This is a genomic window from Serratia sp. Ser99, assembly GCF_024519545.1.
Classification (GTDB): Bacteria; Pseudomonadota; Gammaproteobacteria; order Enterobacterales; family Enterobacteriaceae; genus Serratia; species Serratia liquefaciens.
The window spans coordinates 173,014-229,875 of sequence record NZ_JALJRT010000002.1 but is presented as its reverse complement, the minus strand read 5'-3'; the positions used below and the strand labels follow the sequence as shown (position 1 = coordinate 229,875).

53 protein-coding genes, 1 pseudogene and 1 riboswitch (2 of these 55 cut by a window edge) are annotated in these 56,862 nt (G+C 56.6%); of the genes and pseudogenes, 28 read left to right on the top strand and 26 right to left on the bottom strand.

Features of this window, described 5'->3' with window-relative positions; all coding sequences use genetic code 11:
• The 4 genes and pseudogenes from NR114_RS05190 to NR114_RS05175 form a co-directional block, all read right to left on the bottom strand.
• Window positions 1–253: pseudogene (locus tag NR114_RS05190) on the bottom strand (alpha-glucosidase) (it extends 1,116 nt beyond the left edge of the window).
• A 32-nt stretch (window positions 254–285) separates the two neighbouring features.
• A complete protein-coding gene (locus tag NR114_RS05185; protein ID WP_234529218.1) occupies window positions 286–1,131 on the bottom strand; it encodes a carbohydrate ABC transporter permease in 846 nt (281 codons plus the stop codon).
• Window positions 1,128–2,123, bottom strand: a complete 996-nt coding sequence (locus tag NR114_RS05180) for a carbohydrate ABC transporter permease (protein WP_046373480.1) — start codon at window positions 2,121–2,123, stop codon at window positions 1,128–1,130. Before NR114_RS05180 ends, NR114_RS05185 begins: the two co-directional genes overlap by 4 nt.
• A 33-nt stretch (window positions 2,124–2,156) precedes the next feature.
• Complete coding sequence (locus NR114_RS05175; RefSeq protein WP_234529217.1) at window positions 2,157–3,422, bottom strand: ABC transporter substrate-binding protein; 1,266 nt, start codon at window positions 3,420–3,422, stop codon at window positions 2,157–2,159.
• Window positions 3,423–3,545: 123 nt separating this feature from the next.
• Between NR114_RS05175 and NR114_RS05170 the strand changes: the two genes are divergently transcribed.
• Entirely contained in the window at window positions 3,546–4,481 is a 936-nt protein-coding gene (locus NR114_RS05170) for a LysR family transcriptional regulator (protein WP_046373478.1), read from the top strand.
• On the opposite strand, the gene NR114_RS05165 is transcribed toward NR114_RS05170, so the two are convergent.
• Window positions 4,482–4,751: a PTS transporter subunit EIIB gene (locus NR114_RS05165; protein ID WP_020826992.1), complete on the bottom strand. Its 270-nt coding sequence runs from the start codon at window positions 4,749–4,751 to the stop codon at window positions 4,482–4,484.
• A 174-nt stretch (window positions 4,752–4,925) separates the two neighbouring features.
• Here NR114_RS05165 and NR114_RS05160 point away from each other — a divergent pair, with 174 nt between their 5' ends.
• Window positions 4,926–5,099 carry a hypothetical protein gene (locus NR114_RS05160; protein WP_020826993.1) on the top strand — a complete coding sequence of 58 codons (174 nt, stop codon included), beginning with the start codon at window positions 4,926–4,928 and terminating at the stop codon, window positions 5,097–5,099.
• A 21-nt stretch (window positions 5,100–5,120) separates the two neighbouring features.
• Here NR114_RS05160 and NR114_RS05155 read toward each other — a convergent pair whose 3' ends face one another.
• On the bottom strand, window positions 5,121–5,786 hold the full coding sequence (locus tag NR114_RS05155) for a metalloregulator ArsR/SmtB family transcription factor (RefSeq protein WP_116690424.1): 666 nt from the start codon (window positions 5,784–5,786) through the stop codon (window positions 5,121–5,123).
• A 100-nt stretch (window positions 5,787–5,886) separates the two neighbouring features.
• Between NR114_RS05155 and NR114_RS05150 the strand changes: the two genes are divergently transcribed.
• Window positions 5,887–6,384, top strand: a complete 498-nt coding sequence (locus tag NR114_RS05150; protein WP_234529216.1) for a DUF2938 domain-containing protein — start codon at window positions 5,887–5,889, stop codon at window positions 6,382–6,384.
• 6 nt (window positions 6,385–6,390) lie between these two features.
• Here NR114_RS05150 and NR114_RS05145 read toward each other — a convergent pair whose 3' ends face one another.
• The gene (locus NR114_RS05145) at window positions 6,391–8,817 is read right to left on the bottom strand and encodes a DUF3772 domain-containing protein (protein ID WP_116690423.1); all 2,427 of its coding nucleotides are present in this window, start codon (window positions 8,815–8,817) and stop codon (window positions 6,391–6,393) included.
• A 485-nt stretch (window positions 8,818–9,302) separates the two neighbouring features.
• Between NR114_RS05145 and NR114_RS05140 the strand changes: the two genes are divergently transcribed.
• Window positions 9,303–11,030, top strand: coding sequence for an ABC-F family ATP-binding cassette domain-containing protein (locus NR114_RS05140; RefSeq protein ID WP_234529215.1), 1,728 nt, complete (start codon window positions 9,303–9,305; stop codon window positions 11,028–11,030).
• Window positions 11,031–11,075: 45 nt separating this feature from the next.
• Window positions 11,076–11,528 (top strand): GNAT family N-acetyltransferase, encoded by a 453-nt coding sequence (locus NR114_RS05135; protein WP_234529214.1) that lies wholly within the window; start codon window positions 11,076–11,078, stop codon window positions 11,526–11,528.
• Between the two features lie 13 nt (window positions 11,529–11,541).
• Here NR114_RS05135 and NR114_RS05130 read toward each other — a convergent pair whose 3' ends face one another.
• The 5 genes from NR114_RS05130 to NR114_RS05110 all read right to left on the bottom strand — a co-directional run bounded on the left by NR114_RS05130 (window position 11,542) and on the right by NR114_RS05110 (window position 16,555).
• A complete protein-coding gene (locus tag NR114_RS05130; protein ID WP_048758808.1) occupies window positions 11,542–12,924 on the bottom strand; it encodes a cation diffusion facilitator family transporter in 1,383 nt (460 codons plus the stop codon).
• A gap of 26 nt (window positions 12,925–12,950) precedes the next feature.
• Window positions 12,951–13,130, bottom strand: coding sequence for a hypothetical protein (locus NR114_RS05125; RefSeq protein ID WP_020827000.1), 180 nt, complete (start codon window positions 13,128–13,130; stop codon window positions 12,951–12,953).
• 110 nt (window positions 13,131–13,240) lie between these two features.
• Window positions 13,241–13,333, bottom strand: coding sequence for a protein MgtS (mgtS, locus tag NR114_RS05120; protein WP_020827001.1), 93 nt, complete (start codon window positions 13,331–13,333; stop codon window positions 13,241–13,243).
• 142 nt (window positions 13,334–13,475) lie between these two features.
• A complete protein-coding gene (locus NR114_RS05115; RefSeq protein ID WP_082144822.1) occupies window positions 13,476–14,498 on the bottom strand; it encodes a magnesium transporter in 1,023 nt (340 codons plus the stop codon).
• Between the two features lie 72 nt (window positions 14,499–14,570).
• A riboswitch (M-box (ykoK) riboswitch) is annotated at window positions 14,571–14,744 on the bottom strand.
• A gap of 146 nt (window positions 14,745–14,890) precedes the next feature.
• Window positions 14,891–16,555, bottom strand: a complete 1,665-nt coding sequence (locus NR114_RS05110) for an ABC transporter substrate-binding protein (protein ID WP_256813706.1) — start codon at window positions 16,553–16,555, stop codon at window positions 14,891–14,893.
• Between the two features lie 533 nt (window positions 16,556–17,088).
• Here NR114_RS05110 and NR114_RS05105 point away from each other — a divergent pair.
• The 4 genes from NR114_RS05105 to fusA all read left to right on the top strand — a co-directional run bounded on the left by NR114_RS05105 (window position 17,089) and on the right by fusA (window position 23,135).
• Window positions 17,089–18,105, top strand: coding sequence for an iron ABC transporter substrate-binding protein (locus NR114_RS05105; RefSeq protein WP_234529212.1), 1,017 nt, complete (start codon window positions 17,089–17,091; stop codon window positions 18,103–18,105).
• Between the two features lie 34 nt (window positions 18,106–18,139).
• Complete coding sequence (locus NR114_RS05100) at window positions 18,140–19,723, top strand: iron ABC transporter permease (RefSeq protein WP_234529211.1); 1,584 nt, start codon at window positions 18,140–18,142, stop codon at window positions 19,721–19,723.
• Window positions 19,720–20,757, top strand: a complete 1,038-nt coding sequence (locus NR114_RS05095; RefSeq protein WP_176983532.1) for an ABC transporter ATP-binding protein — start codon at window positions 19,720–19,722, stop codon at window positions 20,755–20,757. The genes NR114_RS05100 and NR114_RS05095 overlap by 4 nt, the downstream gene beginning before the upstream one ends.
• A 272-nt stretch (window positions 20,758–21,029) precedes the next feature.
• Window positions 21,030–23,135: an elongation factor G gene (fusA, locus tag NR114_RS05090; protein WP_122079439.1), complete on the top strand. Its 2,106-nt coding sequence runs from the start codon at window positions 21,030–21,032 to the stop codon at window positions 23,133–23,135.
• Between the two features lie 31 nt (window positions 23,136–23,166).
• Here fusA and NR114_RS05085 read toward each other — a convergent pair whose 3' ends face one another.
• Together NR114_RS05085 and NR114_RS05080 are read right to left on the bottom strand one after the other, a co-directional pair.
• Entirely contained in the window at window positions 23,167–24,132 is a 966-nt protein-coding gene (locus NR114_RS05085) for a DMT family transporter (protein ID WP_020827008.1), read from the bottom strand.
• 105 nt (window positions 24,133–24,237) lie between these two features.
• On the bottom strand, window positions 24,238–25,065 hold the full coding sequence (locus NR114_RS05080) for an AraC family transcriptional regulator (RefSeq protein ID WP_149573213.1): 828 nt from the start codon (window positions 25,063–25,065) through the stop codon (window positions 24,238–24,240).
• 213 nt (window positions 25,066–25,278) lie between these two features.
• Between NR114_RS05080 and NR114_RS05075 the strand changes: the two genes are divergently transcribed.
• Window positions 25,279–26,712 (top strand): NAD-dependent succinate-semialdehyde dehydrogenase, encoded by a 1,434-nt coding sequence (locus tag NR114_RS05075; protein WP_048758792.1) that lies wholly within the window; start codon window positions 25,279–25,281, stop codon window positions 26,710–26,712.
• 52 nt (window positions 26,713–26,764) lie between these two features.
• On the opposite strand, the gene NR114_RS05070 is transcribed toward NR114_RS05075, so the two are convergent.
• From NR114_RS05070 to NR114_RS05060, 3 genes are read right to left on the bottom strand one after another with little or no spacing between them, the layout of a single operon-like run.
• On the bottom strand, window positions 26,765–27,673 hold the full coding sequence (locus NR114_RS05070; protein ID WP_187961346.1) for an alpha/beta hydrolase: 909 nt from the start codon (window positions 27,671–27,673) through the stop codon (window positions 26,765–26,767).
• The gene (locus NR114_RS05065) at window positions 27,663–28,559 is read right to left on the bottom strand and encodes an alpha/beta fold hydrolase (protein WP_115058757.1); all 897 of its coding nucleotides are present in this window, start codon (window positions 28,557–28,559) and stop codon (window positions 27,663–27,665) included. The genes NR114_RS05070 and NR114_RS05065 overlap by 11 nt, the downstream gene beginning before the upstream one ends.
• Window positions 28,560–28,587: 28 nt before the next feature.
• Window positions 28,588–29,643 carry a sugar phosphate isomerase/epimerase gene (locus NR114_RS05060; protein ID WP_020827013.1) on the bottom strand — a complete coding sequence of 352 codons (1,056 nt, stop codon included), beginning with the start codon at window positions 29,641–29,643 and terminating at the stop codon, window positions 28,588–28,590.
• A 141-nt stretch (window positions 29,644–29,784) separates the two neighbouring features.
• Here NR114_RS05060 and NR114_RS05055 point away from each other — a divergent pair, with 141 nt between their 5' ends.
• Window positions 29,785–30,369 carry a TetR/AcrR family transcriptional regulator gene (locus NR114_RS05055; RefSeq protein WP_046373465.1) on the top strand — a complete coding sequence of 195 codons (585 nt, stop codon included), beginning with the start codon at window positions 29,785–29,787 and terminating at the stop codon, window positions 30,367–30,369.
• Here the strand turns inward: NR114_RS05055 and NR114_RS05050 are convergent, their stop codons facing one another.
• The 3 genes from NR114_RS05050 to NR114_RS05040 all read right to left on the bottom strand — a co-directional run bounded on the left by NR114_RS05050 (window position 30,370) and on the right by NR114_RS05040 (window position 33,648).
• A complete protein-coding gene (locus NR114_RS05050) occupies window positions 30,370–30,672 on the bottom strand; it encodes a cupin domain-containing protein (protein WP_048758784.1) in 303 nt (100 codons plus the stop codon).
• A gap of 102 nt (window positions 30,673–30,774) precedes the next feature.
• On the bottom strand, window positions 30,775–32,655 hold the full coding sequence (locus NR114_RS05045; RefSeq protein ID WP_115058755.1) for a potassium transporter Kup: 1,881 nt from the start codon (window positions 32,653–32,655) through the stop codon (window positions 30,775–30,777).
• A gap of 84 nt (window positions 32,656–32,739) precedes the next feature.
• Window positions 32,740–33,648: a LysR substrate-binding domain-containing protein gene (locus NR114_RS05040; protein WP_129982799.1), complete on the bottom strand. Its 909-nt coding sequence runs from the start codon at window positions 33,646–33,648 to the stop codon at window positions 32,740–32,742.
• Between the two features lie 172 nt (window positions 33,649–33,820).
• On the opposite strand from NR114_RS05040, the gene NR114_RS05035 reads away from it, so the two are divergent.
• The 9 genes from NR114_RS05035 to NR114_RS04995 all read left to right on the top strand — a co-directional run bounded on the left by NR114_RS05035 (window position 33,821) and on the right by NR114_RS04995 (window position 41,277).
• Complete coding sequence (locus NR114_RS05035) at window positions 33,821–34,771, top strand: branched-chain amino acid ABC transporter permease (protein WP_256813701.1); 951 nt, start codon at window positions 33,821–33,823, stop codon at window positions 34,769–34,771.
• Window positions 34,772–34,780: 9 nt separating this feature from the next.
• Entirely contained in the window at window positions 34,781–35,893 is a 1,113-nt protein-coding gene (locus tag NR114_RS05030; RefSeq protein ID WP_256813700.1) for an ABC transporter ATP-binding protein, read from the top strand.
• Entirely contained in the window at window positions 35,890–36,660 is a 771-nt protein-coding gene (locus NR114_RS05025) for an ABC transporter ATP-binding protein (protein ID WP_234529203.1), read from the top strand. Before NR114_RS05030 ends, NR114_RS05025 begins: the two co-directional genes overlap by 4 nt.
• Complete coding sequence (locus tag NR114_RS05020) at window positions 36,653–37,366, top strand: ABC transporter ATP-binding protein (protein ID WP_174574285.1); 714 nt, start codon at window positions 36,653–36,655, stop codon at window positions 37,364–37,366. The genes NR114_RS05025 and NR114_RS05020 overlap by 8 nt, the downstream gene beginning before the upstream one ends.
• A gap of 34 nt (window positions 37,367–37,400) precedes the next feature.
• Complete coding sequence (locus NR114_RS05015) at window positions 37,401–38,561, top strand: branched-chain amino acid ABC transporter substrate-binding protein (RefSeq protein ID WP_234529202.1); 1,161 nt, start codon at window positions 37,401–37,403, stop codon at window positions 38,559–38,561.
• A 28-nt stretch (window positions 38,562–38,589) separates the two neighbouring features.
• Window positions 38,590–39,081, top strand: coding sequence for an L-2-amino-thiazoline-4-carboxylic acid hydrolase (locus NR114_RS05010; protein WP_234529201.1), 492 nt, complete (start codon window positions 38,590–38,592; stop codon window positions 39,079–39,081).
• Window positions 39,078–40,304 (top strand): Zn-dependent hydrolase, encoded by a 1,227-nt coding sequence (locus tag NR114_RS05005; protein WP_234529200.1) that lies wholly within the window; start codon window positions 39,078–39,080, stop codon window positions 40,302–40,304. Before NR114_RS05010 ends, NR114_RS05005 begins: the two co-directional genes overlap by 4 nt.
• Window positions 40,305–40,392: 88 nt before the next feature.
• Entirely contained in the window at window positions 40,393–40,740 is a 348-nt protein-coding gene (locus NR114_RS05000; protein ID WP_020827025.1) for a helix-turn-helix transcriptional regulator, read from the top strand.
• Between the two features lie 3 nt (window positions 40,741–40,743).
• Window positions 40,744–41,277: an SRPBCC family protein gene (locus NR114_RS04995; protein ID WP_046373455.1), complete on the top strand. Its 534-nt coding sequence runs from the start codon at window positions 40,744–40,746 to the stop codon at window positions 41,275–41,277.
• Here NR114_RS04995 and NR114_RS04990 read toward each other — a convergent pair whose 3' ends face one another.
• Entirely contained in the window at window positions 41,278–42,306 is a 1,029-nt protein-coding gene (locus NR114_RS04990; protein ID WP_020827027.1) for a transporter, read from the bottom strand.
• 204 nt (window positions 42,307–42,510) lie between these two features.
• Between NR114_RS04990 and NR114_RS04985 the strand changes: the two genes are divergently transcribed.
• From NR114_RS04985 to NR114_RS04970, 4 genes are all read left to right on the top strand, one after another.
• The gene (locus tag NR114_RS04985) at window positions 42,511–44,121 is read left to right on the top strand and encodes an inorganic phosphate transporter (RefSeq protein WP_020827028.1); all 1,611 of its coding nucleotides are present in this window, start codon (window positions 42,511–42,513) and stop codon (window positions 44,119–44,121) included.
• Window positions 44,122–44,147: 26 nt separating this feature from the next.
• Window positions 44,148–45,062 (top strand): polyphosphate kinase 2, encoded by a 915-nt coding sequence (gene ppk2 / locus NR114_RS04980; protein WP_020827029.1) that lies wholly within the window; start codon window positions 44,148–44,150, stop codon window positions 45,060–45,062.
• A 163-nt stretch (window positions 45,063–45,225) separates the two neighbouring features.
• Window positions 45,226–46,059: a D-alanyl-D-alanine endopeptidase gene (pbpG, locus tag NR114_RS04975; protein ID WP_234529199.1), complete on the top strand. Its 834-nt coding sequence runs from the start codon at window positions 45,226–45,228 to the stop codon at window positions 46,057–46,059.
• A 156-nt stretch (window positions 46,060–46,215) separates the two neighbouring features.
• Complete coding sequence (locus tag NR114_RS04970) at window positions 46,216–47,199, top strand: MsnO8 family LLM class oxidoreductase (RefSeq protein WP_197820978.1); 984 nt, start codon at window positions 46,216–46,218, stop codon at window positions 47,197–47,199.
• A gap of 1 nt (window position 47,200) precedes the next feature.
• Here NR114_RS04970 and NR114_RS04965 read toward each other — a convergent pair whose 3' ends face one another.
• The gene (locus NR114_RS04965; RefSeq protein ID WP_115058746.1) at window positions 47,201–48,505 is read right to left on the bottom strand and encodes an aminotransferase class I/II-fold pyridoxal phosphate-dependent enzyme; all 1,305 of its coding nucleotides are present in this window, start codon (window positions 48,503–48,505) and stop codon (window positions 47,201–47,203) included.
• A 68-nt stretch (window positions 48,506–48,573) separates the two neighbouring features.
• Between NR114_RS04965 and NR114_RS04960 the strand changes: the two genes are divergently transcribed.
• The 3 genes from NR114_RS04960 to pdxY are packed head-to-tail and all read left to right on the top strand — an operon-like array spanning window position 48,574 to window position 50,384.
• On the top strand, window positions 48,574–48,831 hold the full coding sequence (locus tag NR114_RS04960; RefSeq protein WP_048758766.1) for a hypothetical protein: 258 nt from the start codon (window positions 48,574–48,576) through the stop codon (window positions 48,829–48,831).
• Window positions 48,828–49,541, top strand: coding sequence for a glutamine amidotransferase (locus tag NR114_RS04955; RefSeq protein ID WP_048758765.1), 714 nt, complete (start codon window positions 48,828–48,830; stop codon window positions 49,539–49,541). The genes NR114_RS04960 and NR114_RS04955 overlap by 4 nt, the downstream gene beginning before the upstream one ends.
• Before the next feature lie 3 nt (window positions 49,542–49,544).
• Window positions 49,545–50,384: a pyridoxal kinase gene (gene pdxY / locus NR114_RS04950; RefSeq protein WP_048758763.1), complete on the top strand. Its 840-nt coding sequence runs from the start codon at window positions 49,545–49,547 to the stop codon at window positions 50,382–50,384.
• Window positions 50,385–50,425: 41 nt separating this feature from the next.
• On the opposite strand, the gene NR114_RS04945 is transcribed toward pdxY, so the two are convergent.
• From NR114_RS04945 to NR114_RS04930, 4 genes are all read right to left on the bottom strand, one after another.
• Entirely contained in the window at window positions 50,426–51,139 is a 714-nt protein-coding gene (locus NR114_RS04945; protein ID WP_234529196.1) for a flagellar brake protein, read from the bottom strand.
• Window positions 51,140–51,212: 73 nt separating this feature from the next.
• Window positions 51,213–51,995 carry an N-formylglutamate amidohydrolase gene (locus NR114_RS04940; protein WP_020827037.1) on the bottom strand — a complete coding sequence of 261 codons (783 nt, stop codon included), beginning with the start codon at window positions 51,993–51,995 and terminating at the stop codon, window positions 51,213–51,215.
• 99 nt (window positions 51,996–52,094) lie between these two features.
• Window positions 52,095–53,816 (bottom strand): ornithine lipid synthase OlsF, encoded by a 1,722-nt coding sequence (gene olsF, locus NR114_RS04935; RefSeq protein WP_129940657.1) that lies wholly within the window; start codon window positions 53,814–53,816, stop codon window positions 52,095–52,097.
• A 168-nt stretch (window positions 53,817–53,984) separates the two neighbouring features.
• On the bottom strand, window positions 53,985–55,646 hold the full coding sequence (locus NR114_RS04930; RefSeq protein WP_306217629.1) for a DUF4091 domain-containing protein: 1,662 nt from the start codon (window positions 55,644–55,646) through the stop codon (window positions 53,985–53,987).
• A gap of 465 nt (window positions 55,647–56,111) precedes the next feature.
• Here NR114_RS04930 and NR114_RS04925 point away from each other — a divergent pair, with 465 nt between their 5' ends.
• Window positions 56,112–56,862: the 5' portion of a sugar ABC transporter substrate-binding protein gene (locus NR114_RS04925; RefSeq protein WP_234529194.1), read on the top strand. The gene runs 503 nt beyond the window's last position; 751 of the gene's 1,254 nt are visible here — the first part of the coding sequence; it begins with the start codon at window positions 56,112–56,114; its stop codon lies off the right edge, out of view.

Genomic DNA, 56,862 nt, shown 5'->3' with positions numbered 1-56,862 from the left:
CGATGGAGATAATCACGAACTCCGCCCCTTTCAGCGCAGTTTGACGATCGGTAGTGGCGCTGACGGTAAACGGCAGGTCTTCAGCAGCCAGAAAGTCCCGGGCGGTTTTCTCGGTCACTGCCAGTGCAGACGGATTGATGTCGTGCAGCACAATCTCGCTGCCGTACAGCGTTTTGCTTTGGAAGATATCCCCCAGCGTGCCATAGCCGAATTGCGCACTGCCCGCACCCACTAAAACGATTTTTGTAGCCATTACTTTTCTCCTGCTTCAGGGTTAATCGAAAATCAGCCTTTTACTGCGCCGTTGGTTAATCCGCTGACGATGCGACGCTGGAATATCAGGACCAGTGCGATGATCGGCAGTGTGACAATGACCGAGGCCGCCATGATGGTGCCCCAGGGAAGTTCGAACTGAGAGGCGCCCTGCAGCATGCCGATGGCGACCGGCACGGTGCGCTTGCCGCTGGAAATGACAAACGTCAGGGCGAACATGAATTCATTCCAGGCGCCGATAAAGGCCAGCAGCCCGGTGGTCACCAGCGACGGCCCCATAATTGGCGCGAAGATGCGGGTGATGATGGTCCAGGTGCCAGCACCGTCGACGATCGCCGCCTCTTCCAGCTCCGCCGGGATCGCCTTCATAAAGGTGGTCAGCACCCAGACGGTAAACGGCAGCGAGAAGGTGGTATAGGACAGCACCAGAGCGCCCAGGGAGTCGTACAGCCCCATAAAACGCACCAACTCAAACATGCCGGACAGCACCGCCACCTGCGGGAACATCGAGACGCAAAGAATGGTGAACAGCAGATACTTACGGCCGCGAAAACGGATACGCGCCAGAGCAAAAGCGGCGGTGATCGACACCAGCAGGCAAATGCCTACCGTCAGCGTCGCCACGACAATGGAGTTCAGCAGGCTGCGGGCGATGCCATTTTCCATCAATGCGGTCAGATAATTGCCCCAGTGCAGATTGCCCGGCAGATAAGCAACCTGGAACAGATCCTGCCCGGAACGCAACGAGGTGATAAACGCGTAGTAGAACGGAAACAGGCAGATCACACTGGCCAAGGCGGCCGCGGCGAAGATCAGCGTTTTATGGCCGTATTTCTGCTGTTGGCGGCTCAGTTTCATGCTTGTTTCTCCTTGTCGTTCAGGCGGCCCAGCGTAAGGAAGCAAGCGGCGATCCCCGCCACCATCATAAAGACCAGTACCGATGCGGCAGAGCCGGAGCCCATTTCCTGATAGCTGACCATGCGATCCCGGGCGTAACCGGACACCGATACCGTGGCTTCGCTGTTGGAAGTCAGCACGTAAATCAGATCAAATACCCGTAGCGCATCCATCACCCGGAAAATCAGCGCGACGATCATTGCCGGCATAATCAACGGCAAGGTGATGCGGCGGAACCGTTGCCAGGCATTGGCACCGTCGACGCGGGCGGCCTCATACAGATCGCCGGGGATCAGTTGCAGCGCCGCCAGCAACATCAAGGCCATAAACGGCGTGGTCTTCCACACGTCGGCAATCACCACCGCCCACATTGACAGCCCCGGCTCCGCTACCCAGGCCAAGGGCGTGGCGATAATGCCGGTTTTAAGCAGCAGGTCGTTCACCACTCCGTACTGATCGTGGAACATCCAGCCCCACATTTTGGCGGACACGATGGTCGGAATGGCCCAGGGCACCAAAATGGCGGTGCGCACCAGCCCCTGGCCGCGGAATTTTTGATTCATCAGCAGCGCCAGCAGCATGCCGAACACCAGTTCCAGCGATACCGACAGCAAACTGAAGCGCAGCGTGTTGCCTACCGCCAGCCACCAAAGCGGATCCGCCAACACCCCGTAGTGGTGGCCGCCCTCGGTCAGATCCAGATAGTTGGCGAAGCCGACAAACCGATAATCGTCCGGCGCGTCCAGCATGGCGTCGGTAAAGCTGTAAAACAGGGTGCGCAGCAGCGGCCAGCCGGCTACCACCGCCAGCAGCAACATCGCCGGTGCCACCAGTAACCAGGCGATGCGGCTGCGCCGCTGCTGGTGATTAAGCTTGCTGCGCCTGGCCGGCAGCACTTGGGCTGACTCATCAGGGGTAGCCGTCAGGGATAAAGCGTGCGTTTCGCGTTTCATGCATCAGACTCCGGCGGTTAATGGGGAGATGATTCAGCGCCATCCTCTGGCTTTGATCCGTTCCAGTCGCTGCTGTAAATCCGCCACGGCGGTGACACCGTCACTGTCACCGCGCAATACGTTAAAGGTGGCGTTGTAGATGGCTCGGGAAACCTGCGCGTATTGCCGTTTGGTTTGAGTGGCCGGGCGCGGCATGGCCTGGGCGAATATACCCTTGAAGTCTGCCAAATAAGGCGCCTGCGCCAATACTTGCGGATCGTCGTACAGCGCGGTGCGCGAAGGAGCCTGACCCAATAACGCCAGCGCCCTTTTTTGCGATTCGGCATCGCTGACGATTTTCAGCAGCGCGATGGCCGCCTCGGGGTGTTTGGTATAGCCGTTGATTGCCCACTGCCAACCGCCCAACGCGCTGACCGAATGGCCGTCAGCCCCTTTCGGCAACGGCATCACCCCCACTTTGCCGCGGATCGCGCTGCTACTGTCCTGCGCTAGCACGTAGGCGTAGGGCCAATTGCGCATAAACAGCGCATCGCCGTTTTGGAATACCGCCCGCGACTCTTCTTCCATGTAGCCAAGCGTGCCTTTCGGCGTGATTTTGCCAATCCAACCGGCGGCCATATTCAGCGCTTGCGCCGCTTGCGGGTTGTTAATGGTGATATTGCCCTGAGCATCAATAAAACTGCCGCCGTTTTGCGACGCCACCCACTCCAGGGCGTTGCAGGTCAGCCCCTCATAAGATTTTCCCTGAAACACCAGCCCCCAAAAGTTTTTGTGGCCGGCGGCACGCTCAGCTTGCTGAATGTGGGTTGCGACGCGGGTCAGATCGGCCCAGGTCTCCGGCGGTTGTTCACCGTATTTCTCCAGCAGATCCTTGCGGTAGTAGAGCGCACCGCTGTCCAGATAAGCCGGCACCGCTTTGACCCGGCCATTAACCACGTTGTTTTGCCAGGCGGCGGGGAAGAAATCCTGTTTGATGTCGCTCACGCTGTCGGTCAGATCCAGCAGGTGTTTGTTCAATACGCCGATCCATACGGTGTCGGCCTGAAACAGATCGATGGCGCTGGCGTCTTTGGCGGCAAACAGTTGCTGGAACAGCGACAGCTTTTCATCGGAGGCAGGAGGCAGATCGATAAATTCCAGGGTATGGCCAGTCTGAGCCTCAAAGCGCTGTTTGATCTCGTTGCAGTATTGGCGCCCTTCTTTGCTTGGCGCGCATTGCATACGCAACGTGTCGGCCAATACTTGCCCGGACATCAACGCCAGTGCGGCGGCAATCATACTCGGTATCAATCTTCTCATTGCATCCTCTCTGGTGGCGGCTGGGAATACCGGCATAGGAGCAAGCTATCGAAGGCAGGTCATTGGCGGAAATCGTTTTTCACCGCTACGATATAGAAACTTTCTATACCACCAGTGGAAAATATGATCGTGGACAAAATTCTTCGGCAGTTTATCGAAGTGGCGATGTTCAAAAATGTGAGTCATGCAGCAAACAAACTTTGCCTGAGCCAGCCGACGCTGACCCACAACATGAAGAAACTGGAAGAGAACCTCGGGGTACAGCTGCTGGAGCGAACCTCAACCGGGGTAAAAACCACCGAGTACGGCGATCTGCTGTTGGAGCAGGCGCAGATGATGCAGCGTATCTACGACAACACGCTGATCAAACTGGCATTTATCAAAGCACGTCAGGAGCAGAGCCTGCGTATGGGCACCGGTCATGCCTGGTGGTATATGTTTGTACGCGACAGCTTCAATGCCTACCGCAAGCTGCATCCGCTGGTGAATATCCATATCGATCTGGGCAACCACCTGCGCCTGATGGACCTGCTATTGGGCGGGGATATCGACTTGTTTATCGGCCATGAAATTCAAGGGCTGAACCCTAAAGCAGGCATCAGCTTTCTGCCGCTGTTTGGCACCACCGACAGTATGTTCGTGCGGCGCGGACACCCGCTGCTGGGACAGACGGTGGGCCCGGATGCGCTACTGGACTACCCCTGCGTTGAGCTGACCCCGGATGAAAGTCGTTATCATCATATGGTGGAAGATATGCAGCCGAAAAAGCTGGCGCGAAACCGCCTGCATCTGGCGGAGCGGGTAATTTGTTCGACCAATTCCATGATGTCGGCTGTAGACATGATCAACGATTCCGATGCGGTACTGCTGAGCTATCCCTCCTGTATGGCGGGTTATTTTGCGGATTACGGCATTGAACCCCTGCAGCTGATCCAGCCGGGACCACGTTGCACCGTCGGTATCTATCTGATGCGCGAAAAGGCGGATGCCCCGCATGTGGTGCAGATGCAAACACTAATGCAGCAGCACCTGGAACAGATCCGCCCGCTGTTGTCGTAGCTACTTCTCGCCGGTCAGCGCCACCAGCGCCTGGTACAGCGGTCGGGCATTGCCCGGCCCCACCACCAGCTGATATTCGGTAGTCAGACGTGGAGTGTCGACCTCCAAAAGCGCTTTAACACCGTTCAGGTCTTCGATGCCCGGTCGATCCAGCCGCCCGGCATCGCGCAGTTCCACCCTGATACGGCTAGCGCAGTAGCGTATTTTGGTCAGGTTTTCCGCTCCGCCAAAGGCGGCCAGCACCGACGCCGCAAGCTGATGTGTTTCCATTGTGCCTCCAGAAAAAGATTGCCTATGCAACAACAGCATAGAGCCGGCGGCAGGCCGAAGTGAAATTGGTTTCACCCGGTGCAATATAGACCCTATCTATAACGCATCATTCGGCGCCCCCAATCTGTTACAAGGCATATACTTAACGGAGTGTACAGATAGGAGGTAATTGAGATGAAAGCGATAATTCCCCTGTTTTTGATGCTGATGCTTTCCGGCTGCCTTGGCCGGGGCGGCCCACAGGATGTGCCGCCACCGCCGGTGCATAATGATCCACAAACCTGCAATAATTCCTCCGCCAGCGCCAACAGCGACTGCTCTCAGTCCGTGGTACCGGCGATGCACTAACGCAAGCCATGCGGGCCGCGATCAGATCTCTATACGCAGGCCCGCCGCTTTCCAGTCAGGAAATCCGTCTTCCAGCCTGCGGGCCTCGCGACCTTTGGCGCGCAGCGCAGCAACGGCGTTAACCGAAAGTACGCAGTAAGGGCCGCGGCAATAGGCGACCACTTCACGGCCTTCGGGTAACTCGGCCAATCGACGCTCAAGCTCTTCCAACGGAATGTTCAATGCGCCCGGCAAATGCCCCAGCGCATACTCTTCATGCGGGCGTACGTCGAGCAGAATTACGCCGTTTTCCTCTATCCGCGACAGCAGCTCTTCACGCGAAATGGCCTCTAACGCCTCAGGTTGCTGCAGGCTGTCCGTTACCAGCGCGCGGATTTCCGCTCGGTTATGTTCCGCAAACTGACGCAGTGCCGCCAACAGGTTGAGCACCGGGCCGTCGCCGAGGCGATATAGCACCTGTTTGCCATCACGACGGCTCTGCACAAACCCGCTGCGTTTCAAGTGTTGCAGGTGCTGCGAAGCATTGGCGATCGTCAGCCCGGCAAGTGCCGCCAGCCGTTCCACCGCTCGCTCACCCTGGGCAATATGCTCCAACAACATCAGCCGATGCGCGTTCCCCAGGCTGCGTGCCAATTCCGCCAACTCGGCAAACAGCTGCGGTTGAGGATCGTTATCCTTGGTTGACATTCCATCCGCCCTCTTTCATCATTCAATAAATCAATTGAATGATAGTGTATCAAAAACCCCATGAATAATCGACCATCCCCAACAATAAGGAGAATGGGCAGTGAATAACGAAATGGAGTTTATCGTGGCATCGTTGACTCTCGGCACCGGAGCCACGCTGGTTATGGATCTTTGGGCTGGGTTACTCCAGCGAGTGTTTGGCATCCCCTCGCTAAACTACGCGATGGTGGGCCGCTGGATCGGACATTTTCCACGTGGCCGCTTTAGGCATGAAAACATCGGACAGGCAACCCAGGTACGCTTCGAAAAGCCGATCGGCTGGGGGGCCCATTACGCCATAGGGATAGTTTTCGCCGCCTTGCTGCTGGTTCTGGGCGGGCAAGACTGGCTGCGTCACCCTACGCTGTTACCGGCGCTAGCGTTTGGTGTGGTCAGCGTCTGCGCCCCGTTTTTACTGATGCAGCCCGGTATGGGTGCCGGTATCGCAGCCAGCAAAACACCTAATCCGCCGGTGGCACGGTTGCGCAGCGTGATGGCCCACGCCGTGTTCGGCGTAGGCCTTTATCTCAGCGCTGTCCTTTGCGCCGGGCTGTGGTAATCCCAGCTACGAAGATTGTTCTTCTTCGTTGGCCAGATTTTTCGCCTGCTGTTTCATAAACACCACTTCCTGCGGGCTCGACATGTTGACACGGTGTGCCCGCAGCAATTTGAGAATATTGAACAACAGTTCGCTCTTGGTTGAACCGACCATGCGCGGGCTGGCGACATAACCGGTCACGCTGAGGATAATGCCATCCGGGCCGAGCTGGCTGAAGCGCACATAGGGCGCCGGGGCATCCAGAATGGCTTCATATTCCTGATAAGCGCTCAGCAGGATGTTGCGAACCTGCTCCGGATCGATATCCGTCGGGAAGGTCAGCGCAATAGTTACCACCCCCTGCGCATTGCCCATGGTGGCATTACGCACGTTTTGCGAGATAAGTTGAGAGTTAGGTACGATCATCGTCGAGCGGTCGCTAAGCTGGATTTCTGTGGCGCGCACATTGATACGACGCACGTCCCCCTCTACGCCGCCGATACCGATCATATCGCCGACTTTCACCGGGCGTTCGGTCAACAGAATCAAACCGGAAATAAAGTTCTTCACGATTTCCTGCAAACCAAAACCGATACCCACCGACAAGGCACTGACGATCCAGGCCAGGTTGTTCCACTGGATGCCCAGCGCCGCCAGGGTAATCAGGATCAACAGCACATAGCCCACGTTGCTGAACAACGTCACCAGCGATGCACGAATACCGATATCTGCAATGGTTTTTGGCAGCAGTTCCTGGCTTAACCAGCGCTGGGTAACTCGCAGAATATAGATGCCAATGGCCAGGCAAATCACCGCATTGATCAGGTTACCGGGCACAATGTTCAGTTGTTTCAGCCCTTCGCCGCTAAGAATGGCGATGATTTTTTCCAACAGCGAGTTGGGCGTCGTGGTGCCAAACGAGCCGTTAAACAACGAGACAATCATCAACAACAGCAGCGAGCACTTGGCGATGGCGGTGAAGATGATCGCCATCTGCTCCAGGTGGCGATCCTTAAAATTAAGCGACTTCTTCAGCATCTTGCCGCTGGCGGTTTGCGGCGAGAAGATTGCCGCGCACAGGTCAGTGGCGAACAGCACCAGGAAATAGAACGTCATTAACACCAGCGCGATCCAAATCACCTGATAGGTCAGGAAACGGGCAAAAGCGATATACCCTATCAGCAGCGAAAGCAAGATCACGCTTGAACACACCAGGGTGCTCATATGCAAAAGCCCACTGATGGTGGAGCGCTTCTCTACGTGTTCGCCCTGCTGTTCCAACTGACGGCGGATACGCTGAGAACGCAGTGGCATCGCCAGCAACACCATGCCAATCAAGCCGGCAACCAGGCCATTACCAAAAATGGTGGTGCTCAAACTGGCGCTGACGGCATTATTAATAAGTTCTACCGTACCAAATGCCAATGCCAGCCCGGCCAACAGCGGCGAGAAATAGCGCAGACCTGAGGCAACGGCATTATCCAGGGTGCCAAGGCGCCACGAAGGGCGATTAAGTGACAGCGTTGCGCGCCCCAGTCCGGCAATCAGCGCGCAGAAAATCCCTAACTGATAAAAACTCCCGGCGAAATCCTCCAGCATCACCGGTAAGGGTTGTACGCGTGTGAAGGTGAGGAACAGCAGGTTCAACGCAATGCTGGTAGTAACAACCGTGACGGTGACGGTCATGATTGCCATAAAACTGCGGCGCAAACGCCCGTCCGGAAGATAACGGATGCTCACCCACGCCAGGAAACGCTCGGAAAAATAGCGCCCCCACGACCAGATAACCACCGCCAATGCCAACAGACCCAGGGTGCCGTAACGTGAATCTTCCTGCCAACTGGCGTCCCAGGTCTGTTTCATTGCGGCGTTGAACTGATCCAGGCGCTGCACGTCGTCATCGGCAGGCTTTATCACCGGCGTCCAAAATTTGGTGCCCAACACGCTACCGGTGTTCAACGCCAACTGACTTTTGAACGCGACGCGACGTAAGTCACTGATTTGTTGCCCCAGATCGAGCACGCCAGCTCTCATCGCCTGTGCGCGTTGAACCGCTTCGTCGAGCTGCTTCTTGCTGTTATTCAAGGCATTGCGCTGTTGTACCACTGCTGCGTTTTCCGCCAACGCGCCTGCCGCCGGTTGCGGCCCCAACACGTCCAGTTGCGCCTGCAGCTTCTCTTGCGCCGGTTGCAAGTCGGCCGCCAGCTTTTCCAGCTTGGCGGCCAGATCGTCAGTGGTCAATTTCAGCTTACTGAGCTGGGTATCGTTACTGGCTTTGGAAACCTGCTGTTTAATGCTGTCCAACTGCTTCTGGTAGTTTTTCAGGGCGGTCGCAGGGTCCGGCTGGCTTTCGGCTACCGGGCTGTCATCCTGTGCGGCAACGCTGGTCAGCGGCGCCAACTGCAAGCCAAACAGCAGGAACAGGAAAAGAATAATTTGACGGGGCTTTAACATAAATTCGGGGCTCAGCCTTTACATGATAGACAAACGAAACAGGCGGGCCGGTAGTCACCGACCCGCCTGGCTAATCATAAACTGAGATTATGATAACTGCTTAATCTCCGCTTAAATATCAGTATTACTCCCATTCAGCACGATTCTCATGGTGACAACGTCACTAAAAGCAATGAAGATTTACCGCTTACCGCACTGATAACGCTGCGAATTTACACTAGCGCAACCTGCCAAAGCCCCCTATACTCAGCTCATTCATTAACCTACGTTATAAAAGGAGGATTACTATGCCGATGTGTGAATTGTTTTTTTACTCACACTTCTATAGTAATTGCCGCTGCTCAAGCATTACCGGTATCGTGCTGCGATAACCCAGGCTTGAGCGAAGCTTACTAACATTTGAGTCCCTTCCCTCCGGCTTACCGGGTTGTCGTCAGCGATGTTTGACGATAGGCATACGCATGCCTGTAACTCTTGAGTAAGCAATGAGCACATTACTTTCTGCATTATCTGTCGGCTACGACAACAATTTCGGCCCTCTGCTGGTTGAGGTTTCCTTTAGCCTGAAAAAAGGCGATCGCATCGGTTTAATCGGCCACAACGGCTGCGGTAAAAGCACCCTGCTTAAAATCCTCAGTGGCGATCTGCCCGCCAGCGCCGGTAGCGTAACCCCTGCCCACCAGTGCCTGATGGCGCGGGTGGAACAGCACCTGCCCGAAGCTCTGCACGACTGCAGCCTGCTGGATGCGGTCATGGCGCGACTACCGGAAAACCAACGCGTCAGTGAAAGCTGGCAAGGCGAAGTGCTGCTAAGCAGCCTGGGCTTTGCGCCAACGTCATGGACACTGACTGCGGGCACACTGAGCGGCGGCCAGCATACGCGCTTGCTGTTGGCGCGCGCGTTGATTCGCCAACCCGACCTGCTGCTGCTGGATGAGCCGAGCAATCACCTGGACCTGCCGACCCTGCTGTGGCTGGAGCAGTTTCTGCAAAACTGGTCCGGCAGCTTCGTACTGGTATCTCACGATCGGCATTTGCTGGATCAGGTCACCAACTGCACCTGGATCCTGCGCGATAAAACTCTGCAGTTTTTCCGCCTGCCCTGTACCGCCGCACGCAAGGCACTGGAGGAACAGGATGAAGCGGACGCACACCGCCGTCAGGCGGAGCAGAAAGAGATCGACCGGGTGGCGAAAAGTGCCCAGCGGTTGGCCGTGTGGGGCCGGGTTTACGATAACGAAGACCTGGCTCGCAAGGCCAAGCAAATGGAAAAACGCGTTGATCGGCTGAAAGAAGAGCAAACCACGTTGAGCGCAGGCAGCCAATGGCGGCTCAGGTTAAAGGGCGAGGCACTGGATGCCGATCGCCTGCTGGCCCTGCCGCAACTGGACGTGCGCCCGGCGGCGGAGGCTCCGGTTCTGTTCAGGCTTGCATCGTTGTGGGTTAAAAGCGGGGATCGCATCGCCATCGTCGGGCGTAACGGCTGCGGTAAATCTTCGTTGCTACATCATCTGTGGCGCGAATACCAAGACCCAAACCAACGGGAAGCCGTGTTCCACCCGCGAGTCCGCATCGGCTATTACGATCAAAGCCTGCAGCAACTGCGTGACGAGGATACGCTGAGCGAGGCGTTGTCGCATTTCGCGCCGCTGACCGAGGAACAGCGGAAAATGGCGCTGATTGGTGCCGGGTTCCCTTACCTGCGCCATCAGCAGCGCATCAGCACCCTGAGCGGCGGCGAGCGTTCGCGCCTGCTGTTTGTTGGGCTGACGCTGGCCAACTACTCTCTGTTATTGCTCGACGAGCCGACCAACCACCTGGATATGGAAGGCAAAGAAGAGCTGGCCGAGACCCTGCGTCAGTTTGAAGGCGCAGTGATGCTGGTCACCCACGACCGAATGCTGATCGAAAATAGCTGTAACCGCTTCTGGTTGATTGACCAGCAAAGGCTGGAAGAGTGGCAGGATCTGGAGCCGGTCTACCACCGGTTGGCACAAGCGACGGAGGCCGCGCCAATGACCACCTCGTCCCAGCAGCCTGCCTGTCGCGAATTGCAGCATGCAGACGAGGAGCGACTGTTGGCCGCGCTGTTTGAACTGGAAAGCAAACTGCAAGAAGATCTGGCGCGTAAACCCAAGCATCAAAAAGTGCAGCTGCAGCAGCAATGGCGAAGTGAAATCGCGACCATTACCGCACAGTTAAATCTGGACTAACCTGTACAGGCCGCCTGCGGGCGGCCTTTTTCTTAGGGAGGTGGTATGAATATTCATCTCAGGTTGGCAACCCGTGAGGAGCGACCCTTGCTGGCGGCGATGCTGCCCAACTATTTGCGGGAGCTGGCTGCGGATACTGACTATCCACACCTGGCTCGCTATTGGCATGAAAACGGCAGGTACCCGTATCTGATAGTAAACCAGGCACAACCGGTGGGATTTGCCTTGGTCAGAACGCTGCTGCCAGCTACCACTATGGAGATGGCGGAGTTTTATGTCGCCAAACCCTGGCGAAAATACGGTATAGGTAAAAGTGCCGTGCAGGCACTGTTTGCCCTGCATCCCGGTCGTTGGCAGCTGTCGGTGCTGGCAGACAATCCGGGCGGCCTCGCCTTTTGGCTGTCGGTGGTACCACCGACGGCTTACCGGGCCTGGGTTGAAAAACCGGGGATCCGACCTCACTGGGCGCTGTCATTTTGCGTCGGCAGCGCCCCTTGATAAGCACCAGAAACTAGATGCCGGGTTTAGGCTTAATCGGCTCCACGTGCCCTACTGCCCGCGATATGCTGGGATAAAGTGCGCGTAACTGGCGTTCGATGCTGTCTACCGCAGCATGCGCGGACACAATAGAGGCCGCCGGGGAAACCCGACAATGAAAGTTGACGATAATGCCGTTCGCGGTTTTGCGTGCGCGAATGTTATGCACGTCCTGCACCATTTCACCGTTCTCTACCGCCACATGCAGGATCTGACGAATGTGCGCCAGCTCTTCCGGTGCAACATCTTCACTGGCTACCCAGTGGTGCGTCTGCGGTTCAAGATGAGTTTCAATTTCAGTCTCCTCGCCAATCGCCTCGCGCAGCAAGGTTTCAATCTCACTGGCGATATCGTGAGCCTGTGCCACGCTGGCGCTGGCAGGTACGGCCAGATCCAGACTGATCGACATGCGTTCCGGCAGCTGTTGCAGGGCCAAATTTTGCACCACCGCCCCGTGGTTGGCGGCGATCACCCGGATACGGGTCGCCATGTCTTCGTCGCTGCGGGTTTGCGGGTTGGCAATCACCGTGGCCTCGGCATTGGCATATTGCCGTTCCAGACGTTCGGCAATCGACTTTTTCAGCGCGTTGATACGCTCCAGCGGCAAGGTGCGACACACGGCGACGGTGACCTCAATGAACAACATGGCACCGGCGTTGCGGATGCGAATATTCTCGGTGGCCAGTATTGCGGGGAAGCTCTGGAGCAAGGCATCGATTTCTTCCTTGGCACCGGCAGGCGCGGTATCCATCAGCGAATCGAATGAACGTTTCCCCAGTTTCACCGCCGCGACCACAATAAAACAGGCTACGATCAACGCCGCGATGGCGTCTGCACGGTTGAAGCCGAGCATGACGAACACCATACCCAACAGCACCACGGCAGAAGCCAACATATCTGAGAAGAAATGCAGCGCATCGGCCTCTAGCGCCGCGCTGTCAGTGGCCTTTGCCACGCGATTCAACGCCCTGACGCGGAAAAAATCGACCACAATCGAGATCAACAGCACCGCAATGACCACAGGGGCAGCGACAATTTCATGCGCCTCCCCGAGCAGGCTTTTGCCGGCCTCGTAAACAATCCAGCCGGCAGCCCCCAACAGCAACAGTACTTCAAACAGCGCGGCCAGATTTTCGACCTTGCCATGACCAAAATGATGGTCGTCATCAGCGGGTTTGTCGCTGATGCGCACCGCCAGCCAGGTAATACTGGTGGCAATAAAATCGGTGAAAGAGTGGATCCCTTCAGAAATAAGACCAATACTGCCGGTAAAAATGCCGGCAATAAATTTCCCGGTTGCCAATAGCCCGCTGGCTATCATCGAATTTCTGGCAACGGATTGTTTTTCATTTTGCATATTACGGCTCACATTCAAAGGGGCATTTATTTCTTTATTTTAGTCGAGTATTGCCAGGCAAAAGCAACCAGCAGCATACTACCCGAGAATGTCAGCATTAAACTAGACAGAAATTCTGATTTTCCGGTTGAATAAAAATAAATCTCATTCACACCCACAGCAATCATCAAAATGGCATAGAGCAGACCAAGAATAGAAATAATCATTATCGTTATACTCCACAAAGCCGCATCAGGCGGTCAGAGTTTAATCGCATCCTCCCCGTCGTAATAAAACACTTCGGGGAGGATGCATCCAGGCGGATCTTTAGCGTTCATTAATCATCCCATTTAGAGCTCATATAGGCGGCGAACAGGCCCAGTGAGCTGATGATGCTCAGGAATCCTACAAAGAAGATCATGTTTCCCATTATTTCGTCCTCGATTAGTTATTGTCGATAAAAGCCTCTTTAATTAAAAAGTGGATAATCTCATTATTCATGAATATTTACGCACCTCCTGTTGACTGAGAATTAATTTCCGCTCCGGCAACCACACGGAGCGGAAGCCCCTTTATATCCCCAGCACGTGCTGGGCGATTTTGAAGTAGATAATCAGCCCAGTACCATCAATAAAGGTGGCTATAAACGGCGCCGACACTACCGCCGGATCAATGCCCACACGCTTGAGCAGCATCGGGATAATGGATGAAACAATGGCGCTCCAGACGGTAATCGCCACCAGCGACAGGCTGACCACCATAGTAACGTCCATACCCACGCCCATGATCCAGGCGCGCGCCCATGCTGCGATGCCGATGGTAGCGGCTATCAGCAGCGAGGTAGACACCTCTTTGCGGATCACCGCGCCCAGGTTACGCAGGCTGACTTCACCCAACGCCATGGCACGTACCAACGTAGAAGTGATTTGAGTACCGCTGTTACCGCCGGTACCGATCAGCAACGGAATGAAGAATGCCAGTGCTATCGCCGCTTCCAGCTGTTCTTCAAAGGCCTTTAACACATTGCCGGTATAGGCTTCGGCGACAAACAGCATCAGTAACCACACCGAACGCTTGCGCCACAATGCCCAGGGGCTGGTTTCGAGATAAGGCTTGTCCAGCGGCAGGCTGGCGCCCTGGCGTTGCGCATCCTCGGTATTTTCGTCTTCAATCAGCCGGGCGATTTCTTTTTCGCCCAGCACGCCCACCAGCGTTTTATTCACCACCACCGGTACTACGTCCAGCCCGCCCTTACCCAATAAATGGGCAACGTCATTACGGTCATCATCGGGAGAGACTTGGAAATAGCTGTGGTTGATCATCACGCCAACGGGTTTATCATCGTCTTCGCACTGCAATAATTTTTTTACCGATAGCGTACCGCGCAGATGATAATCATCAGCAGTGACAAACAGCTGAGCGGGAATTTCATCCGTTTTTAACTGAGAAAGAAAATATTCCTTGGCTTTGTTGACCGTCATATTGCCGGGAACGGTAATAAAATCGGCGTTCATATAGCTCGCAATCGAAGACTCGTCTTGAGTTTCAGCATGGGCCAGCGCCGGGGAGAGGTAATTTTGATGTGACTTCATTATGTTAGTCCCTATTTCTGTTTAAACTTCAACAGCGAATCGCATAGGGGCGTTAACCACAGAGGGAGTGCAGAAAGCCTATCTCCGCGTCCAGGTTTTAGCACTATACAACGTATCTGATGTGTTAATCAGAAGTTACTTTGGGCTGAACCTTAATCCGATAAAGCCTGTCTTAACCTTGGGCATCTCTCGATGTCGTCAGATCAGTAACCTGTGTTTGTATAGGAGCCTCGCCAAACGAGATACTGCATATAAACTACGGGGGGCAGTATAGGCAGGGTTTTTAATCGATGGGCAAAAATCTGGCTTGCCGTTGATGAAACATTTAGAAAAAACATTTTCGGTAAAAATAATAAAATGTGGGCCGGAACAATCCTAACCCACATTATTTACCGTCAATGCGCGAGGATATACACGTTTTTGTCGTACAACGGCCCCTGGCGGGTAAAGTCGATGCCTTTCACATAGGGTTTGACCAGCGTGGCGTTAGCCTCGTAGTACACCGGTGCCACCGGCGTATCCACCGCCAACACATCTTCTGCCTGCTGGAAGGCCTGCTGCACCTGTTCCGGGCTTTGCGCCGCGGTAGCCTGGTGCAGTAGCCGATCGTAATGCTCATTGGCATATTTGGCCGAGTTCTCGCTGCTGGTAGAGCGGAATACATTCAGGAAAGTGGAAGGATCGTTGTAATCCGCCAACCAACGGCTGAACGCCGCACTGTATTGACCGTTGTTGATATTGTCCAATACCACCTTGCGCTCCTGATTTTGCAAAGTGACCTCTGCTCCCAGGTTCTTTTTCCACATCGCGCTAGCGGCGATCACAATTTTCTTGATGGTGGCGTCGTTGCTGTACAGCAGAGTGAAACGTAACGGATGCTGCGCGTTAAAACCGGCTTCCGCCAGCAGCTTTTTCGCTTGGGCAATACGTTGCTCTTGCGACCACCCCGCCGCCACGCCAGGCTGTAAGGTAAAGCCACCGGAGCCGGTTGGGGTAAAGGTCCAGGCCGGCTGTTGACCATAGCCCAAGACCTTGCCGGCAATGACCTGTTTATCCAGCGCCAGATTCAGCGCCTGACGCACCCGCACGTCGTTAAAGGGCGGCTGCCGGTTATTAAAGGCAAAGTAGCTGGTCGACAGCAGCGGATAAGTCACCAGTTGCTCATCGCCCAGGTTTTTTTTCAGCTGTTGGTATAACTCTGGCGGCGCGCTATAACCCAGTTCGATCTCACCGGCGCGAAAACGCGCCACTTCCGGGAACCCTTGCAGCGGCAGGAATGTCACCTTATTGAGCACCGTGTGGGCGTTATCCCAATACTGGGTATTTCGCTCTACGACCACTTTTTCATTCACCACCCACTGCGCCAGTTTGAAAGCTCCGTTACCGACGAAGTTTTGCGGTTGGGTCCAGTTTTTGCCGTATTGCTCCACCACTTTCCGATTTACCGGCAGCACCGGAAAATGCACCAGCTGTTTAAGCAAATAGGAGTTAGGTTCAGCCAGCGTCACCTGCAGGGTATGGGCATCCAACGCTTTCACGCCCAGTTCGCTCGGCGGTTTGCTACCGGCGTTAATTTCCGCCGCATTCAATACATAGGCCGACGCCAGATAGCTGCCGTAGGGTGAAGCGGTTTTGGGATCGGTCAAGCGCCGCCAGCTAAAGACAAAATCATCGGCGGTCACCGGATCGCCATTTGACCATTTCGCTTCTGGCCGCAGATGGAAGGTCCAGACAGTCCCCTTAGTTTCCCACTTAGTGGCCAATGCGGGGATCACCTCGCCATTTTTTCCCACCCGCAGCAGCCCTTCAAACAGGTCATTGAAGATATAAAATTCCACGTTGCTTTCCGCCAGGTTCAGATCCAGCGTAGCCGGCTCGTAACCATTGGCCCGCACCAGCTCCTGTTTGGCGGCCAGTTGAACGCCTGCAGGCACCTCGGCGGCCTGCACCGCCATGCCAGCCTGCAAAGACAAGATGATTAGACCAGTCAATCCCTTAAGCTTGAATGAATATGTCACGTCGTTATCCCTTAATGGTGTTTTGTCGACGCCTATATTCATCGAAGCAGTTGAATAAATTAAATCATTAAACGCTATGACTCATAACCAAAATAACTGGTGTGAAACAACATGAATTTCTTTCATTATCAGACTCCTACTCGCCATCCTGATGAGTCTGTTTTTCACCAGGGCTGAAGCAATGTTAACGGCTATCCGGCCAACACTTAATGGCGATGGTTGAATGCATTAAACGGCGTCACTCATGGTTCTGAGAGCAGCGGCACCGACCGCGGAGATGACAGGCCAAACAGCGAGGTTATTGGTTTCATTGCACTGCCAATCGATTAACGCATTATAAGTACTGATGAATTAGCGAATAAAATAATCAATAATACTCAAGCTTAATTTTTCCTTAAGACAAGATAATTAGTGAGCAATTTATAAAAATAAATTAATACGAATCGTTTTCACTATCATTATTAATGTTCTTATATACAATCAGGGCTGCTATACAATCAGGGCTGCCCGGCATTCGTCAGGCCTTATTCATTCGCTTTTCTTCTCTGCACTCTCTCAATAAAAAGGATGACTGTATGAAGCTGCGTTTCACTTCTCTCGGCCCCATTGCCCTGTTGGCGTCGTCCATGATGCTGGCGTTTTCCGCCAATGCCGCATCTCAGGATGAAGGTATCGTTATTTATAACGCCCAGCATGAAAACCTGGTGAAATCCTGGGTGGACGGTTTTACCAAAGACACCGGCATTAAAGTGACCCTGCGTAATGGCGGCGACAGTGAGTTGGGTAATCAACTGGTGCAAGAAGGGAGTGCATCCCCTGCCGACGTTTTTCTGACGGAAAACTCCCCAGCGATGGTGTTGGTGGACAACGCCAAACTGTTTGCGCCCCTGGACGCCGCTACCTTGGCCCAGGTTGAACCGCAGTACCGTCCACAGCATGGCCGTTGGATAGGCATTGCTGCCCGCTCAACGGTGTTCGTCTACAACCCGGCTAAGTTGACCGAAGCGCAATTGCCGAAATCACTGCTGGATCTGGCCAAGCCGGAATGGAAAGGCCGCTGGGCTGCCTCACCTTCAGGTGCGGATTTCCAGGCGATCGTCAGCGCCTTGCTGGAGCTAAAAGGCGAGAAAGCCACCCTGGAATGGCTGAAAGCGATGAAAACCAACTTCACCGCTTACAAAGGCAACAGCACCGTGATGAAAGCGGTGAATACCGGCCAAATCGACAGCGGTGTCATCTATCACTATTATCCCTTTGTCGACGGTGCCAAGACCGGCGAGAACAGTAAAAATATCAAGCTCTACTACTTTAAACACCAGGATCCGGGTGCTTTTGTCAGTATCTCCGGTGGTGGCGTGTTGGCCTCAAGCAAACACCAGCAGCAGGCTCAGGCGTTCGTGAAGTGGATCACCGGTAAAAACGGCCAGGAGATCCTGCGTACCAACAATGCGTTCGAATATGCCGTGGGCGTTAACGCAGCCTCCAACCCGAAACTGGTACCGCTGAAAGAGCTGGACGCGCCAAAAGTCGACGCCTCCGCGCTGAACAGCAAAAAAGTCGTCGAATTGATGACCGAAGCTGGTTTGTTGTAAGCCAGTCTTGTCCGTAAAGAGAGCTTTTAACCCTATGTCGAATATAGGTTTCAACGCTGCCGGTGCAGCGCCACGTTACGCTTCAGCCCGACGCCATCAGCGGCCGGGGCTGTTTATCGTGGCGGTCGCCATTTTACTCTCCCTGCTGGCCCTGTTGCCGTTGGGGTTTGTCATTAGCGTGGCGTTTGAAACCGGTTGGCCGACGGTGAAAGCTCTGGTTTTTCGCCCCCGGGTGGCCGAACTGCTGCTTAATACTCTGTTGCTGGTGGTCTTCACACTGCCGATTTGCGCCGTTCTTGGGGTGGCATTGGCCTGGTTGACCGAGCGTACCACCTTGCCCGGACGGCGTATCTGGTCACTGTTAGCAACCGCACCGCTGGCGGTGCCCGCCTTTGTGCAAAGCTACGCCTGGATAAGCCTGGTACCTTCGATGCATGGCTTGGGCGCAGGGGTCTTTATTTCGGTCATTGCCTACTTCCCGTTTATTTACTTGCCGGCCGCCGCAGTACTGCGCCGGCTTGATCCCGGTATTGAAGACGTCGCCACTTCGCTGGGCACCCGCCCGCTGGCGGTGTTTTTCCGCGTGGTATTGCCCCAGCTGAAATTGGCGATTTGGGGCGGTTCACTGTTGATCGCTTTGCATTTGCTGGCGGAATACGGCCTGTATGCGATGATCCGCTTTGATACCTTCACCACCGCCATTTTCGATCAGTTCCAGTCCACTTTTAACGGCCCGGCGGCCAATATGCTGGCCGGGGTACTGGTGCTTTGCTGCCTGGTGCTGTTGCTGCTGGAAGCCGGCAGTCGAGGCCGAGCGCGCTATGCTCGCGTCGGTTCCGGCAGCGCCCGTAGCCAGAACGCTTACTGTCTTGGGCCTGCCGCTACCCTGTTCGGCCTGCTACTGCCCTTGGTGCTCACCGCGCTGGCGCTGGGCGTGCCCTTTATCACGCTGGCCCGCTGGCTGACCTTGGGTGGATTTGAGGTCTGGCGCAATACCGAACTGCTGCCAGCCCTGCTGCAAACGCTGTCATTGGCGGCCAGCGGAGCGCTGTTGATCACCTTATGTGCCATACCAATGGCCTGGCTTTCGGTACGCTATCCGGCACGACTGTATCGGATTTTGGAAGGCTGCAATTATGTCACCAGCTCGCTGCCCGGTATCGTAGTGGCGTTGGCGTTGGTCACCATCACCATTCACAGCTTCCGCCCAATTTATCAAACCGAAATTACCCTGCTGCTGGCCTATTTACTGATGTTTATGCCGCGAGCCTTGATCAACCTGCGTGCGGGCATCGCTCAGGCACCGGTAGAGTTGGAAAATGTGGCGCGCAGCCTCGGCCGATCCCCGGCGCAGGCGCTGTGGAGTACCACGCTGCGACTGGCGGCTCCCGGCGCGGCCGCCGGTGCGGCACTGGTGTTTCTGGCCATCTCCAACGAATTGACTGCCACCCTGCTGCTGGCCCCCAACGGTACCCGCACGTTAGCTACCGCTTTCTGGGCGCTGACCAGCGAGATCGACTATGTGGCGGCGGCCCCTTACGCGCTGATTATGGTGGTGTTGTCGCTGCCACTGACCTGGCTTCTTTATTCTCAATCCAAACGCACGGCGGGATTATGAGCACGCTTGAACTACAAGGCATCGGCAAGTCCTATAACGCGATCAAGGTGCTGGAGCATGTTGATTTGCAGGTGGCCCCGGGCAGCCGCACCGCGATTGTCGGCCCTTCCGGCTCGGGGAAAACCACCCTGCTGCGCATCATCGCCGGCTTCGAAATACCGGACAGCGGTCGGGTGATGTTGCAGGGCCATTCGATGGACAATGGCAGCGGCTGGGTGCCGGCGCACCTGCGGGGCATTGGTTTTGTCCCGCAAGATGGCGCGCTGTTTCCGCACTTCACCGTGGCTGGCAATATCGGTTTTGGCCTGAAGGGCAGCAAGCGCGACAAGCAGCTGCGTATAGATGCGCTGATGGACATGGTGGCGCTGGATCGTCGCCTGGGTGCACTGTGGCCCCACGAACTTTCTGGCGGGCAACAGCAACGCGTGGCGTTGGCCCGGGCACTCTCCCAGCAGCCGAAATTGATGTTGCTGGATGAACCCTTCTCCGCGCTGGATACCGGCTTGCGTGCCGCGACCCGCAAAGCGGTGGCAGAGCTGCTGGCCGAAGCCAAAGTGGCGTCTATTTTGGTGACCCACGATCAGACTGAAGCGTTGTCGTTTGCCGATCAGGTGGCGGTGATGCGCAATGGCCGTCTGGCACAGGTTGGGCCGCCGCAGGATCTTTATCTACGACCGGTCGACGAACCCACCGCCACATTTTTAGGTGAGACGCTGGTGCTCTCCGCCGATCTGGAACAGGGTTGGGCCCAGTGCGCGTTGGGGCGGATTGCCGTGGACGACTGTAACCGCCGTGGGCCTGCTCGCATCATGCTGCGGCCGGAGCAAGTCCAAATCAGTCAGTCCGAGTCGCAACACTCCAGCCAGGCGGTAGTGACCCACATCGATTTCGCCGGTTTTGTCTCCACCCTGAATTTGCGTATGGCCAACAACGACGCCACGATTGAACTTAAAACCGTCAGCCGCGAAGGCCTTCGCGCCGGTACCCTGGTCAATCTGAATATCATCGGTCAGGCACATATTTTTGCCGGGTAATGCCTGCCACTCAGTCAAACCGGTGCCTTCAGAACAGGCATCGGTATCCCCCGAACCTGGCCTTCGCGTTGCAGTACTCTGGCGTCTCACTCAACTCGCTCAACGATAAAACCTATCGCAGCCATCGTTGAGTAAAAACCCTTTCATCAACTACGATTAGTTTGTGACCGGTGCAAGCATTCACCCGTCCGGAGATAACCCACAGAGGATTATCATAATTATTCATGCTGCTTAAAGCCGCCCTTCTTTGATGCGGCTAAGAAAGGTTAATTATGTCACGTACTACCCCCCTCGAACGCTACCGCAATATCGGCATCTCGGCGCATATCGATGCCGGCAAAACCACCACCACCGAGCGGATTCTGTTTTACACCGGGGTCAGTCACAAGCTGGGCGAAGTGCACGACGGCGCCGCCACCATGGACTGGATGGCGCAGGAGCAGGAACGCGGCATTACCATTACTTCGGCGGCGACGACCTGTTTCTGGAACGGCATGCAGCATAATTATCCGCAGCACCGCATCAATATTATCGACACCCCCGGGCACGTAGACTTTACCATTGAGGTCGAACGTTCGATGCGCGTGCTCGATGGCGCGGTCATGGTCTACGACTCGGTGGGTGGCGTACAGCCACAGTCGGAAACCGTCTGGCGCCAGGCCAATAAATACAAGGTGCCGCGGCTGGCGTTCGTCAACAAAATGGACCGCGTGGGCGCTGACTTTTTCCGCGTGCGCAAAATGATGATCGAGCGCCTTAAGGCCAATCCGGTACCGATCGTCATACCCATTGGTGCTGAAGACCACTTCACCGGCGTGGTGGACTTGGTGACCATGAAAGCAATCCTGTGGGACGAAGCGACCCAGGGCATGAGTTTCAGCTTTGAAGAGATCCCGGCGGATCTGCGTGAATCGGCACAGGAATGGCGGGATAAAATGGTCGAAGCTGCCGCCGAAGGCTCGGAAGAGCTGATGGACAAGTACCTTAATCAGGTACCGCTAAGCGAAGAGGAAATCGTTCGCGGCCTGCGCCTGCGCACCGTGGCCGGCGAAATTCAGCCGATGCTGTGCGGTTCCGCATTCCGCAACAAAGGGGTGCAACGCATGCTGGACGCGGTGATTGAGCTGATGCCCTCGCCACTTGACGTTCCACCGATGGAAGGCCACGACGAGCGCGACAATATCGTGATCCGCCGCGCGTCTGACGATGAAAAGTTCTCGGCGCTGGCATTCAAGCTGATGACCGATCCTTTCGTCGGCCAATTGACCTTTGTGCGAGTGTATTCCGGCGTATTGGCCAAAGGCAGCAGCGTATACAACCCGGTGAAGGGGAAGAAAGAACGTATTGGCCGCATCGTGCAAATGCACGCCAACGATCGTAAAGATGTCGAAGAGCTGCACGCCGGTGATATCGCCGCCTGCGTGGGGCTAAAAGATGTTACCACCGGCGACACCCTGTGCGATCCCAACGCGATTATCACGCTGGAGAAAATGGTGTTCCCGGAACCGGTCATCGCTCAGGCGATTGAGCCGAAAACCAAAGCCGATCAGGAGAGGATGGGCATCGCGCTGCAACGCCTTTCCTCAGAGGATCCGTCATTTCGCGTGCGTACCGACGAAGAGTCGGGCCAGACCATTATTTACGGCATGGGCGAACTGCATTTGGAAATTATCGTCGACCGCATGCGGCGTGAATTTGGCGTGGCGACCACCACCGGCAAACCGCAGGTGTCCTACCGCGAAACTATCCGCAAGCGCGTGACCGACGTGGAAGGCAAGTTCGTGCGCCAGTCCGGCGGTAAAGGCCAGTACGGCCACGTGGTATTGACGGTGGAACCCAATGAGCCGGGCAAGGGCTTTGAATTTTTCGATGAAATCAAAGGCGGCGTGATCCCGGGCGAATTTATCCCGGCGGTGAGAAAAGGCGTGCTGGAAGCCTTGAATAACGGCGTGCTGGCTGGCTATCAGGTGGTCGATGTCAAAGTGCACCTGACCTTTGGCTCTTACCACGACGTCGACTCCTCGGAGCAGGCGTTCCGTATGGCGGCCATCTTCGGTTTTAAAGAGGCCTGCCGTCAGGCGGATCCGGTGATCCTCGAACCCATTATGTCGGTAGAGGTAGAAACGCCCGAAGATTACGCCGGCAGCGTGATGGGCGATCTGTCGTCACGCCGCGGACTGGTGCAAGGGATGGAAGATATTCCGGGCGGCGGCGGCAAGGAGATTCATGCCAAGGTGCCGCTGTCGGAGATGTTTGGCTATTCCACCACCTTGCGCTCGATGTCGCAGGGGCGCGCCACCTACACCATGGAGTTCAGCCACTACGCCGAAGCGCCGCGCAACGTGGCCGAAGAGATCATTCACCACAGCAAAAAGTAAACTTACCGCCTGCCGCGCTCTGCGGCAGGCATTACTCCTTGGCCCCAATACTGACCACCACCGGCTGTGGCTTAATCCGCATCGCAGACACCACTCCCACGATCAGGCAGGCAATACCGCCCAACGTCAGCAGCGGTGGCCAGGCCTGGCGCAGCATAAAGGTGTAAGCCAACCCCGCCAGAATTTCGAAGACGATCAGCGGCCCGACCAACACCGTCGGCAGGCGCTGACTCGCCTCATTCCAGCACAATGCGCCAATCCACGAACACAACATGCCAATGGCAATCATCAACGGGACAAATACTTCAGGTCTGGGTCCGAAAGGCAACGCAAACTCCGGCTGGGTAAAAGCCAATTGACCGCAAACCACCACGTAACCGATCAGTGCCAGCGGCAGCGTCACCAGCCCCTGAGCCGTTGCCCAGGTTGCGGACCTTTGGCCCGGGTTCTCCCGCAGCCAGCGGGCATTACGCAATGGGAACCAGGTCCAGCACGCCACCGCCAACACCGCCAGGCCCAAGCCGCTGGTATAACGCCAGACGTCAACCGGGGCCGTATTGCCCTGCAGTTCGGCAACGTTGACCAATGCCAGACCGCAGGCAATCAGCACCAGCGCCGGCGTCAGTTTACGCCAGGAAAGTCGGCCATCGTGCTGGCTGTAAAACAGGTTGGCGGTCACCGAAATGACCACCGGCAACGTACCGATAATCATGGTAGAAACCGGCGCGCCAGTACGTTGAATGGCACTCGCCAGGCACAGGTAATACAGCAGGTTGCCAATCGCCGTCAGCTTTAACGCCTCCAGCCAATCGTGACGATGTAACTTTTTCAGACGATGACGATCAAACCACGCCAACGGCAAGGCAATCAGCCCAAAGGCCAGATAACGCCCGGTCGACTGCAACGCCGCCGGGTATTCAGGGATTAACACCGGGCCGACAAAAATCAGCCCCCACATCAGCCCGGCAGACAAGGCAAATAACACGCCGACAAACATAATGACTCCATCAACAACCGGGAACAGCAATGCGGACCCGTGATTAAATACTTGGGGGTCAGCCTAACGAGCTCGGGCGGGAAAATATTGTAGCAGGTTGCTGTTTTAGCGGTTGGTGACCTGTTTCTGGTAGCGCACTGGCGTGACACCGTAACGATTGGCAAAGGCGCGCGTCAAATGCGCCTGATCGGTCAACCCCGCCGCTGCCGCCACCTGGGCCGCGGGCATACCGCGCCCCAGCATCAGTTTGGCCTGTGACAGACGGATCGCCATCAGCATCTGTTGGGGGGATACGTGATATTGGGCTTTGAATTTACGCAGAAAATGATATGGGCTGAGCGAAACCAGCGCCGCTAACTGCTCCAGCGTAATGACAGAGGCAAAGTTATCGTGCAGGTAGCTTTTGACGATATCGAAACGGTGCGCCGCCTCTGCCTTCAACGGACGTGCCGCCTGAATGTGTGGGCGGAAAATGCCGATGACCTGCATCAGCAAGTCGTCGATGGTCAAGGGATCTTTGGCTTGCCACAGCGCGGCCAGCGTGGCGGACAATCGCTGCGCCGCCAATGGCTCCTCGCGTACCGCTTCGGTAAACCAGAACCCCTGCTCACCCGACAGCAATTCCAGCGTGTCCGGCTCCAGATACAGCATCCGGTAATTCCAGCCGCCGGCGGTTTCCGCCTCACCGGTGTGCAACTCGTCCGGGTTCATCAATACCAACGAACCCGGCGCCGCCAAATGTTGCGCGCCACGGTAGCGGAAACGTTCAGCGCCAAAATCGACGGTGCCAATGGCGAATGCATTGTGCGTGTGCGGCTCAAAAACATAGCGCTCTATATGGGCGTGATAAAGCTCAACGCCCGGCACCTGCGGCAAATGCCGAAATTGCGCGCTGTCTTTTTCAAAGGGAAACTGTTGTGGAACACCCTGCACCTTGCCACCCTGCTTCTATTTCGCTGGTGCCGATATGATAGTCAACGCGGCAGGTTTTGAGTAGTGCGTAACGCGGTTCTCTGGACGCTGGTACTCATTCAGCGTAGGGTATTTTACTCAGCGCCCGGCGTCAGCAAGCCGGCACCGGCGTCTTGATTATCCCGCCGCAGAACGGGAAACCCGTTTTTAACCCCTTGAAAGTAAGAGGCAACAATGTATCCAGATACTCAACTCTATATCGACGGACAATGGCGTAACGCAGTCGCCGGCAAAACCACGCCGGTCACCAACCCCGCGACCGATGAGGTGATTGGCAGCGTGGCGCATGCCGCCGCAGCCGATCTTGATCTGGCACTGGACGCAACCGAACGCGGTTTTAAAGTCTGGCGCGACACCTCCGCCTATCAGCGTGCAAACCTGATGCGCAAGGCCGCAGCGTTGTTGCGTGAGCGCGCCGAGAAGATCGCCGCCATCATGAGTCAGGAACAAGGCAAACCGGTGGCGCAGGCCAAGGTTGAAATTCTTAATTCGGCGGATGTGATCGACTGGTTTGCCGGCGAAGCCAGCCGCACCTACGGCCAGATTATCCCGTCCCGCAGTCGCGATGTGCAGCAGCAGACCCTGAAACTGCCGGTTGGGCCGGTTGCCGCCTTTACTCCGTGGAACTTCCCGATTAATCAGATCGTACGCAAACTGTCCGCCGCGCTGGCAGCAGGCTGTTCGATCATCGTCAAAGGCCCGGAAGAAACTCCGGCCTCACCGGCGGAGCTGATCAGAGCCTTTGCCGACGCAGGCGTGCCGGCGGGCGTTATCGCGCTGGTATACGGGACTCCGGCGGAGATCTCCGAGTACCTGATCCCGCATCCGACCATTCGCAAAATCTCGTTCACCGGCTCCACCCGCGTGGGTAAACATTTGGCGGCACTGGCCGGCCAGCACATGAAGAAAGCCACCATGGAGCTGGGTGGCCACGCGCCGGTGTTGATTTTTGACGATGCCGATCTCGACGCTGCCGCCAAAGAGCTGGCGTTGGCCAAATTCCGCAACGCCGGCCAGGTCTGCATCGCCCCGACCCGTTTCCTGATCCAGCAAGGCGTTTATGAAGCCTTCGTTGAAAAATTCACAGCCGCGGTGCGTGATATCAAGCTGGGCAATGGTCTGGAGGAAGGCGTCACCATGGGCCCGATGGTTCTGCAACGCAGCGTAGAAGCCATTGATGCCTTTGTGAAGGATGCGATTGCCCAGGGTGCTAAAGCCACGACCGGCGGTCACCGGGTGGCGGGCGTCGGCAATTTCTTCGAACCGACGGTATTACGTGACGTGCCGTTGAGTGCGCGCGCGATGTCTGAAGAACCTTTTGGTCCGGTAGCCCTGCTGCGTCCGTTCACCACTTATGAGGAAGCCATTGCCGAGGCTAACCGCCTGCCATACGGTCTGGCGGCTTACGCCTACAGCCGCAGCATCGCCACGGTGACGGCGCTGGGACGCGATGTGGAAAGCGGCATGCTCAGCATCAACCATATCGGTTTTGGCCTGCCGGAAACGCCGTTTGGCGGGGTGAAAGACTCCGGCCACGGTACCGAAGGCGGCAGCGAAGCGATCGAATCCTATCTGGAAACCCGCTTCGTCACCGTCGCCGGCCGTTAAGCCATTCAGGCCGGTACATATGCCCCGTATCATTCATACGGGGCATTTTTTATCAGCCAACCTTGTCGAACAACACCCGCGCCGCCGGGGTCAAGCCCAGCATGTGAATGCAGGCATGCACCATGCCCGGCAGCCGCTCGCAACGCACCGCTACGCCCGCCTCCTGTAACCGCTTGGCATAAAGCTCGGCTTCATCACGCAACGGATCGTATTCGCAGCTGAGAATGGTCGCCGGGGGTAACCGCTGTAACCTTGGGGCATGCAGTGGCTCTGCGTAAGGATCCTGCGGCTTGTCCGCTTCGCCCAGATAGGTGTTCCAACAAAACGCCATCACTTCCCGCGTCAAATAATACCCTTGCGCGTACTCCTCATAGCTTGCGGTATCCATAGCACGACTCAATGCCGGATACAGCAACAGCTGATGCTCAATCTGCGGCCCCTTGCGGTCTCGGGCCAATAACGCCACCGCCGCGGCCAGGTTGCCGCCTGCGCTGTCGCCGCCTACCGCCATGCGGGCAACGTCAACGCCCCACTCATCGGCCCTTTCCACCACGCCGCACAGGGCCTGATACACGTCCTCAAGCGGCCGTGGATAGGGATACTCAGGCGCCAACCGGTAATCAACCGACAGGATCACTCGCCCGGTGGCATTGGCCAGTGCCTGACAAGGCCGGTCATACAGCGCCAGCGATCCCAGACACCAGCCGCCGCCGTGGGCATACAGCATCGCAGGCAAAGGCTCACCCGGCGTCGCTCCTCCCGGCGTATAGGCACGAATGGCGATAGCCTGCCCGTCGTCAGCGGTCACCCAACCATCACGGACGCCACCACTGGCTTCGGCTTCACCCTGCAGCGCCAACAAGCCGGCCTGAGCGACCTCCCGCATCTCACTGAGCGATGCAGGCGCTGGTGCCTGCGCAGCCTCCGCCAGAAAACGAGCAATCTGAGGATCAAGCGGCATGGTTCTGGCTCCCTGACAGGAAGGGGATCACCAACGCGATAAATTCCTCGTGACACTCTTCGGTGATGAAATGGCCACAGCCGGCCACGGTTTCTCCTCGCAGATCCACCGCGTTGTCACGCAGCGTGACGAATGGCGCCTCGCCAGTAGCATGTTCTGCACCAATGGTCATCACCGGCATGGTTAGCCGAGTCTCTGCCCGCCGCTGGTTTTGGCGGATGGTTTCCGGAATGGCGCGGTAGTAGTCAAAACCGGCCCGCAGGCTTCCCGGTGCTGAATAGGCGGCAATATAGGTTTCTGCCGCCACCCGATCCCGACGATAGGACCAGCGGTTAAAGATATAGCTGAGATACTCCCTCTCACGGCCCAGCGTCAACGTCTCCGGCAGATCCGCCAGTTGGTTGAACATGAAGTGCCACAGGAAAATATTTTGATCTGCCGGGACAAAAATCGGTGGCGCCGGTGCCAGGCCAGGAATAACCGCTTCCGTCAGCACCAGCCCCGTCACCGCCTGCGGGAAGTCACTCGCCATTGCATAGCCAACCCACATGCCGATGTCATGGCCGATCAGTTGGTAACGTTCATGCCCCAGTTGCAGCATGGTCTGGTGCAGCGTCGCGGCAACGCTGCCGGTGTCATATCCCCCGATCGGCTTGTCCGAATCGCCGATGCCCGGCGGGTCTACCGCTATCGCTTTAAAACCGGCCGCCGCCAGCGCTTGCATGACATGACGCCAGGTAAACCAGGTCTGCGGCCAGCCAGGGATAAGCAATACCGGCTGCCCTTCGCCCAGCGTGACGCAGTGGATGCGGTTACCCTTTACCCGCGCATAGACGTGTTCCGGCTCAGGTCCATTGGTCATGGACCCGTTATTTTGCAGTGTCATTGATGTTCTCCGTCGTGGAATTGCGGGCTCAGCGCAGGCCGAGCAAGGTATTGATTTGCTGTTGATCAACCGGCGCACCGGCGAAGTCATCAAACACCTTGTCGGTCACGTTGATGATGTGATCACGAATAAAGGCGGCACCTTCGCGAGCCCCATCCTGTGGATGCTTCAGGCAGCATTCCCACTCCAGCGTGGCCCAACCGTCGTAACCGTGCTGCGTCAGCCGGGAGAAGATGCCCTTGAAATCCACCTGGCCGTCACCCAATGATCGGAAACGTCCGGCGCGCTCGGTCCATGACTGATAACCGCCGTAAATGCCCTGCCGCCCGGTCGGATTGAATTCGGCATCCTTGACGTGGAACATGCGAATGAAATCCTTATAAATATCGATGTAATCCAGATAGTTCAGCTGTTGCAGCACGAAGTGGCTCGGATCGAACAGTATTTGGCAGCGCGGGTGTCCGCCAACACGCTGATGGAACATTTCAAAGGTCACGCCGTCGTGCAGGTCTTCACTGGGGTGGATTTCATAACACAGGTTCACCCCCTGTTCATCGCAGGCGTTGAGCACCGGTAGCCAGCGTTTGGCCAACTCATCGAACGCGGTTTCGATAAGCCCCGCCGGGCGCTGCGGGAACGGGAATAGATAAGGCCAGGCCAGCGAACCGGAAAAGGTGCCCATTTCGGTCAGGCCCAGTCGCGCTGAGGCTTTGGCCGCCAGCAGCAGTTGCTGGTGCGCCCACTCGCTGCGCGCCTGCGGGTTGCCATGCAATGCCGGTGGCGCAAAGCTGTCGCACAATGCGTCATAAGCCGGATGCACCGCCATCAGCTGACCGAAAATGTGGGTGGTCAGTTCGCTGACTACCAGTCCCTGCTCCGCCAGCATGCCGATCAGTTCGTCGCAATAAGTCTGGCTTTCCGCCGCGGTGGCCAGATCAAACAGTCGGCTGTCCCAGGCGGGGATCTGCAGGGCTTTAAAACCGGTTTCTGCCGCCCATTGAGCGATAGCCGGCAAGCTGTTGAATGGGGCAGCGTCGTCACTGAATTGGGCGAGATGCAGGCTTGGACCTTTCAGGGTTTTCATCGTAAACTCCTATTGTTTGTCGATTGACAAACAATAGGCTTAAATGAATCTCTCAGCAAGCGAATTTTAAAAACTCGTTGGTATTACAATAGATTTAAGCGATCCTGTTTCGCTGAGGGACAGGCAACCAGGAATTGATTAATGGCAGGCAGACCGCGCGAATTCGACCGTGAGCAGGCGTTACTGAAAGCACGAGATTTATTTTGGCGTCAGGGGTACGAAGGCACCTCGATGTCGGATTTGGTGACCGAACTGGGCATCGCTTCCGCCCGTATCTACAAGGCGTTCGGCTCGAAAGAGTTGCTGTTTCGTGAAGCCATCGAAAGTTACGAAAGCCATGAAGGCGGATTTGCCGATCGCGCATTCAGTGAAGAAAGCAGCGTGCGCCTGGCGATAAAACGCATGCTGGACGATGCAGTGGCGCTCTACAGCCGCGCAGACCTGCCGCAGGGGTGTATGGTGGTTTCCTCTGCCGCCAGCGTCAGCGACGAAAACAGCGGGATCAAAGCCTGGCTGGCGGAACATCGTCTGCTTCGCACCCAAGGCATTATTGATCGCCTGCACGCCGCCGTCGCCTGCGGTGAACTGCCGCCCGATACCGATGCCGATGCTCTTGGCGACTATTTCGCCGCCTTCCTGCACGGATTGTCGATTCAGGCGCGCGATGGCGTCAGCAGGGCAAGATTGGAAGCGGCGGTCAAAATTGCGCTCGCCACGTTGGATTGATCACTCCGGCAAATCAAAAATCACCAGGGTGCCCTGGCTGCCCGCCAGCACCCGATGCGGCACGCCAGCGGCGGCCTGATACAATTGCCCGGCGTTAACCGTGATTTCCTCACCCTGCACTTCAAGCCGCAGTTGCCCGGCGATCACCAGCAATCCTTCATGATAATCGTGGACCTCTTCGGCAATCTCACGCTGATCCATCCGCAACACTTTGATATTGGCCGCGCCTACCTGCCCAAGTACGCTGGAGCGCCATGCCTGCGGCAAATCGGCGGCCAGCGCGGTAAGATCGAATAATGACATAAGCCCTTCATCAGCAAGCAGCGCCCTTCGCTGCCACGGCAATTTACTCCCTCGCGCTCCGACGGCTAAATAACCTTTGCTTTTAACCTATAGCCAGACGGATCAAACCGGCACCCGACGGCTGATCTCCACCACCTGATCGCTGGGCAAATAATAATAATCCGTCACGTGCATGCCGTTACGCACCATCAGCGCAAAAATGTTGCGCTGCCAGGCCGGCAATCGGTCACGGGCTTCACGGCGCACCACGCTTTCATGGCCCAGGTAATAGGTAGCATCGTCAAAGTTCAGCCCGGTTTTCTGCGCCTCCGCATGCTGTAATAAACGCGGAATATTGGGTCGTTCCATAAAGCCATAGCTGGCTACCGCGCACCAGAAACCCGGCGACTGTTGCCTCATCACCAAACGTTCGGCGTTTGCCACCCGCGGTTCGTTAACAATCATGATGTGCAGCGCCAGCACATTGGCGTGCAGCGAACCGTTGCGTTTAACCTGCCATCTCATCACCGGCGGTGTACCATTTAACGTTCGGGTCAGAAAAATGGCCGTGCCTGGCACCCTTGGGATGTTACGTTCTTCAAGATGCGCCAGAAAATCCGCCAGCGGCAGGTTCTTTTCCCCCAGCGTGCGGGAAGCCGCCAGCACCCCGCGATGCCAGATTAACATCACGCCATAGACCAGCGTGGCCATCAGCAACGGGACATAACCGCCCTGCATGACTTTGCTGAGGTTAGCCAACAGGAAGCTGAGATCGACGATAAAAAAGCCGCCGGCAACCAACAGGCTGGCGAGCGTTCCCCAACGCCATACTTCGCGCATGGCCACAAACAAAAGCCCGGTGGTCATGATCATGGTGAGAGAAACCGCAATGCCGTAAGCCGCGGCAAGATTGTCGGAAGACTTGAAAAACACCGTCAGAAAAACCGTCACCGCCATCAGCAACCAGTTGATGGCACCGATATAGATTTGCCCGTAGCTCTCCTCAGTGGTCTGTTTCACCCGCAAACGCGGCAACCAACCCAGTTGGATTGCCTGACGAGTCATGGAAAAGGCGCCGCTGATGATCGCCTGACTGGCGATAATGGTGGCCAAGGTCGCCAGGATCACCAGAGGGATCTGCAGCATCGGCGGGCACAGGCGGAAAAAGATGTTTTGGGTGACGTCGGCGCCGGAGAGGATCAACGCGGCCTGGCCGGCGTAGTTCAGCAGCAGGCTGGGGAAGACGATACCAAACCAGGCCAGCCAAATCGGCTTTTTGCCAAAGTGCCCCATGTCGGCATACAGCGCCTCTGCGCCGGTGACGCAGAGAAACACCCCACCCAGCACTAAAAAGCTGGTCAGCCCGTTGGAAAACAGAAAGTGGATGCCGTACAGCGGATTCAATGCCATCAGCACCGCCGGATGCTGAACGATGCCCCAAATACCCAGCACCGCGATAGAGAAAAACCACAGCGCCATGATAGGCCCAAAGACTTTACCGATACGCGCGGTCCCTAACGGCTGAATGGCAAACAAGCTCACCAGGATCAGCACCGCCGCAGGCAAAATATAGGGTTTCGACTCGGGCAGCACGATGTTCAGCCCTTCCAACGCCGACAGCACCGAAATCGCCGGGGTAATGGCCCCGTCGCCGTAGATCAGCGCCGCACCGAACAGGCCGGCAAACAGCACCATCGGCCGGGCCTTTTTCTTGCTGACCAGTAACGACATCAACGCCATAATGCCGCCTTCACCGCGGTTATCGATGCGCATGGCAAACATGGCGTATTTCAGCGAGGTGACGATCACCAGCGTCCAGAAAATCAGCGACAGCAGGCCCAGGATCACCGGCGCGGACGGCGCATCCCCCGAGAGATAGAGCACGGTTTTCAGGGTGTATAACGGGCTGGTGCCGATATCACCAAACACTACCCCCAGTGCGCCACCGGCCAACAGCGGCATGCTTATTTTCGGCGTCTGTTCCTGTTCATTCCCTGTGCTCATCGAAGTTTCCTGAATAAGCCATTACGATTTATTCAGGATAGTCAATTCAGGCGGTTAGCGCGTGCCGATATTGGGTGAAAACCTTCAGTTCCCCGCCTCTTTCAGCAGCCAGCGCTGCAAGTTCAACCCTTCTGGTGACAGTTCATTGTCTTGCCGCACGCACAGGTAGTAATCGCGCCCATCGTCAATCGCCAGATCGAACAACTTAACCAGCTCACCGCTGTTGAGATAGGGTTCGATCAGGGGTTCACGCATCAGCGCACAGCCCAGGCCCGCCTGCACCGCCGCCAACGTTAGCAGACCGTCTTCAAACATCGGGCCGGTACTGCGCAGCGGTCGTTTGACACCGGCTGACTGAAACCACTGCATCCAGGTAGCGCGCTCTTCGTCGTGCAGCAACGGCAAAGGTGCAAGTTGCTCCGGCGTGTCCAACAGCCCGTGCAGCTTGATAAAGCTGCGGCTGCATACCGGCACCATTTTGCCGGACATCAGTTTTTCACTGCGATAGCCGCTCCATTGCCCCGCACCAAAGCGGATCGAGATATCTGCGGCATCGCTGAGGTAATTGCGATGATTGGCATACACCACGTTGATATCTATCTCGGGATTTTCGCGCAGAAAGCCGCGCAGTCGCGGAATGAACCAGCCCATGCCGAACAACGGGATCAGGCTGATGGTGACCTGCCGGGAAGCCGACTGCTCGCGCACCTGCTCGGTTGCCTGACGCAATACGTTAAATGCCGAGCGGATAGAACGGTAATAGTCCCGTCCTTCGCTGCGCAATATTAACCGGCGCCCCTGGCGTTCGGTCAGCGGCATTTGCAGAAAGGCCTCCAGCGTTTTGAGCTGATGGCTCACCGCCGAAGGCGATATTTCCAGTTCAAGCGCCGCGGCGCTGATGCTCCCCAAACGCGCGATAGCCTCAAATGCCCGCACGGCGCGCAGCGGTGGATCATTGGGTAACGACGCATTGCATTGTTCTGTTTTTTTCATATGTTGACTATTTTGCTGAAAAATCGCCGATGATTAAAAATTAATATACAAATAAATCAAACAATTAAAAACACACATTTTCTGTATAAGAAATTATTTTTCCGTATTTTACAATTTTTTTTAATTCTCTACTGTGAGCTTCCTGAATCATTATTTTTCGGGACTCCTTCCTATGGATACGCTGGTACAGCAGACCGTCAACGGACTGATGCTTGGCAGCATTTATGCATTGATTGCCCTGGGTTACACCATGGTGTACGGCATTCTGCGCATCATCAATTTTGCCCACGGCGATGTGCTGATGGTCGGCGCGCTGAGCGCGTTGTCCGCCATCGGTGTGTTACAACATCATTTCCCGACGCTATCACCTTACGTCACGCTGTTGCTGGCGGCGCTGATCGCCATGGCGGTCTGCTCGCTGGTATCGATGAGTATTGAGCGTCTGGCCTATCGCCGTCTGCGCAATGCCCCGCGCCTGGCACCGCTGATCAGCGGGATTGGCGTTTCTCTGCTGCTGCAAACGCTGGCGATGCTGATCTGGTCACGCAATCCCTTAATGTTCCCGCAACTGTTGCCCATGGAGCCCATCGCCCTGACGTCTGGCAGAGCCAACCACGCGCCGGCAGTGATCACCGGTACCGCTATTGCCACGCTGGCTATCGCGCTGCTGGTGATGGCCGGGCTGCTGCTATTGGTCGAACACTCGCGCTTTGGCCGCGCCATGCGCGCCACGGCGGAAAACCCGCAGGTTGCCGGCCTGATGGGCATAGACCCCAACCGCATCATCGTTCTGACGTTCGCCCTCGGCGGTGCTTTAGCGGCCGTGGCGGGCATCATGATGGCCAGCAACTACGGCAATGCCGGTTTCTCCATGGGGTTCCTGCCGGGCATCAAAGCCTTCACCGCCGCCGTATTGGGCGGTATCGGCAACCTGCGCGGCGCCATGCTCGGCGGCCTGTTGCTGGGGTTGTTCGAGTCGCTGGGCACCGGTTATCTCGGCGAACTGACCGGGGGCACCTTCGGCAGTAATTATCAGGACGTTTTCGCCTTCCTGATATTGATCGCCGTTTTGGTATTTCGCCCATCCGGCCTGCTGGGCGAACGCGTCGCCACCCGCGCCTGAGGATACAAAATGACTGTTTTGACTCACCTACAGCAAACCGATTCCCCTGGCCGCGCCAAACTCGGCGTGGCGCTGTTTATGCTCGGCCTGCTGCTTGCCCCCTGGGTGGCCGGTGCCGCCGGTGGTAACTACTGGGTGCGGGTGATTGATTTTGCCTTGCTCTACCTGATGCTGGCGTTAGGGCTGAACATCGTGGTTGGCCTAACCGGTTTGCTGGACATGGGGTTTATCGCTTTTTACGCGGTAGGCGCCTACCTGACCGCTCTGCTGTCGTCACCCCACCTGACCGAGCAGTTTCCAATCCTGTTGCAGTGGTTCCCCGATGGGCTGCATTTGTCGATCCTGCTGCTGATCCCGCTGGCGGCAATATTGGCGGCGTTGTGCGGCATTCTGCTGGGCGCACCGACGCTGCGACTGCGTGGAGACTATTTGGCGATCGTCACCTTGGGCTTCGGCGAGATCGTCCGCATTTTGATGCGCAATCTGGATCGGCCGCTGAACATCACCAACGGCCCCAAAGGGATCTCCGGCATCGATCCGGTTTCACTGTTTGGCCTGAAGTTTTCGGGCATGCATCAGTGGTTCGGTTTCCGCTTTTCGTCACTGTACCTCTATTACTACCTGTTCGCCGCCCTGCTGCTGCTGATCCTGTTTATCTGTTTTCGCCTGCAACATTCACGGGTGGGTCGGGCCTGGACCGCCATCCGCGAAGATGAAGACGCGGCACGGGCGATGGGCATCAATACCCGTAATTTCAAGCTGTTGGCATTCGCCATCGGCGCCACTTTTGGCGGCATCGCCGGCGCTTTATTCGCAGCATTTCAAGGATTTGTCTCACCGGAGTCCTTTACGCTGCAAGAATCCATCGCGGTACTGGCGATGGTGGTATTGGGCGGCATGGGCCATATCCCCGGGGTGATCCTCGGCGCCTTGTTGCTGGCCGCCTTGCCTGAACTGCTGCGCAGCACCATGGGGCCGCTGCAACAGGCCCTGTTCGGCCAGGTGTGGATCGATCCGGAAATCATCCGTCAGCTGTTCTACGGGCTGGCGTTGATTCTGGTGATGCTGTATCGCCCGGCAGGCCTGTGGCCCGCACGTCATCCACAGGGGGCCACTTTATGACGCCGCTTCTCACGCTCAGTCACGTCAGTAAACGCTTTGGCGGATTAACCGCGGTGGACAATGTCAGTATCAGCATCCGTCAGGGAGAGATTTACGGCCTGATTGGCCCCAACGGTGCCGGCAAAACCACCTGCTTCAACCTGATCACCGGTCTGTACCGCGCCGACAGCGGCGAATTCCGCCTGCATGATCAACGCTACAGGCCGCAGGCTATCGATAAGGTGGCCCAGGCCGGTATCGCCCGCACCTTCCAAAACCTGCGCCTGTTCAATGAGATGAGCGTGCTGGAAAACGTGATGGTCGGCTGCCACTTGCGCACCCGCAACGGCCTGTGGGCAGCGATTTCACGCCATCGGCGCGCCCGACAGGAAGAACAGGCCACGCGGGAAAAATCCCACGCGCTGCTCGACTACGTCGGCATCAGTCAGTTCGCGCATTATCGCGCCGGCGATCTTTCCTATGGCCACCAGCGCCGGCTGGAAATCGCCCGGGCATTGGCGACCGAGCCCAAATTGTTGGCGTTGGATGAACCCGCCGCCGGGATGAACGCGGCCGAAAAAGTGGCACTGCGCGATCTGCTGCTACGCATTCGAGACAGTGGCAAAACGCTGTTGCTGATCGAGCATGACGTCAAGCTGGTGATGGGGCTATGCGACCGCATGACGGTGCTCGACTACGGCAAAGTCATCGCCGAAGGCGAACCGGCACAGGTAAGGCGTGAGCCTGCGGTGATCCGCGCTTATCTGGGAGGCGCTGCCCATGTCTGAGCCCTTACTCAGCGTTAAAAATTTAAAAGTGTCTTACGGCGGGATTCATGCGGTGAAAGGCATCGATTTTACGGTGAACAGCGGCGAACAGGTGACGTTAATCGGCGCCAACGGCGCGGGCAAGACCTCCAGCCTGCGCGCTCTGACCGGCCTGCAGCCGTTTGAAGGAGAAATCCTGTTCGACGGCCTTTCCATTCGTGGCGTACCCCCGCATCGCTTGCTGCAGCAGGGGCTGGTGATGGTGCCGGAAGGCCGCGGGATTTTCGCCCGCATGACGGTATTGGAGAATCTGCAGCTTGGCGCTTATTCACGCTCTGACAAACCGGCGGTTCGACAGGATATGGAGCAGGTTTGCGCGCTTTTCCCTCGCTTGCGCGAACGGCTGCGTCAACAGGCCGGATTACTTTCCGGTGGTGAGCAGCAGATGGTGGCGATCGGTCGTGCACTGCTGAGCCGCCCGCGCCTGCTCATACTGGATGAGCCCTCTATGGGCTTGGCGCCTATCGTGGTTGAGGCCATTTTTGAGGTTATCAAACGCCTGTCACGTGACGGTGTCACGCTACTGCTGGTTGAACAAAACGCCAGGCTGGCGCTGGCGTCGACCGATCGCGCTTATGTGCTGGACAGCGGCAATCTGAACCATAGCGGCCGCTCTGCCGACCTGCTGGACGATGAAAAAATTAAACAAGCCTATTTGGGCGAATAACCGTTTTTACTTTTAACCACACCGGGAGTTTTACATGCACAACATAACTCGCTTCAAGCCGCTGGCGTTGGCCGCCGCTATTCTGGTCAGCCTGGGTGCCGCCTCGTCGGCGCTGGCCGATGAAACCATTCTGATCGGCCTGGCCGGTCCTTTAACCGGCCCTTCCGCCCGTATCGGCAAAGATTTGGAGAACGGCGCTCAGTTGGCGATCGCCGATGCCAATGCCCAGAAACCCACGCTGAACGGTAAAGCGGTCACCTTTAAATTGTTGTCCGAAGACGATCAATCCGATCCGCGCACCGCCGTCGCGGTGGCGCAACGTCTGGTCGACGAAGGCGTGGTCGGTGTGGTCGGCCATTGGAACACCGGCACCAGCATTCCTGCGGCGCGTATTTACCACGACGCCGGTATTGCCCTGGTTGCGCCGGTCGCCACCGGCCATGGCTATACTCAACAAGGGTTTGATACCAGCTTCCGCGTCATGGGCCATGACGACGATGGCGGCAATTACGCCGGGATCTATGCCGTCACACAGCTAAAAGCCAAGCGCATTGCGGTGATTGACGACCGCACCGCGTTCGGGCAAGGACTGGCGGATGAATTCATCAAGTCGTTGGCGGCTCAGGGTATCCAGCCGGTGGCGCGTGAATATGTCGACGACAAGACCGTCGACTTCAGCGCGGTGCTGACCACCGTGCGCAGCAAGAACGCCGATTTGATCTTCTTCGGCGGCGTCGACTCACAGGCAGCGCCGCTGGCGCGCCGTATCAAACAGTTGGGCATGAACACCCCGCTGATGGGGGCCGGCGGCTTCGTTAGCCAGACCTTCCTGACGCTGGCACAGAAAGAAGGTGAAGGCGTTGTGGCCCTGGAGCCTGGCTTACCGCTGGAGCATATGCCCGGCGGCAAAGCCTTTGAGCAGGCCTATCGCGACCGCTATAAAACCCATATCGAACTGCATGCGCCGTTCGCCTACGACGCCACTCGGGTACTGATTGCCGCCATCGAGCAGGCAGGATCCGCCGATCCGGCCGATTATCTGCCGAAGCTGCGAGCCATTCATTATCAAGGCGTCACCGGCACCATTGCATTCGATTCGCAGGGCAACCTGCAACAGCCGAGCTTCACCCTGTACCGGGTGGTTGACGGCAAATGGCAACCGCAGACCGTATTGGGCGGCGCAAAAAAACAATAAAAATCCGCAAGCAATGAGGAGCAAGGTGATGAGCGATGCAAAAAACGAGTTGGGTATTCTGGCACGGCGCCGCATAGAAGCGGAAATCATCAAACCGATCTACCAGATCCTGGTGCGCGAGATCGGCAAAGAGCGCGCACAGGCGGTGATTGGCGAGGCAATTGAAAATGCCGCCATTGAAGCCGGCAAAAACTTCGCCGCGCAGGAGCCGAATGGCGCGGATTTGCAAAGTTTCGCCGCCTTGCAGTACCTGTGGGAAAAAGACGATGCGCTGCAGGTGAAGGTGATCTACCAGGACGAGCAGCATTTTGACTATGACGTCACCCGCTGTCGCTATGCCGAGATGTACCATCAGATGGGGCTGGGTGAGATCGGCCATCTGCTGTCCTGCGCGCGCGACAGCCAGTTTATCGTCGGCTACGCGCCCGACGTCGAACTGCAGCGCACCCAGACCATCATGTCCGGCGCGCCCTGCTGCGATTTTCGCTATGCCGCCAAAGCGCAGGGAGAAAAAAAGTGACGCATCGAGTAAACGGAGAACGCCTGTGGCAAAGCCTGCTCGACATGGCGCAGTTCGGGGCTATCCCGAAAGACGGCGTGACCCGGTTGGCCCTGAGCGAAGAAGACCGCATGGCGCGCAACCAGCTGCGCGAGTGGGCCCTGGAGGCCGGCTGCAGCGTACGCATCGACCGCATGGGCAATATGTTCCTGCGCCGTGAAGGCACTCGCCCGGATCTGGCCCCGGTGGTCACCGGCTCCCACGTTGACTCCCAGCCCAACGGCGGCCGTTTCGACGGCATTTACGGCGTGCTGGCCGGGCTGGAGGTGATCCGCACCCTGAACGATCGACAAATCGCAACCGAACGTGCGGTGGAAGTCATTAACTGGACGAATGAAGAAGGCGCACGCTTTGCGCCGGCAATGATCTCTTCTGGGGTATTTGCCGGCGTGTTCGAGCTTGAATACGGCCTGTCGCGCCAGGATGCACAGGGCACCAGCATCGGCGAAGCCTTGCAGCAAATCGGCTACGCCGGTGAGCATCCGGTGGGCAACACGCCGATTCACGCCGCCTTTGAGCTGCACATTGAGCAAGGGCCGATCCTCGAAGCGGAAAACATTGAGATTGGCGTGGTGACCGCCGCACAGGGGCAGCGCTGGTATGAACTGGAGATCACCGGGTTCAGCGCCCATGCGGGTACGACGCCGATGGATAGACGGCGCGACGCCCTGCTCGGCTTCGCCGCCATGGTCAAGGCGGTCAATGATATCGGTAACGACTTTATGCCGGATGCCCGTGCCACGGTAGGTATGGCGCAAATCACACCCAACTCCCGCAACGTGGTGCCGAGCAAGGTGTTTTTCAGCGTCGAGTTCCGCCACCCGCAAGAGGCAGTATTGGCGCAGATGGAACAACGTTTGCTGGCTGCGGTGGCCGAAGTGGGCGTCGATGGGCTAAATGCCCATGCCGAGCGTATATTCCAATATCAGCCGATACGTTTTGATCCAGCTTGTATCGACAGCGTGCGGCAGGCCGCCAAGACCCTGGGCTATTCGCACCGGGATATGGTTTCCGGTGCCGGTCATGACGCCTGTTACCTGAACCGGGTAGCCCCTACGGCGATGATATTTATCCCCTGCGTGGACGGCATCAGCCACAACGAACTGGAAAACATCTCCCCGGCGTGGTCGACCGCCGGTGCCAACGTGTTGCTCAATGCCATATTGGCGCAAACTCACGCCTGATCCCCTGGCTCCGGCCTGTTTGTCGGAGCCAGAAAAAATATTCAACAAACTGGTTGAATATTAGCCTGCCTGTTCTATATTCAACCATATGGTTAAATTATCTTCCTCACAGCTGGACGCCATTTTCCATGCGCTCTCCGATCCGACACGCCGCGCAATATTGCGGTCGTTGGCCGGTGGCGAGCACAGCATTGGCGAACTGGCTGCGCCGTTGCAGATGTCGTTTGCCGGCGCTTCCAAGCATATCAAAGCACTGGAGCTTGCTGGGCTGGTGCAGCGTACCGTGCAGGGAAGAAACCATATCTGCCGGCTTGAACCCGAGCCTATGGCGCAGGCCATGCAATGGCTGCAAACCTACGAGCATTTCTGGACTGAGCGGCTGGACGCGCTGGAAATAGCGCTGCTGCAACCGGAACCGAATCCTCCCAAGGAGTGAACCATGAACGACTACGGCATGATTATTGAAACTGGCACGCTGCGTATTCAGCGGCTGCTGCCCGGCCCTATCGAACGGGTCTGGGCCTATCTGACGGAATCCGACAAACGCGCCACCTGGTTGGCCGCCGGCGAAATGAAGCTGGAAAACGGCGCCCAGGTAGAGCTGGTGTTTCGCAATTCCGATCTGACCGGCGAACACGAGCAAACGCCGGCCAAATATAAGCACCTAAGCTGCAGCGTCAGCAACGTCGGCCATATCACCTGCCTTTTCCCACCGCGGCTGCTGAGTTTTACCTGGGCTGAACAGGGGCAAAGCCGCCCTTCCGAGGTGACCTTCGAACTGACCGAACAGGGCAAAGCCGTGCTGCTGACGGTCACCCACCGTCGCCTGGCCAACCGTGATGAAATGCTCAGCGTGGCCGGGGGCTGGCATACCCACCTGGATATCCTGGTCGATCGTCTGCACAATCGTCAGCCGCAGCCGTTCTGGAGCACTCACACTCGCCTGGAAGAAGAGTACCGGGCCAGACTGTGATCAGCCTTCATCCCGGCGTCTGAAAGCCAGATAGCCGGTAACCAGCGTAAAGCCGCCGACCAGCAACACCAGCAAAACAAAGCCGTGGTGGTTGCTGGCCAGCGGGATCCCCCCCACGTTCATGCCAAAGAAACCGGCGACGATATTGATTGGCAGTGCCAACACGGTGATCACCGTCAGGGTGTAAAGCGTGCGGTTGTTCTGTTCCATCTGCTTGGCGCCTATCTCTTCCTGTAACAAGCGAATGCGTTCGGTCAAGCTGGCGAGATCGTTTAGCACCACCGTGAACTCTTCGGTAAATTGCCGCAGATCCTGTACCACGTCCCGGCTCAGCCAGGTCGGTGGCCGGTTCAGCAAACGAAACAGCGCCGCGGGCTCCGGCGCCAGCAGACGCTGAAAACGCAGCAGCATACGGCGCATTCTGCCCAGTTCGGTGCGGTTGCGTTTCACATGGTTGCTCAGCAGGCGATCTTCAATGGTATCGACGTACTGGTTGGCCTGCCGCACCACCTGCTCCAGCACCTCTTCCTGCTCTTCCAGCAAATGCGCCAGCAATTCGGTAGAAGACGCCAACTGCAGCGGCCCCAGTCGCCCCAGCAGCCGCTCAATCAAACGCAGCGGTTTGTGCCGCACCGTGACCACCAGGCCGCTACGGCAATACAGCCATAGCGTCGCAATCTCCGGGTTGTTCTCTTTCGGGTGGAAGATTACGTCGTTGAGCACCGCGAACAGATCTTCTCCCTGACGCTCTATGCGCGTGGTATGAGAACCGTGGCGGATCTCGTCAAAGAAAAACTCAGAAATCTCGAAGTGGTTTTTTAGCCATTTTTCCGCCGCGGCATGATTCAGGTTGAGATGCAGCCAGATAAATCCCTCCCCCGGCGACAGCGTCTGATAGGCCTGGCAGGCCTGCTGAGAAGAGACCCGCTGCGGTGGCTCTGACGTACGAAAAACGTGGCCGTAAATCAGCCCGGTGACCTCATCGTCAAAATCAAGTTTGTGTAATTTTTCCGCAACCGTTTGAGCCATAAACCTTTGTCCCGAATAACCGCACGCATGAATTAATCAATCTCAGTCTTTATATCAACCTTTAAATGCCAACGTTAATTATTTTCACTGTTCCCGATGATTAATATTAGCGTCATAAAAAAGTCACATTATTTCCCAATACTTTGATGGCAACACCGTACAGCACCGTCAGAAATCTAATGAAGCCTATCGGGAAGGTCCTTTATGAGCGATAACAGCGCCGTTCAAGCGGGTGCGCCATCTGCGTCAAGCCTGCCAAAAATCTACCAAAAGAACAGTCGACTCACTGTTCTTTTTTTTATTTTATTATTAGTGCTGGGGATAGCTTTTGCTGGCGTAAATCTATTTAACGACGTCAGCGATGCCGGCGCGGTTTATACCAGTTACGTTCCGTTTCTTTTATTGGGAATGGCGTTATTGATCGCGCTCGGCTTTGAATTCGTTAATGGTTTCCACGATACCGCCAATGCGGTAGCCACCGTGATTTATACCCATTCCTTGTCGCCGATGGTGGCCGTGGTTTGGTCGGGGTTCTTTAATTTTCTCGGCGTTTTGCTCTCCAGCGGCGTGGTGGCCTTCGGCATCATTTCGCTGCTGCCGGTTGAACTGATCTTGCAGGCCGGTACCGGCAACGGGTTCGCCATGGTCTACGCCCTGCTGTTCTCGGCGATTATCTGGAACCTCGGCACCTGGTGGCTGGGGCTGCCTGCGTCATCATCGCATACCTTGATAGGCTCGATCATCGGCGTAGGGGTGGCTAATGCCCTGATCCACGGCCGCACCGGCACCAGCGGCGTCGACTGGGGGCAAGCCATTAAAGTGGGGTATGCCCTGCTGCTTTCACCGGTGATCGGCTTCGTATTTGCAGCCTTGCTGCTGCTGGCGCTGAAGGTCTTTGTTAAAAACCGTCAGTTGTATACCGCCCCCAAAAATGACTCGCCGCCGCCGTTGTGGATCCGCAGCCTGCTGATCCTCACCTGTACCGGCGTTTCCTTTGCTCACGGCTCCAATGACGGGCAAAAAGGCATGGGCCTGATCATGCTGATCCTGGTCGGTACCATGCCGATTGCCTATGCGCTGAACCGTTCGATGCCGCCGGAGCAAATCCCCCGCGTAGCGGCATTGGCGGAAGTGACAAAAAACCAACTGCTGCAACAGTTCCCAGCAGTCAGTCAGGTTCCTGCGCGTGAAGTCCTTACCGGCTATGTTCGCACCAGCGAGTTGACGCCGGAGGTAGTGCCTGCCCTGGCCCAACTGACCGGCGCCATCGGCGATCAAATTCGCCAGTACGGCTCGGTCGACAAAATCCCTGCGCAGGCGGTATCCAATACCCGAAATGATATGTACCTGACGTCGGAGGTCATTAAGCACCTGAAGACGGAAAAACAACTTCAGATCCCCGCTGACTCGCAACGCAATCTGGACGCGCTGAAAGGCGAATTGGACAGCGCCACCCGCTTTATTCCGTTCTGGGTCAAGGTGGTGGTGGCGATAGCGCTTGGGCTGGGCACCATGGTCGGCTGGCGGCGCATCGTGGTCACCGTGGGAGAGAAGATCGGGAAAAGCCACCTTACCTATGCGCAGGGCGCCAGCGCCGAGCTGGTGGCGATGACCACTATCGGGGCGGCGGATGCTTTCGGCCTGCCGGTTTCCACCACCCACGTTCTTTCATCCGGCATTGCCGGGACCATGGCGGCCAACCGCTCCGGCCTGCAAATGTCCACCCTACGCAATCTGCTGATGGCCTGGGTGTTGACGCTGCCAGCCTCGGTGCTGCTTTCCGCCGGGCTCTACTGGATCTTCACCCATTTTTAAAACCGGGCTAACACGGAGAATCAACTATGGCTATGCATGAATTTAATCACGACGACACCTTCAACCAGCGCCTGCTGCAGGAATTCTACGACAGCTATGACGAAGAGCTGGAAATGGAACTGGACGACCTGCGCTTTGACGACACCGAGGTGGACAGCGACCAGAAAAAAGCCTGGCGCAAACAGTATTTTCGCGAATTGCTGCGGCTGCAGGGTGAATTGGTCAAACTGCAGGACTGGGTGATGCGTACCGGTCACCGTCTGGTGATCATCTTTGAAGGCCGCGATGCCGCCGGCAAGGGCGGTGTGATCAAACGCATCACCCAGCGTCTGAACCCGCGTACCTGCCGTGTGGCCGCGCTGCCCGCCCCCAACGATCGCGAACGTACCCAGTGGTACTTCCAGCGCTATATCGCCCACCTGCCGGCCGCCGGCGAAATGGTGTTGTTCGATCGCAGCTGGTACAACCGTGCCGGAGTGGAAAAAGTGATGGGCTTTTGCAACGACGAGGAATACGAAGAGTTTTTCCGCAGCGTACCGGAGTTCGAAAAGATGCTGACGCGCAGTGGCATTCAAATCGTCAAGTATTGGTTCTCGATCACCGACGATGAGCAGGAACTGCGTTTCCTCAGTCGCATTCACGATCCGCTCAAGCAGTGGAAGCTCAGCCCAATGGATTTGGAGAGCCGCCGCCGCTGGGAGGATTACACCGAGGCCAAAGAAGTCATGTTAGCACGCACTAACATTCCTGAGGCGCCATGGTGGGTGGTTCAGGGTGTCGACAAGAAAAAGGCCCGGCTTAACTGTATCAGCCATCTGCTTAAGCAAGTGCCCTACGAAGAAGCCGAAGGCAACGTGATCACCTTGCCGCCACGCAAACGCAGCCCGGACTACAGTCGCAGCCCGGTGCCGGATAATATGGTCGTGCCAGAAGTGTATTGATGCCTTGCCAGGGAGGCGCATAGCCGCCTCCCTGCCTTCCCCTCACGCCAGAACGTTACCGCCGGGTTTTCAGATCCGGAAGGGTCACCTTATTTTCTCCACATTTGCTGTGCAGACTCTTGCTGATATTTTTTCATCAGTCAGGAACGTAGTCACGGTTGCCATGCATTTATTGAATTCCCTTTTTCGCTTTTCCACCTCAGGCTTCGGCGTCATTTTGATTCTCACGCTGCTGTTGGTTCAGCCCTCTGCGCAGGCTGCTGCGCCGCTGGCGCTTCACTCTGCTTCGGTATTGGTGGTCAATCAGCGTACCGGTAAAACGCTGTATCAGAAACAAGCCAGCCGCGTGTTGCCGATAGCTTCGCTGAGCAAATTGATGACCGCCATGGTGGTATTGGACAGCAAACGCCCGCTGGGCAACCCGATAAAAGTCACTCCTGCCGACCGCGATCTGCTCAAGAAGACCCATTCGCGCCTGACCCTGGGCTCCATTCTCAGCCGGCGCGATATGCTGCACATCGCCCTGATGTCATCGGAAAATCGTGCGGCGGCCGCGTTGAGCCGCGGCTATCCCGGGGGACGAAAAGCCTTTGTGGCGAAAATGAATCAGAAAGCACGCAGCCTCGGCATGAAACACGCCCGCTTTTACGATCCGACCGGCCTGACGCCGCGCAACGTTGCCAGCGCCAGGGATCTGCTGAAAATGGTGAATCATGCCTACCGTTATCAGACCATTCGCCGTTTCAGCACCGACAAACAGCAAATCGTCCGTCCTGGTCGGGGACAGCTGGTTTATCGCAGTTCCAATGGGCTGATCAACAATCCGGCCTGGAAAATTCAGCTGCAAAAGACCGGTTTCACCAACGAAGCCGGCCACTGTCTGGTGATGCGAACCCTGATCAAGGGGCAGCCGGTGGTGATCATCCTCCTCGGCTCAAAGCAGCGCTACGGCCACTACAGCGACGCTATTCGCCTGAAGGTCTGGCTGGAGTCCTGATGTGAATCGGGCGCGTCAACCACGCGCCCCTTTACCACCTCGCGCATATCTAAATCCGTTTTTTATCAATGGAATATCCTATCTCCAATCAATATTACGCCGCTGGTGTTCTGCATGGTATTTGTCATCAATCATCGATGATAAAGGAACAGGAAAATGGCTTATGCCCTGAGCGTGTTGGAAAAAAGTCCGATTGCCGAAGGAGAAAGCGCCGCCGAGGCGCTCAAACGCACGCTGCATCTGGTACAGCAGGCGGAAGTTTGGGGGTACCGCCGTTTTTGGCTGGCGGAGCATCACAATACCCCGCAGCTGGCTTGCCCTTCCCCTGAAGTGCTGATTGCGTATTTGCTCGGACAAACCTCACGGATCCGTATCGGCTCCGGCGGCGTCATGCTGCAGCATTACAGCGCTTATAAGGTGGCGGAAAACTTCAATCTGCTGGCCACGCTGGCACCGGGCCGGGTTGATTTGGGCGTGGGAAAAGCGCCTGGCGGGCTACCGCTCTCGACTCAGGCGCTGCAGGCCGCGCACGATCAGCAGAATAAGCCTGACTTCCCTAAACAGCTCGCGCAGCTAAATGCCTATCTGAACGATGATGCACAGCCCGGCCTGAGCGCAACGCCACAGCCGGTTCAGCCGGCGCAACGCTTTCTGCTGGGCGCCAGCAATGAAAGCGCCCAACTGGCCGCCGAACACGGCTGGGCCTTTGTGTTTGCCGCTCATCTCAATGGCAACCCGGAGGATATCCGGCGGGCGCTGGCTCATTACAGTGAGCAAAGCGGTGGCCGAAAAGCCCTGTTGGCGGTGGCAGCGATCGTCGCCGACAGCGAAAGCCAGGCCAAGGATCTGGCAGCCGGGATCCAGCAGTATCGTGTCCACGTGACCGGCGGGCAAAGCGTGACCGTCGGCAGTCTTGAGCAGGCGGAAAGCTTTGTGCAACAGGCCGGCGCTACCGATTACCGTATCGAACCGCGCGAAAGCCACATACTGCTGGGGACCGCCCAGCAGGTGCGTCAACAGCTGGATCAGTTACACCAACAGTACGGCGTAGAGGAGTTTGTGATTGATACCCCGATCAGCCAGCCTGCCGCCCGCCTCGCCTCTCTGCAATTGCTGGCGCTAGCGGGTGATGCTGTTTGATTCAGTTAACCACGGTGCCGGTGCCGATGGCGACGGCCAGATCCTGAGCCAACGTTTCCAGCTGCGCCGGCTCAAGGTTAGCCAGGCTGATGCGGATCGCCGGGCCGCTTTTCAGGCGGAAGGGCTCGCCGCTCTGCACCAGCCAGCCACGCTGCGCCATCATTTGGCTGGCGGCGGCTTCTGAACGCACCGGCAACCAGATATGCACTCCCTCTCCCGGCGATACCGGCACGCCGGTCAATGTGCGCAGCCGCTCGGACAAATCGTCACGCCGCTGCTGATAAGTTTGCTGCGCCCGTGCAAACAGCCCCTCTTGCTGGGCCTGCGTCCACAGTTTAACGGCAATCTGCTGCAGGATATGGCTGACCCAGCGCTCGCGAATGTATTGATCCGCCCGCATGGTCTGCAGCAGCTGCGGCTTGCCGCAGGCCAGCGCAATACGCAGATCTGGGCTGAGGAACTTGCTCAGCGATAACACATACAGGCCATTGTCTGCGGTAAAGGGCAAATGCAGCGGCCGCTGCGACAGCGGTCCCCAGAAGTCATCGACGATCGCCAGACAGCCCGGGTTTTGCGACAGGAATTCCCGCCAACTCGCGGCCCGGCCCGCGCTTAATGACATGCCGGTCGGGTTCTGTGCCCGAGGCGTCAGGATCACCGCGGCTCCCAGAGGTGCGGCCTCTTTTTCCGGCAAGCGGCACCCTTGTTCATCAACCGGTAACGGCAAAGGCTTCAGCCGCAGATGCCGCAACAGCGTCAGTAACGGTGGCCAGCAGGGATCTTCCACCCACACCGCGGCTCCCGGCGCCGCGTGGATACGCAACGCCTTTTCGATAGCGTCCAGCGCGCCGGAAAACACCGCCGGTTCCCCCAACTCTGCGCCCTGCTGGCCCAGCCAGTCGCCGGCAAGCCGACATAACGCCGGTAAATCCCCGCTGACGTCATATCCGGTTTGCTGCGGGAAAACGTCTTCGGCGCCCAGCGACAGAGCCGGCAGCAGCGTGGCATCCAGATTACCACTCGCCAAATCCCCCATCCCCTCAGGCACTTGCCGAACATTGCGCACCGTCATTAAAGGTTGCTCAAGTACCTGAGTACCGGCACGCCCGCGGGTAGCCACCAAACCGGCATCACGCAGCTTGGCATAGGCGCTGGCGACGGTATTGGGGTTGACCCCCAACTCGCCGGCCAATTGACGCACCGGCGGCAGCAGGTCACCCGGCTGCAGATCACCCTGCTTTATCTGCGTGCTGATCTGTTCAGCAATCTGGACAGCGCTGCCGCCTTTTGCATACAATGATCCCATACATAAAACCTTTTTGTATTAGTTCAAAATAGATTACCTGTTTCGAACGGAAAAGTTAAGGGGTAAAGATGGAAAAACATTACGTACTGGATATTAAACAGGGCGGGAAAGCCTTCGGTCGCTTGCAGATGTTCACGCCATGGGCTGCCGATCAGCTTCAGCAGGCTCAGGCGCTGTTCCCTGCCGATCAGGGCTACCAGTTGAGTATCAGCCAGGTCAAAGAGCGCCGGATAATTTACCAAAGCGGCATTGGCGGCATCACCATCCTGGGCGATACGCTGGAACTGGAACCTTACCCTCATAGCCAAGAGGTGCCACAACAATGAAAAAAGTTGTCGCAATCCGACATGTGAATTTTGAAAACCTCGGCATTCTGGGCTCACTGCTGTCATTACGTGGCTATCAGATTGATTATTTCGACGCGGGCCGTGACGACATCCGCACCATCGTTAACGAGGATACCGACCTGCTGGTGGTGCTAGGTGGGCCAATCAGCGCCGCTCAACACTTCGCCGGCCAGCAACACTATGCGTTTCTCAACGATGAGTTAGCACTGGTTACCCAGCGTCTCCAGCAAAAACGGCCTACGATCGGTGTTTGTCTCGGCGCGCAGGTGATTGCCCAGGCGCTGGGTGCCGAGGTCGTTTCGCTTGGCGTGAAAGAGATCGGTTACGCTCCCTTAACCTTGACGGATAATGAAGACTCGGTGCTGGCGCCACTGGCGTCCACACCGGTGCTTCACTGGCACGGCGATATGTTTATGATCCCCGAAGGCTCGTCCCGCCTGGCGGGCACCGATATCTGCCCTAATCAGGCATTTGAGTATCAGGATTTCGCCCTTGGGCTACAGTTCCATCTGGAAGCCGATCACCGCGATCTGGAACGGTGGCTGGTGGGACATGCCTGTGAACTGGAGCTGGCCGGCATCGTGCCGCAGCTTTTGCGCCAACAGGCTGCGCGTTACGGCACAGAATTGGAGCAACGCGCCCGCCAGGTATTTACGCGCTGGTTGGATAAAATCGAACCAAGGAAGTGATAGATGCAACAAATTTCTCAATTACAGCCGCCGCAGATTGATGTCATCAGTATTCAATCTCAGGTGGTGTATGGCAGCGTCGGCAACGGGATAGCCTACCGCACGCTGTTGAAAAAGGGGCTGGAAGTGCTGCAGGTACCCAGCGTGCTGTTCGGTTGCCCCCCTTATTACGGTGCGCCCAGCGGCGGCGTGATCTCCGCCGAGTGGTTCGGCGGTTTTCTGGCGGATTTGCTGGCCCGCGGCGTGATGAATCGCACCCGGGCGGTGATTGTCGGTTATCTGGGCAATGTCGACCAATGCCATATTCTGGATACCTGGTTACAGCGCGTGCGCGCGATCAATCCGCAGATAAAGATTTATATCGATCCGGTGATGGGCGATTACGGCGAAGGGGTTTATGTCGATAAGCGCATTGTCGATTGCTACCGCTCCCCCTTCCTGCAATTGGCCAATGGCCTGACCCCTAACGGCTTCGAACTGGAGCAGCTTTGCGGTCACCCTCTGACCACTCAGGAACAGACGCGGCAGGCCGCACAGGCGTTGCTCAATGACACCACCGAGTGGGTGTTGGTGACCAGCGCTCCGGGCGTGGCGGAAAACGACGATCAACTGGGGTTACTGCTGGTCAAGTACGACGAAGTGCAAAGCTATACCCACCCCAGAATTCAATCAAAGGTCAAAGGCACCGGGGATATGTTCGCCGCGTTGCTGGTCAGCCATCTGCTGCACGGCAAAAGTCTCGATGAGGCGATCGTGACCGCCGGGGGGGAAGTTTGTGATGTTCTGGCGGAAGCGGAGCATTTCGGCCTGGAGGAAATTGGCAGTCTGCGCGCCTTGAAATAGGCCGTGAGTGACGGGGCAGCCAGCTGCCCCTCGCGTCTTGGTTAGCGTTTTTTCTTTTTATTGAAGTCCAATTCAAACGCAAACACCGCACTCTGAATTTTTCTTTCCATGGCCAAACCCAGTTTCATAAAGCGGCACGACAGGCGTGAAAAATGCACCATGTTGTCGTCGTCATCCAGCTCATGATCGTCGTTGATCACCACCAGCTCCATATTGACCTTGAAACTGCCGTAGCTGCCAAGATCCAACAACGCTTTTTTGAACTGGAAGCCGGGCTGTAGGTTTGGCGGTAACGGACCGTCAACGCGCAGCCCTACACCACCGGCGGACAGATCGTGGATCCTCAGCTGATATTCACTGCCATCGGCGTATTCACCACTGCACAAAAACTGGCGCCAGTGAGGGGTAGTCACACGGAACTGACGGCGGCGCTGGATGTAAACCAGCTGCTTCGGCAATTGGGTTGAACAGACATTGACGCCCTGCTGCTCGATGAATTCGGCCCGACCTACGGAGAACTCGATCTTCGCATCAGGGCTTTCAATCACGATGGTGTATTCGCCATCAACCGTCGCATCCACCTCATCGCCGCTAAACACGATGTTGTCCGGCCCGACGCTCAATAACAAACTCTGAAACTGCTGCTTCTCATTTACGACCCGTAGCGGCGTACGTTGTTTACAAATCTCACGCAGAATCGCCAGTACTTCAAAGCGCTCCTGCTTGATAAACAATCCGTTATCATTCTGCTCCACTTGACGCTCCTGGCACTTCCCAATGACGTTGACACTTTCCTTACAGTTATCATCACTGGGAATATTCCTAAAGTCAAATTTGCCAGCGATGCCAGGCTTGCGGTAACAGTCTGGCGAAGCGTTCTGCCCAGGCCTGTTGACCTTGTTGATCGGCAAGCAGATCCTGGCGGATCTCGATACCGACATAGGGCAATTGCCGGCGCTCAGCATGCACCGGCAGGGTGTAGTCCGTCGCGTCGGTCATGGCATAGGGCTCGTTGATGCCCACCTGCAAATCCCCTTCTTCACGCAGCAGCTCAGCCAGCAACAACGCGAACTCCGGCTGACGGTTGAACAACAGTCCGACCTGCCACGGGCGCGCGTTGCCTTTAAACACCGGCGTAAAGCTGTGCATGGCAACGATCGCCGTCGGCAAGCCGCTACGCTGGCGCGCATCCAGGCTGTCGGTTATCGCCTGATGGTAAGGCAGAAAAATCTCATGCTCGCGCGCCAGCGCCTGTTCGGCCGCAATGCCCACGTTGCCGGGGATCGGCGTCAACTCGGACAGTTCTGGTATGGAACTGGGGATGCCGGGTGTCCGATTACAGTCGATAACCAAACGTGAATAGCGCTGATGAATCAGCGGAGCGTCCAGCTGGCGACTAAGGTGACGTGAAACGTTCAGTGCGCCGATGTCCCAGCCAATATGACGGTCTATTTCGCCGGGCGGCAGCCCAAGATCGCCCAATTGCTGCGGTATCGCCTGCCCGGCGTGATCGCAAAGCAATAAGAAGGGCGCGAGGCCTTTTGGCGTTTCAATCGCGACGGCGGCGGGATCTTCGGCGGACAACAAAAACGGGGCGAACGGCTGTGGCATGAAAAACTCCGGCGGAGGAACAAAGCCTTATCTTAGGCTATTTCCCCCCGCCGGCGCCAAGCTTCGGATTAGATCAAAAACGCATGAGCGCCACGCCAATTACTCTATGCACGCCTCGTGCGGCTGATGCACTGCGATGTAACGTTGGAAACGCGCAGGTTTAAGCCGAGTGAGATCGACCAGCACCAGCCCATCAATACAGTTATTAAAGGCCGGATCGGTGCCAAAATCGATGAACTGCACCCCGCCCGGTTCACACAGCTCGGTATATTGTTTATACAGCGTGGGGATCGAACAGCCGATATTGCTCAACAGGCTTTTCAGTCGCACCAGATCTTCCTGATAGTTATCGCCGGCAAACTGCGCCAGCACCTGAGGTAACGAGGCGGGATACGGCTGCCGCGACTGCGCCAGCGCGCTGTCCGGCGAGAAATACAGCCGGTAGAAGGCGATCAGTAGATCACGCGCCGTTACCGGCATCCCACCCGAAATGGACACCGGGCCAAAAAGATAGCGGTACTGCGGGTACTTCGCCAGGTAGGCGCCAATGCCCAACCACAGATAATCCAGCCCGCGTTTGCCCCAGTAGGCCGGCTGAATGAAACTGCGGCCCAGCTCAATGCCCTGCGCCAGAATAGGTGCCATATCGCGGTCATAATGGAACAGGCTGTTGCTGTAAATGCCTTCCAGGCCCTTGCGTTCCAACTGCTCGGCGGTTGGGATAAAGCGGTAAGCGCCGACAATCTCCAACTCGTCTGCGTCCCACAGCACCAGGTGGTAATAGTCGTCGTCGTAGCTGTCCAGATCGCGGCGGCGACCGGAGCCTTCCCCCACCGCGCGGAAAGCGATTTCGCGCAGGCGTCCTAGTTCACGCAGGATAGGCGTTCGCGCTTCGTCCTGACGGCGATACAGGAAGATGATTTTGCCGTCCGGGGTAACCCCCAGCCGCTCACAGTTTGCCAACGCTTTCTTCAGTTCCAGTCGGTCTTCCGGCAAGGCGATCGGAGATTCGCTGGCAAACAATCCTTCTTTACCCTGCCCCAGGCGATAAACGTGACGGCGGAAACGCTCCGCCAGATCTTTCGCGCTGGTATGGCCGTCGTGCCAGTTGGCAAAGGGAATACGGCCACCCACGCGGATTTTAATACGCCCGCCCTGCTGCTGGAACATTTCGCGCACCAGTAATAGCGTGGACAGAGGTCGATAAACCAGGGAGGTGAAGTAGAATAAATTGCTGTTACGGGCGCTGATGTGGATCGGCACAATCGGTGCGCGCGCCTTGGCCGCCAGACGCAAGAAACCAGTATGCCAATGCCCGTCGCGAATGCCTTTCGGGCTCATGCGCGACACTTCGCCTGCGGGGAACAGGATCAGCGCACCCTGCTTGTCCAATTGCGCCTGCATACCTTCAATTTGCTTGCGGCTGGTCTTATAGGCGACGTTGTCCACCGGTACAAACAGGCTGCGCAGCGGTTCGATGTAGGTCAGCAGTTGGCTGGCCACCACTTTGACATCCGGCCGCACCGCCGCGACCGCACGCAGCAACACCAGTCCGTCAAGTGACCCTATCGGGTGATTAGCCACCAGCACCACCGGTCCCTGGCTCGGGATGTTTTCCAGATCGCCATCCACCAGTTCACAACTGAGGTTGAAGTAGTCCACCACCTGCTCGATCAGATCCAGGCCTTTCAGATGGGGATAATCGGCGGCAAACTGTTTGAATTCTTTTTCGAAGAGTAAAGTTCTCAGCAGGCTACGCTGCCAGGCAGGGGTATTGCGGTGTGGAAATGCATCATGCAACAGAGAGTCCAAGCTAAACATCGCGTTATCTCCTGGCTTAGTCGCTGCAAAATTAAGCCAGCGCTATGACCCTAACATGTCAGTAACATGACAAAAAAATGAAATCCCTCGACCTATCAGGTATAGCAAATTATTGAAAACTTGGTGGCGACACTCTGCTTGTCGCCCCCTCGCCGCATTTTATGCCAATTAAATCAGCGCTTCGATCCGCTGATTCACCGCTTCACGCAGCCGCAGCAGCGGTGCTGCCTGATGCGGATAACGTTTAAAAGTGATACGCATCCCCAGTTCCTGTTCAATCAATGCCTCTACCGTGTTGCGATCCGTCAGGCTTTCCAACAGCTGCAGCGCACGCATGTCCTGCAAGCCCTGATGCAGCACCCGTAACCGCAGCGACTCCACCGGCGTCAGGTTTTCGCCGGGGTAAACCACAAAGGCGTCGCCGGAAGGAAACGCATTTCGGCAATCGGTCACCGCGTAGGGGTTAAGTTTTTCTCGCGAATGGCCGCTGTTATAGAAGTTGAACCCCCAGTGCAGAAAACCGCTGATGTTGTACAGGTAAAGCTGGATGCCCAGAATACGATTACGCGCCGAAGGTTGAGCAAAGAAACGGTTGGCCACCTCGGTCTTTTGCACGCAGCAGTAATAGGCCCACAGGCCCGGAACCTGATGCTCAAGGAAAGCGTCTATATGGTCGGTAGCGGCCACTGGCGTTTCCACCAGGCCTTGCCGGTAAAACGCGTAGTCTGACAGCGCGTCAAAAGTGCGAAATCCTGCCAGCAGCGGGCGCAAGGCGGCAACGGCACGCTGATAAACGGCGATGTTCTCCAGCGTCGGCTCATCCGAGATATGGAACCAGACCTGCTGTTGCAACTGGCGATCGCGGAACCAGGCGGTCAACGCCGGCAACAGCGCCTGCAAAAACTGTTGATACTCCTGCGCGTGGGCGTCAGTGTGCCAACCGAATAGCGGGCAAAGTGCGCCGTCGATCTCCACCAGAATTTTTGGCGCATGCGCCGCCCCCCACTGGGTGAACAACGGGGAAATCTCAAAATGTTCAATCCCCTCTTCCTGCGCCATATCCACCCACTGGGCCAGCCGCTGGAAATCAAACCGATAACCCTGCGCGGAACGCTGTACGCCAATCAACTGTACCGTGGTGCGCTCGCCGCCGACGGCGGTATCCAGCGGTGGCGTGAAGATCGGCGTCAGCAGCATGTTGACTCCACTGTTGACCGCACAGCGAACAAAGTTACGTACCGCCAGCCAGTATTCGGGACTGAACACCGGCACGCGGTAATAATCCGCCAGACAATCGGTATGCACCCATTCGGTGTGCAACAGGGTTTGCGGCGGCAGTTCAACCGGGACGATATGCAGCGTCAGGGCGGCGCTGGCCAAGGCTTCGCCGCTGATAACATCAAACAAGGTCAGGTTCAGCGGGTAATCCCCGCCTGGCACAGGCGTCGACGGCGGTGTATAGGTCAGCCAAAGGCAGCCGTAATAATTGTTGGCGACAAAGAAACGCTGCTCGGCCAGCGGCATCAACGGATCGGGAAATAACCCCGGCTCGGTACGCAGATAGTTCTCATCGGTCTGGGCATAACAGGGAAAGTGGCTGGGTACCGATTGCACCTGCCGCACGCTGATATACTCCGCCAAGGATCCCTCAAGACGGTAGCTTAATTCACGCCGAGTTTCGTTATCTGCCCGGTGAAGGCAATAAACCCCCTGCCAGGAAATCATTTCATTGCTCAGGCCACTCAACTTATTTATTTGATCAATCTGTGGTGCATTGTGGCTGTGAAATATCTTTTCCAGACTGTGAGTAAAAGTCAATGAAAGGCGCATAGCAATAATCTCGCTCTAATGGGGAAATACCGATGAGTCATTTTCAGGCTAAACCCTTTTATCGATTCAAACAATAGTGGTCATTCAAAAAACGGCGTTTACGTCGAGGCAAAGCCTGCCGATACAATTTTTTTGTTTATTTGCATCACAAAAATGAAAGATACCCAGACATGCACAATAAAAATGTTTTTAATCCCCATTATGGTGCAAGGGTTATCACTTATTCCTATGACCCCAGCGGCCAGTCATTGCCCTACGGCAGGGCCAAAACCGCCGCAAAAGGTTAACGAATTGTGAACAACTTACGCTTTCGGTTTACGCCCCAAACCTTTCAGTCTTAACAACATCGAAACATTAGTGCCCCATTTTTGGGCAGATCGGGGTGTATTGACACATTGAAAGTTAAGGGATAGAAAGAATTCACGTTACGAAAATATTTATTCGTCGTCCACCGAGGGGAAAGCAATGTCACCGATAAAAAATACCGGCCGTCTTCTGGCGCATTCTGCCATTGCGACGGCATTATTATTGCCGACCATGTTATATGCCGCCGATCAAATAACTTTGCGTTATGCCGTATGGGACAGAAATCAATTACCGGCCGAGCAGGAAATCGCCAAGCGATTTGAAAAAGAAAACCCAAACATTAAAATAGCCATAGAATTAACGCCGTCGGCACAATACTTCGTTAAATTGGATTCCGCCGCAGCTGGCGGCGTAGCACCAGATATATTCTGGATAAATATGCCTTATTTTGTTCAATATGCCAAAAACGGCATTATGCAACCTTTAACACCTTATATTAGCGGCAGCAGCGTCAAGCTAAATGACGTGGTCGCCAGTTCGGTAAAAGCCTATCAGTATGACGGCCAACAGATGGCCATCCCGCGCGACGTGGACTCTATTGCGGTGTGGTACAACAAAAAGCTGTTCGATCAGGCCAGTGTCAGCTACCCCACCAGCGACTGGAACTGGGACGACCTGAAAACCAAAGCCGCAGCCTTGAAAACCGGCTTGAAAGGCAGTGCCTTCCCGTTGGTAATGGACCTTAGCATCGACGGCCAGGACAGCTACATGAACCTGCTGTTCCAGAACGGCAACCACATCGTCCCGAAAGACGACCAGCCGACCGACATCGCCAACGACAAGTCCATCTGGGTATATCAGCAACTGCAGTCAATGATGAAAGACGGGCTGATGCCCAGCGCCCAGCAAA

Excerpts from the sequence above, each read along its gene's own strand:
- NR114_RS05185 (WP_234529218.1), bottom strand. The coding sequence starts at position 1,131 with ATGAAACTGAGCCGCCAACAGCAGAAATACGGCCATAAAACGCTGATC.
- NR114_RS05180 (WP_046373480.1), bottom strand. The coding sequence starts at position 2,123 with ATGAAACGCGAAACGCACGCTTTATCCCTGACGGCTACCCCTGATGAG.
- NR114_RS05175 (WP_234529217.1), bottom strand. The coding sequence starts at position 3,422 with ATGAGAAGATTGATACCGAGTATGATTGCCGCCGCACTGGCGTTGATG.
- NR114_RS05170 (WP_046373478.1), top strand. The coding sequence starts at position 3,546 with ATGATCGTGGACAAAATTCTTCGGCAGTTTATCGAAGTGGCGATGTTC.
- NR114_RS05165 (WP_020826992.1), bottom strand. The coding sequence starts at position 4,751 with ATGGAAACACATCAGCTTGCGGCGTCGGTGCTGGCCGCCTTTGGCGGA.
- NR114_RS05160 (WP_020826993.1), top strand. The coding sequence starts at position 4,926 with ATGAAAGCGATAATTCCCCTGTTTTTGATGCTGATGCTTTCCGGCTGC.
- NR114_RS05155 (WP_116690424.1), bottom strand. The coding sequence starts at position 5,786 with ATGTCAACCAAGGATAACGATCCTCAACCGCAGCTGTTTGCCGAGTTG.
- NR114_RS05145 (WP_116690423.1), bottom strand. The coding sequence starts at position 8,817 with ATGTTAAAGCCCCGTCAAATTATTCTTTTCCTGTTCCTGCTGTTTGGC.
- NR114_RS05140 (WP_234529215.1), top strand. The coding sequence starts at position 9,303 with ATGAGCACATTACTTTCTGCATTATCTGTCGGCTACGACAACAATTTC.
- NR114_RS05135 (WP_234529214.1), top strand. The coding sequence starts at position 11,076 with ATGAATATTCATCTCAGGTTGGCAACCCGTGAGGAGCGACCCTTGCTG.
- NR114_RS05130 (WP_048758808.1), bottom strand. The coding sequence starts at position 12,924 with ATGCAAAATGAAAAACAATCCGTTGCCAGAAATTCGATGATAGCCAGC.
- NR114_RS05125 (WP_020827000.1), bottom strand. The coding sequence starts at position 13,130 with ATGATTATTTCTATTCTTGGTCTGCTCTATGCCATTTTGATGATTGCT.
- mgtS (WP_020827001.1), bottom strand. The coding sequence starts at position 13,333 with ATGGGAAACATGATCTTCTTTGTAGGATTCCTGAGCATCATCAGCTCA.
- NR114_RS05110 (WP_256813706.1), bottom strand. The coding sequence starts at position 16,555 with ATGAATATAGGCGTCGACAAAACACCATTAAGGGATAACGACGTGACA.
- NR114_RS05105 (WP_234529212.1), top strand. The coding sequence starts at position 17,089 with ATGAAGCTGCGTTTCACTTCTCTCGGCCCCATTGCCCTGTTGGCGTCG.
- NR114_RS05100 (WP_234529211.1), top strand. The coding sequence starts at position 18,140 with ATGTCGAATATAGGTTTCAACGCTGCCGGTGCAGCGCCACGTTACGCT.
- NR114_RS05095 (WP_176983532.1), top strand. The coding sequence starts at position 19,720 with ATGAGCACGCTTGAACTACAAGGCATCGGCAAGTCCTATAACGCGATC.
- fusA (WP_122079439.1), top strand. The coding sequence starts at position 21,030 with ATGTCACGTACTACCCCCCTCGAACGCTACCGCAATATCGGCATCTCG.
- NR114_RS05085 (WP_020827008.1), bottom strand. The coding sequence starts at position 24,132 with ATGTTTGTCGGCGTGTTATTTGCCTTGTCTGCCGGGCTGATGTGGGGG.
- NR114_RS05075 (WP_048758792.1), top strand. The coding sequence starts at position 25,279 with ATGTATCCAGATACTCAACTCTATATCGACGGACAATGGCGTAACGCA.
- NR114_RS05070 (WP_187961346.1), bottom strand. The coding sequence starts at position 27,673 with ATGCCGCTTGATCCTCAGATTGCTCGTTTTCTGGCGGAGGCTGCGCAG.
- NR114_RS05065 (WP_115058757.1), bottom strand. The coding sequence starts at position 28,559 with ATGACACTGCAAAATAACGGGTCCATGACCAATGGACCTGAGCCGGAA.
- NR114_RS05060 (WP_020827013.1), bottom strand. The coding sequence starts at position 29,643 with ATGAAAACCCTGAAAGGTCCAAGCCTGCATCTCGCCCAATTCAGTGAC.
- NR114_RS05055 (WP_046373465.1), top strand. The coding sequence starts at position 29,785 with ATGGCAGGCAGACCGCGCGAATTCGACCGTGAGCAGGCGTTACTGAAA.
- NR114_RS05050 (WP_048758784.1), bottom strand. The coding sequence starts at position 30,672 with ATGTCATTATTCGATCTTACCGCGCTGGCCGCCGATTTGCCGCAGGCA.
- NR114_RS05045 (WP_115058755.1), bottom strand. The coding sequence starts at position 32,655 with ATGAGCACAGGGAATGAACAGGAACAGACGCCGAAAATAAGCATGCCG.
- NR114_RS05040 (WP_129982799.1), bottom strand. The coding sequence starts at position 33,648 with ATGAAAAAAACAGAACAATGCAATGCGTCGTTACCCAATGATCCACCG.
- NR114_RS05035 (WP_256813701.1), top strand. The coding sequence starts at position 33,821 with ATGGATACGCTGGTACAGCAGACCGTCAACGGACTGATGCTTGGCAGC.
- NR114_RS05030 (WP_256813700.1), top strand. The coding sequence starts at position 34,781 with ATGACTGTTTTGACTCACCTACAGCAAACCGATTCCCCTGGCCGCGCC.
- NR114_RS05025 (WP_234529203.1), top strand. The coding sequence starts at position 35,890 with ATGACGCCGCTTCTCACGCTCAGTCACGTCAGTAAACGCTTTGGCGGA.
- NR114_RS05020 (WP_174574285.1), top strand. The coding sequence starts at position 36,653 with ATGTCTGAGCCCTTACTCAGCGTTAAAAATTTAAAAGTGTCTTACGGC.
- NR114_RS05015 (WP_234529202.1), top strand. The coding sequence starts at position 37,401 with ATGCACAACATAACTCGCTTCAAGCCGCTGGCGTTGGCCGCCGCTATT.
- NR114_RS05010 (WP_234529201.1), top strand. The coding sequence starts at position 38,590 with ATGAGCGATGCAAAAAACGAGTTGGGTATTCTGGCACGGCGCCGCATA.
- NR114_RS05000 (WP_020827025.1), top strand. The coding sequence starts at position 40,393 with ATGGTTAAATTATCTTCCTCACAGCTGGACGCCATTTTCCATGCGCTC.
- NR114_RS04995 (WP_046373455.1), top strand. The coding sequence starts at position 40,744 with ATGAACGACTACGGCATGATTATTGAAACTGGCACGCTGCGTATTCAG.
- NR114_RS04990 (WP_020827027.1), bottom strand. The coding sequence starts at position 42,306 with ATGGCTCAAACGGTTGCGGAAAAATTACACAAACTTGATTTTGACGAT.
- NR114_RS04985 (WP_020827028.1), top strand. The coding sequence starts at position 42,511 with ATGAGCGATAACAGCGCCGTTCAAGCGGGTGCGCCATCTGCGTCAAGC.
- ppk2 (WP_020827029.1), top strand. The coding sequence starts at position 44,148 with ATGGCTATGCATGAATTTAATCACGACGACACCTTCAACCAGCGCCTG.
- pbpG (WP_234529199.1), top strand. The coding sequence starts at position 45,226 with ATGCATTTATTGAATTCCCTTTTTCGCTTTTCCACCTCAGGCTTCGGC.
- NR114_RS04970 (WP_197820978.1), top strand. The coding sequence starts at position 46,216 with ATGGCTTATGCCCTGAGCGTGTTGGAAAAAAGTCCGATTGCCGAAGGA.
- NR114_RS04965 (WP_115058746.1), bottom strand. The coding sequence starts at position 48,505 with ATGGGATCATTGTATGCAAAAGGCGGCAGCGCTGTCCAGATTGCTGAA.
- NR114_RS04960 (WP_048758766.1), top strand. The coding sequence starts at position 48,574 with ATGGAAAAACATTACGTACTGGATATTAAACAGGGCGGGAAAGCCTTC.
- NR114_RS04955 (WP_048758765.1), top strand. The coding sequence starts at position 48,828 with ATGAAAAAAGTTGTCGCAATCCGACATGTGAATTTTGAAAACCTCGGC.
- pdxY (WP_048758763.1), top strand. The coding sequence starts at position 49,545 with ATGCAACAAATTTCTCAATTACAGCCGCCGCAGATTGATGTCATCAGT.
- NR114_RS04940 (WP_020827037.1), bottom strand. The coding sequence starts at position 51,995 with ATGCCACAGCCGTTCGCCCCGTTTTTGTTGTCCGCCGAAGATCCCGCC.
- olsF (WP_129940657.1), bottom strand. The coding sequence starts at position 53,816 with ATGTTTAGCTTGGACTCTCTGTTGCATGATGCATTTCCACACCGCAAT.
- NR114_RS04930 (WP_306217629.1), bottom strand. The coding sequence starts at position 55,646 with ATGCGCCTTTCATTGACTTTTACTCACAGTCTGGAAAAGATATTTCAC.